The organism is Variovorax sp. P4_B10, assembly GCF_056402375.1.
In genome coordinates this window covers 1-50,008 of record NZ_JBFUHN010000053.1, presented here as the reverse complement: position 1 = coordinate 50,008, position 50,008 = coordinate 1, and the positions used below count along the sequence as shown (strand labels likewise).

Annotated in this window: 31 protein-coding genes; 13 read left to right on the top strand and 18 right to left on the bottom strand. The window is 68.7% G+C overall.

Translation table 11 applies throughout. The features are described 5' to 3' along the window. The 5 genes from AC1DXX_RS22590 to AC1DXX_RS22570 all read left to right on the top strand — a co-directional run. The coding region (locus AC1DXX_RS22590; RefSeq protein WP_478136452.1) for an amino acid adenylation domain-containing protein at positions 1 to 2,296 on the top strand (2,296 nt) is incomplete at its 5' end. Further along, the gene (locus AC1DXX_RS22585; protein WP_478136451.1) at positions 2,296 to 6,873 is read left to right on the top strand and encodes a type I polyketide synthase; all 4,578 of its coding nucleotides are present in this window, start codon (positions 2,296 to 2,298) and stop codon (positions 6,871 to 6,873) included. The genes AC1DXX_RS22590 and AC1DXX_RS22585, both read left to right, overlap by 1 nt. After that, a complete protein-coding gene (locus AC1DXX_RS22580) occupies positions 6,870 to 10,202 on the top strand; it encodes an amino acid adenylation domain-containing protein (protein ID WP_478136450.1) in 3,333 nt (1,110 codons plus the stop codon). The genes AC1DXX_RS22585 and AC1DXX_RS22580 overlap by 4 nt, the downstream gene beginning before the upstream one ends. Beyond that, positions 10,202 to 18,064, top strand: a complete 7,863-nt coding sequence (locus AC1DXX_RS22575) for an amino acid adenylation domain-containing protein (protein ID WP_478136449.1) — start codon at positions 10,202 to 10,204, stop codon at positions 18,062 to 18,064. The genes AC1DXX_RS22580 and AC1DXX_RS22575 overlap by 1 nt, the downstream gene beginning before the upstream one ends. Next, positions 18,064 to 22,149, top strand: coding sequence for an amino acid adenylation domain-containing protein (locus AC1DXX_RS22570; RefSeq protein WP_478136448.1), 4,086 nt, complete (start codon positions 18,064 to 18,066; stop codon positions 22,147 to 22,149). Before AC1DXX_RS22575 ends, AC1DXX_RS22570 begins: the two co-directional genes overlap by 1 nt. Before the next feature lie 77 nt (positions 22,150 to 22,226). On the opposite strand, the gene AC1DXX_RS22565 is transcribed toward AC1DXX_RS22570, so the two are convergent. From AC1DXX_RS22565 to fhuF, 5 genes are all read right to left on the bottom strand, one after another. Then, entirely contained in the window at positions 22,227 to 24,425 is a 2,199-nt protein-coding gene (locus AC1DXX_RS22565) for a TonB-dependent siderophore receptor (RefSeq protein WP_478136447.1), read from the bottom strand. 177 nt (positions 24,426 to 24,602) lie between these two features. Further along, positions 24,603 to 25,922: a lysine N(6)-hydroxylase/L-ornithine N(5)-oxygenase family protein gene (locus tag AC1DXX_RS22560; protein ID WP_478136446.1), complete on the bottom strand. Its 1,320-nt coding sequence runs from the start codon at positions 25,920 to 25,922 to the stop codon at positions 24,603 to 24,605. Positions 25,923 to 25,933: 11 nt separating this feature from the next. Further along, a complete protein-coding gene (locus AC1DXX_RS22555) occupies positions 25,934 to 26,977 on the bottom strand; it encodes a GNAT family N-acetyltransferase (protein WP_478136445.1) in 1,044 nt (347 codons plus the stop codon). Continuing rightward, positions 26,974 to 27,825 carry a formyltransferase family protein gene (locus AC1DXX_RS22550; protein WP_478136444.1) on the bottom strand — a complete coding sequence of 284 codons (852 nt, stop codon included), beginning with the start codon at positions 27,823 to 27,825 and terminating at the stop codon, positions 26,974 to 26,976. The genes AC1DXX_RS22555 and AC1DXX_RS22550 overlap by 4 nt, the downstream gene beginning before the upstream one ends. Positions 27,826 to 27,874: 49 nt before the next feature. Continuing rightward, positions 27,875 to 28,603, bottom strand: a complete 729-nt coding sequence (fhuF, locus tag AC1DXX_RS22545; protein WP_478136443.1) for a siderophore-iron reductase FhuF — start codon at positions 28,601 to 28,603, stop codon at positions 27,875 to 27,877. A 183-nt stretch (positions 28,604 to 28,786) separates the two neighbouring features. Here fhuF and AC1DXX_RS22540 point away from each other — a divergent pair, with 183 nt between their 5' ends. Further along, positions 28,787 to 30,478, top strand: a complete 1,692-nt coding sequence (locus AC1DXX_RS22540; protein WP_478136442.1) for a cyclic peptide export ABC transporter — start codon at positions 28,787 to 28,789, stop codon at positions 30,476 to 30,478. Positions 30,479 to 30,487: 9 nt separating this feature from the next. After that, positions 30,488 to 30,727, top strand: coding sequence for a hypothetical protein (locus AC1DXX_RS22535; RefSeq protein WP_478136441.1), 240 nt, complete (start codon positions 30,488 to 30,490; stop codon positions 30,725 to 30,727). A gap of 14 nt (positions 30,728 to 30,741) precedes the next feature. Here the strand turns inward: AC1DXX_RS22535 and AC1DXX_RS22530 are convergent, their stop codons facing one another. From AC1DXX_RS22530 to AC1DXX_RS22505, 6 genes are all read right to left on the bottom strand, one after another. Next, positions 30,742 to 30,957 (bottom strand): iron dicitrate transport regulator FecR, encoded by a 216-nt coding sequence (locus AC1DXX_RS22530; protein ID WP_478136440.1) that lies wholly within the window; start codon positions 30,955 to 30,957, stop codon positions 30,742 to 30,744. An 11-nt stretch (positions 30,958 to 30,968) separates the two neighbouring features. Beyond that, positions 30,969 to 31,583 carry an RNA polymerase sigma factor gene (locus AC1DXX_RS22525; protein WP_478136439.1) on the bottom strand — a complete coding sequence of 205 codons (615 nt, stop codon included), beginning with the start codon at positions 31,581 to 31,583 and terminating at the stop codon, positions 30,969 to 30,971. Positions 31,584 to 31,819: 236 nt separating this feature from the next. After that, a complete protein-coding gene (locus tag AC1DXX_RS22520; RefSeq protein ID WP_478136438.1) occupies positions 31,820 to 32,524 on the bottom strand; it encodes a glutathione S-transferase N-terminal domain-containing protein in 705 nt (234 codons plus the stop codon). Between the two features lie 111 nt (positions 32,525 to 32,635). Further along, on the bottom strand, positions 32,636 to 33,472 hold the full coding sequence (locus AC1DXX_RS22515) for a phosphate/phosphite/phosphonate ABC transporter substrate-binding protein (RefSeq protein WP_478136437.1): 837 nt from the start codon (positions 33,470 to 33,472) through the stop codon (positions 32,636 to 32,638). Positions 33,473 to 33,617: 145 nt separating this feature from the next. Next, positions 33,618 to 35,231: a class I adenylate-forming enzyme family protein gene (locus AC1DXX_RS22510; RefSeq protein WP_478136436.1), complete on the bottom strand. Its 1,614-nt coding sequence runs from the start codon at positions 35,229 to 35,231 to the stop codon at positions 33,618 to 33,620. 111 nt (positions 35,232 to 35,342) lie between these two features. Next, positions 35,343 to 36,182 carry a hypothetical protein gene (locus AC1DXX_RS22505; RefSeq protein WP_478136435.1) on the bottom strand — a complete coding sequence of 280 codons (840 nt, stop codon included), beginning with the start codon at positions 36,180 to 36,182 and terminating at the stop codon, positions 35,343 to 35,345. A 220-nt stretch (positions 36,183 to 36,402) separates the two neighbouring features. On the opposite strand from AC1DXX_RS22505, the gene AC1DXX_RS22500 reads away from it, so the two are divergent. Then, entirely contained in the window at positions 36,403 to 37,056 is a 654-nt protein-coding gene (locus tag AC1DXX_RS22500) for a DUF1345 domain-containing protein (protein WP_478136434.1), read from the top strand. A gap of 92 nt (positions 37,057 to 37,148) precedes the next feature. On the opposite strand, the gene AC1DXX_RS22495 is transcribed toward AC1DXX_RS22500, so the two are convergent. The 3 genes from AC1DXX_RS22495 to AC1DXX_RS22485 are packed head-to-tail and all read right to left on the bottom strand — an operon-like array spanning position 37,149 to position 40,194. Then, positions 37,149 to 38,081, bottom strand: a complete 933-nt coding sequence (locus AC1DXX_RS22495) for a DMT family transporter (protein WP_478136433.1) — start codon at positions 38,079 to 38,081, stop codon at positions 37,149 to 37,151. Between the two features lie 16 nt (positions 38,082 to 38,097). Then, positions 38,098 to 38,595: a methylated-DNA--[protein]-cysteine S-methyltransferase gene (locus AC1DXX_RS22490; protein ID WP_478136432.1), complete on the bottom strand. Its 498-nt coding sequence runs from the start codon at positions 38,593 to 38,595 to the stop codon at positions 38,098 to 38,100. Positions 38,596 to 38,601: 6 nt separating this feature from the next. Continuing rightward, complete coding sequence (locus AC1DXX_RS22485) at positions 38,602 to 40,194, bottom strand: DNA-3-methyladenine glycosylase 2 family protein (protein ID WP_478136431.1); 1,593 nt, start codon at positions 40,192 to 40,194, stop codon at positions 38,602 to 38,604. Positions 40,195 to 40,305: 111 nt separating this feature from the next. Here AC1DXX_RS22485 and AC1DXX_RS22480 point away from each other — a divergent pair, with 111 nt between their 5' ends. Together AC1DXX_RS22480 and AC1DXX_RS22475 are read left to right on the top strand one after the other, a co-directional pair. Then, complete coding sequence (locus AC1DXX_RS22480; RefSeq protein ID WP_478136430.1) at positions 40,306 to 41,688, top strand: phosphomannomutase/phosphoglucomutase; 1,383 nt, start codon at positions 40,306 to 40,308, stop codon at positions 41,686 to 41,688. A gap of 4 nt (positions 41,689 to 41,692) precedes the next feature. Continuing rightward, a complete protein-coding gene (locus AC1DXX_RS22475) occupies positions 41,693 to 43,069 on the top strand; it encodes a 3-deoxy-D-manno-octulosonic acid transferase (protein ID WP_478136429.1) in 1,377 nt (458 codons plus the stop codon). Positions 43,070 to 43,093: 24 nt separating this feature from the next. Here AC1DXX_RS22475 and AC1DXX_RS22470 read toward each other — a convergent pair whose 3' ends face one another. From AC1DXX_RS22470 to AC1DXX_RS22455, 4 genes are all read right to left on the bottom strand, one after another. After that, on the bottom strand, positions 43,094 to 44,635 hold the full coding sequence (locus AC1DXX_RS22470; protein ID WP_478136428.1) for a TolC family outer membrane protein: 1,542 nt from the start codon (positions 44,633 to 44,635) through the stop codon (positions 43,094 to 43,096). 20 nt (positions 44,636 to 44,655) lie between these two features. After that, entirely contained in the window at positions 44,656 to 45,000 is a 345-nt protein-coding gene (locus AC1DXX_RS22465) for a rhodanese-like domain-containing protein (protein WP_478136427.1), read from the bottom strand. A gap of 16 nt (positions 45,001 to 45,016) precedes the next feature. Beyond that, the gene (locus AC1DXX_RS22460; RefSeq protein ID WP_478136426.1) at positions 45,017 to 45,694 is read right to left on the bottom strand and encodes a protein-L-isoaspartate O-methyltransferase family protein; all 678 of its coding nucleotides are present in this window, start codon (positions 45,692 to 45,694) and stop codon (positions 45,017 to 45,019) included. An 89-nt stretch (positions 45,695 to 45,783) separates the two neighbouring features. Next, positions 45,784 to 46,461, bottom strand: a complete 678-nt coding sequence (locus tag AC1DXX_RS22455; protein WP_478136425.1) for a TetR/AcrR family transcriptional regulator — start codon at positions 46,459 to 46,461, stop codon at positions 45,784 to 45,786. A 103-nt stretch (positions 46,462 to 46,564) separates the two neighbouring features. Between AC1DXX_RS22455 and msrA the strand changes: the two genes are divergently transcribed. From msrA to AC1DXX_RS22440, 3 genes are all read left to right on the top strand, one after another. Next, positions 46,565 to 47,116, top strand: a complete 552-nt coding sequence (gene msrA, locus AC1DXX_RS22450; protein WP_478136424.1) for a peptide-methionine (S)-S-oxide reductase MsrA — start codon at positions 46,565 to 46,567, stop codon at positions 47,114 to 47,116. A gap of 19 nt (positions 47,117 to 47,135) precedes the next feature. After that, a complete protein-coding gene (locus AC1DXX_RS22445) occupies positions 47,136 to 47,528 on the top strand; it encodes a hypothetical protein (protein ID WP_478136423.1) in 393 nt (130 codons plus the stop codon). Between the two features lie 77 nt (positions 47,529 to 47,605). Continuing rightward, the gene (locus AC1DXX_RS22440) at positions 47,606 to 49,711 is read left to right on the top strand and encodes a TonB-dependent receptor (RefSeq protein ID WP_478136422.1); all 2,106 of its coding nucleotides are present in this window, start codon (positions 47,606 to 47,608) and stop codon (positions 49,709 to 49,711) included. The last annotated feature ends 297 nt before the right edge of the window (positions 49,712 to 50,008 follow it).

Here is a 50,008-nt window from a genome sequence, read left to right as displayed (position 1 = left end):
GGCCCGGGACGCCGTGCTGGGCGCGCAGGCGCACCAGGACCTTCCGTTCGAGCAACTGGTCGAGGCGCTGCAGCCCGCGCGCAGCCTGAGCCACACCCCGTTGTTCCAGGTGATGTTCAACCACCTGTTCGAGGACTACCGCGCATTCGCGCAGCTGCCCGGCATCGCGGCGAACGACCACGCACTGCCCGATCTCGCGGCGCAGTTCGAACTCACGCTCGAGGCCCGCGAAGGGCCCGACGGCCATCTGTCGCTGTCCGTGATCTATGCGGCCGAGCTGTTCGAGCCCGACACCATCGCGCGCATGGCCGGTCACTACGTCGCGATCCTGCAGGCGCTGGCCGATCGCCCCGAACAGCCGGTGGGCGACATCGACCTGCTCGGCGCGCCGGAGCGGGCACGGCTTGCGCAGTGGGGCGTGAACACGCACCGCGAGCCGCAGCCCGAGCCGGTGCACCGCATGATCGAGCGGCAGGCGCGCACCCAGCCCGACGCCACCGCGCTGCTCTTTGCCGACGAGGCGCTGAGCTTCTCGGAACTGAACCGCCGGGCCAACCGCCTGGCGCACCGGTTGATGGCGCTGGGCGTCAGGCCCGAGGTGCTGGTGGGCATCGCGATGGAGCGCTCCGTCGAGATGGTGGTGGCGATCCTCGGCGTGCTCAAGGCCGGCGGCGCCTATGTGCCGCTGGACCCGGAATACCCGGCCGAGCGCCTCGCCTACATGGTGCAGGACAGCGGCATCGGGCTGCTGCTCACGCAGCGCAGCCTCGTCGATTGCCTGCCCGACCGCCGTGCGCTGACCGTGCTGGAAGTCGATGCAGCGGACCTCGGCGGTGAACCCGACGGCGATCCGCAGGTCGGCCTGCACATCGAGAATCTCGCCTATGTGATCTACACCTCGGGCTCCACCGGCAAGCCCAAGGGCGCGGCGATCCGCCACAGCGCGCTGCACAGCTGCATGGTGTGGATGCAGGGCCTCTACCAGCTGACGCGCGCCGACACCGTGCTGCACAAGGCGCCGTTCGGCTTCGATGTGTCGGTGTGGGAGCTGTTCTGGCCGATGACATCGGGCGCACGGCTGGTCGTTGCCAACCCCGGCGACCACCGCGACCCGGCCCGGCTGGTCGCGCTGATCCAGCGCCACCAGGTCACCACGCTCAACTTCGTGCCCTCGATGCTGCAGGCCTTCCTTGCGCACAAGGGCATCGAGACCAGCACGCGCCTGCGCCACATCATCTGCGGCGGCGAGGCGATGCCGGCCGAAACGCAGAAGGAGACGCTCGAGCGCCTGCACGGCGCGGGCCTGCAGAACCTCTACGGCCCGACCGAAACGACCATCCACGTCACGCACTGGGCCTGCCGCAACGATGGCCAGAGCCAGGTGCCCATCGGCCAGCCGATCAGCCACACCAGCACCCACGTGCTCGATGCCGACCTGAACCTCGTGCCCCAGGGTGTCGCGGGCGAGCTGTACCTGGGCGGCATCAGCCTGGCCCGCGGCTACCTGAAGCGGGCGGGCCTGAGCGCGGAGCGCTTCGTGGCCGATCCGTTCGACAGCGAAGGCGGCGGAAGGCTCTACCGCACCGGTGACCTCGTGCGGTGGAATGGCGAGGGGCAGCTGGAGTATCTGGGCCGTATCGACCACCAGGTGAAGATCCGCGGCTTCCGCATCGAGCTCGGCGAGATCGAAGCACAACTGCTTGCGCAGCCCGCGGTGCGCGAAGCCGTCGTCGTGGCGAAGGAAGGCCCGGCCGGCGCACGCCTCGTGGCTTACCTCGCGGCGCATGCGGAGCAGGCCATCGACACTGCGGTGCTCAAGGAGCGACTTGCACAGGTGCTGCCCGACTACATGGTCCCGCGCGCCTTCGCCGTGCTCGACAGCCTGCCGCTCAATGCCAACGGCAAGGTCGACCGCAAGGCGCTGCCGGAGCCGGCCTTCGCCAGCGAGCTTGCCTACGAAGCACCGCAGGGTCATGTCGCGCAGACCGTGGCCGCCGTCTGGTCCGAGGTGCTGCAGATCGCGAAGGTCGGCTTGCACGACAACTTCTTCGACCTCGGCGGCCACTCGCTGCTGCTGATCCGCGCGCACCGCCTGCTGGAAGACCGGCTGCAGGCCACGATCCCCGTGGTCAACCTCTTCAAGTACCCCACCATCGAATCGCTGGCCCAGTGGATCGCGCAGGCGCCGGCCGGTGCCGCGTCGTCCGCCGCCGCGGCCGCGGCCAGCGACGACAGGGCGCTGCGCCAGCGCGCCGCCATGCTTCAACGCCGCAAGGCGACAGAGAGAGTCAACTGATGTCCACCCCCCACGAGCTCTCCGAACCGACGGGCATCGAGATCGCCATCGTCGGCATGGCCGGGCGCTTTCCCGGCGCGGACGATGTGGACGCCTTCTGGCGCAATGTGCAGGGCGGCGTGGAGTCGGTGTCGCGCTTCACCGATGACGAGCTGCGCGCGCGCGGCGTGCCGCAGAGCCTGCTGGACGATCCCGAGTACGTGAAGGCCGGCGTGCGCTTCGACGGCTTCGACCAGTTCGACGCGGGCTTCTTCGGCTACACGCCGCGCGAAGCCGAGACCCTCGATCCGCAGCAGCGCGTCTTCCTGGAGTGCGCCTGGGCTTCGCTCGAACACGCGGGCTGCGACGTCGCGCGCTGGCCGGGCAAGGTCGGCGTCTATGCGGGCGAGGGCACCAACCTGTACCTGATCCGCAACCTGCTGCCGTCCTTCGGCCTCGGCGCCGAGAGCGGCATTGCCGACCTGCTGGGGCTGATGAACGGCAACTCCGGCGGCTCGCTGTGCACGCGCGTCGCCTACAAGCTCGACCTGCGCGGCCCCGCGGTCACCGTGCAGACCGCCTGCTCGACATCGCTGGTGGCCGTGCACACCGCATGCCAGGCCCTGCTGGGCCACGACTGCGACATGGCCCTCGCGGGCGGCGTGTGGCTCAACCTGCTGCAGGAGGGCGGCTACCGCTACCAGGCGGGCGCCATCCTGTCGCCCGACGGCCACTGCCGCGCCTTCGACGCGAAGGCCGCAGGCACGCTGATCGGCAGCGGCGCCGGCGTGGTCGTGCTCAAGCGCCTCGACGATGCGCTGCGCGACGGCGACACCATCCACGCGGTGATCAAGGGCTCGGCCGCCAACAACGACGGCGCCGCCAAGGTCGGCTTCACCGCGCCCAGCGTGGACGGGCAAGCCGAAGTCATCCGCGCGGCGCAGCTCATCGCGGGCGTGGCGGCGGACACCATCGGCTACGTGGAAGCGCACGGCACCGGCACCACGCTCGGCGACCCGATCGAGATCGCCGCGCTCACCCAGGCCTTTCGCGCCGACACCGAGCGGCGCGGCTACTGCGCCGTGGGTTCGGTGAAGACCAACATCGGCCACCTCGATGCCGCCGCCGGCGTGGCGGGGCTCATCAAGGCGACGATGGCGCTCAAGCACCGCGTGCTGCCGCCCAGCCTGCATTTCGAGCAACCCAATCCGCAGATCGATTTCGCGGCCAGCCCGTTCTATGTGAACACCGAGGCGCGCGCGTGGGTCGAGGGCCGGGTGCCGCGCCGTGCGGGCGTGAGTTCCTTCGGCATCGGCGGCACCAATGTGCACGTCGTGCTCGAAGAAGCACCGGTCGCTGCGAATGCGGCGGCGGCGCCGGCCTGGCAGGTCTTGCCCGTGTCGGCCAAGAGCGAGACTGCCTTGGCCCAAGGCCGGACACAACTCGCGGCGCATCTGCAGGCACAGCCCGCGCAGGCGCTGCAGGACGTGGCGCACACGCTGCAAACCGGACGCCGCGCCTTTGCATGGCGCAGCGCGGTGGTGGCGAACGATCCGGAGATGGCCGCGCAGATGCTGGTTTCCCCGGCCACCGCATCCCGCCAGGTGCTGGCTTCCGCGCCCGAGGTGGTCTTTCTCTTCCCGGGCAGCGGCAGCCAGCATGCCTTCATGGGCGCGGCGCTCTATCGCGAGCGCGCCGTGTTCCGCGAGGCGCTCGATCGCTGCATGGCCTTGCTGCGTGCGCAAAGCGGCATCGACCTGCACCCGCTGCTGTTCCCCGCCGCCGGCGACGAAGCGCTGGCGAACGAGCGCCTGTTCCACATCGAGGTCGCGCAGCCGGCGCTCTTTGCCGTCGAGTACGCCATGGCGCAGTGGTGGCTGCACTGCGGCGTGAAGCCCGCGCTGATGATGGGCCACAGCCTCGGCGAATACGTCGCCGCCTGCGTGGCGGGCGTGTTCTCGCTGGAAGATGCGCTGCGCATCGTTGCGCAGCGTGCGCGCCTCGTGCAGGCGCTGTCGGCCGGCGCGATGCTCGCCGTGCCGCTGCCCGAGTCCGAACTCGCGCCTTTCCTCGCGGCAGGCTGCGACCTCGCGGCGGTGAACGGCGAACAGCTCTGCGTGCTGGCCGGAACCCCCGAAGCCATCGCGCGTGCCGAGGAAGCGCTGCGCGCGCGCCAGCATCTGCCGCGCCGCCTGCATGTCGCCGTGGCCTTCCATTCGCGCCTGGTCGATCCGGCGGTGGCCGCGTTAGAGCAACTGGTCGCCTCGGTGCCGCGCCATGCGCCGCGCATCCCTTTCATCTCCAACCTCACCGGCCGGCCGATCACCGCGCAGGAGGCGACCAGCCCCGCGTACTGGGGCCGACATTTGCGTCACACCGTGCGTTTCGCCGATGGCCTGCGTCATATCTTCGACAAGGCTGGCCGCGTGGTGCTCGAAGTCGGTCCGGGCGAGACATTGACCGGGCTCGCGCGCCAGCATCCGGGCAGCAGCTCGGCCGCTGGCCTCTGGGCCAGCCAGGCGCATGCGCAGCAGACTGCGCGCAACAGCCAGCAGCTGGCCAACGCGGTTGCAGGCCTGTGGACCGCCGGTGTCGACATCGACTGGTCCGCATGCCATGAAGGCGGCGAGCGCCGCCGCGTGCCGCTGCCGACCTATGCCTTCCAGCGCCAGCGCTTCTGGGTCGAGGCCGGGGATACCGCAAGGCCTTCATCGCCGGGTGCCGCCACCGGTCTCTTCTATGCACCGAACTGGCAGCGAAGCACACTGTTGCCGCCCACTGGGCAGCGCGCCGACCGCACAGGCTGCACGTTGATCCTGGGCGATGCCAACAGCTTCACCGACCGGCTGGCCCGCACGCTGCGAGAGCGCGGCGGGCAGGTGGTGCTGGCCTTGCGCGGCCCGCGCTTTGCACGCACCGCGCCCGGGCAGTACACGGTGCGATCGGGTGAACGCGCCGACCACGAAGCCCTGCTGCGCGCGGTGGAAGCCGAAGCGGGGCCGGTGCACAGCCTCCATCACCTGTGGAGCCTGGACGGCGACCGGCCCGCGCCGTCGCATGCGGAGGTCTTCGACGCCGGCTGCTTCAGCCTGCTCGCACTGGCCCATGCGCTGGACGCCGTGGGCGCATCGAGCCGGGCCCCCTTGGCGCTGACCATCGTCACCGACCGCCTCGAGGATGTCGCCGGCACCGAGGCGCTGGCGCCCGAGAAGGCGACGCTGCTCGGCATCGCCAAGGTGCTGGGCCAGGAATATCCGTCGGTCGCTTGCCGCGTCGTCGACGTGGTGCTGCCCGCGCCGGAAAGCGCGGCCGAAAGCGACTTGGCGCGCCGGGTCGCCGACGAGGCAGCGTCCGCACCGGACGACTTCGTGGTCGCCTACCGCGGACCGCATCGCTGGACCAAGAGCTACGAACCGCTGCCGGTGCAGCCCGCCACGCCGCGGCTTCGCGAGGGCGGCGTGTACCTCATCACCGGCGGCATGGGCGGTGTGGGCCTGGCGCTGGCGCGGCACCTGAGCCGCGCATGGAAGGCCCGCCTGGTGCTGCTCGGCCGCACACCGCTGCCCGCGCGCGGCGACTGGGAGCGCATCGTCGCGGCGGCCGACCACCCCGCGGCGTTGCGCCGCAAGCTGCGGCAGCTGATCGAACTCGAAGCGGCCGGCGCGCAAGTGCTGACGGTGACCGCGGATGTCACCGACCCCGCGCAGCTGCGCGACGCGCTGGCGGCGGCGCATGCGCGCTTCGGCGCGGTCAACGGCGTGGTCCACGCCGTCATGGACCCGGGGCTCGGCATGATCGTCCAGCGCACCCGGGCGCAGGTGGAAGCCGCCTTCGCGCCGAAGGTGGCGGGCACACGCGCCTTGCTCGATGCACTGCGCGGCGAGCCGCTGGATTTCGTGCTCTTCTGTTCCTCCATCGCCACGCTCGTCGGCGGCCTGGGCCGCAGCGACTATGCCGCTGCCAACGCCTACCTCGATGCGCTGGCGACGGCGCACCGCCGTACTTCCGCGCTGCCGGTGTTCTCGGTGAACTGGGACGCCTGGCGCGATGTCGGCGCCGCGGCCGACATGGACCTGCCCGAAGGCGTCGGCCTCGACGAGCGCACCGGCGTGCTCGCCTTCGAGCGCATCGTCAACGGCCCCGACCTGCCGCAGACGGTGGTGTCCGTTTCGCCGCTGGCGCCGCGCCTGCGTCCGCTGGCTAACCTGCTCGACGCCTTGGGCGCTGAACCGGCAACCGAAGCACGCGCCAGCCATTCACGCCCCGTGCTGCCCACACCCTATGCCGCACCCGAAGGCGAGCTGGAAGAAGGGCTGGCCGCGCTGTGGACCGAAGCACTCGGCATCGCGCCCGTGGGCGTGCACGACAACCTGTTCGAACTGGGCGGCGACTCGCTGCTGGCGATCCGCCTGCTGTCCCGCGTGCGCAAGGCCTATGGCGTGGAGCTGCAGCCGGCCGATTTCTTCAAGGCGCCGACCGTGGCCGAGCTGGCCGCGCTGGTCGAGCTGCGGCTGATCGAGGAGATCGAACGCGAGGCCCCGACCACCGACGACCTGCATCCGGCAGCGGATCGCATCACTGCAAGTTTTTCATCATGAGCGAGACACCTCTTCTTTCCGAACGGCGCGCGAGGCTGTCGCCCGCGCAGCTGAGCCTGCTGCAGCGCCGCCTGAAGCAGGGCGGCAACGCGGCACCCGCGCGCGAGGCCATCGTGCGGGGCCACATCGACGGCGCCGTGCCCGTGTCCTTCGCGCAGCAGGGCCAGTGGTTCCTGTGGCAGCTGAACCCCGCGAACACGGCTTATCACGTCGGTGGCGGGCTGGGCTTTTCGGGGGCGCTCGATGTGGCGGCGCTGCAGGATGCGATGCAGGCGATCGCCAGGCGCCACGAAGCATTGCGGACCGTGTTCGGCCCCGGCCCCGAAGGCCTGCCCGAGCAGCGTGTCATGGCGGAAGTGCGCATCGACATTCCCTTCGTCGATCTCAGCGTGCTCGATGCCGATGCGCGCGAAACCCGCTACGACGAAGCGGTGGCGCAGGTCTGCCGCACCGCCTTCGACTTGACGACCGGCCCCTTGCTGCGCTGCGCCTTGCTGAAGATGGCCGATGGCGAGCACCAGCTGCTGCTCATGATGCATCACGTCATTTCCGACGCATGGTCGGTCCAGCTCATGCTCGACGACCTCGCTGAGGCCTATGCCTTGCGGACCCAAGGCATGCCTGACACGCGGCCCGAGCCGGAGATCAGTTACGTCGACTTCAGCCAATGGCAGCGCAAGTGGCTGGGGAACGGCGAAGGCGAGCGGCAGCTGGCCTACTGGCGCGAGCGCCTCGGCGCCAGCCAGCCGGTGCTCGCGCTGACCACCGACCGGCCGCGCGCCGCCGAGGCCCACTACAGCGCGGCACAGCATTCGCTCGACCTGCCCGCCGGCCTCGCGCAGGAACTGAAGCATCTGTCGCGCGCGCAGGGCGGCACCTTGTTCATGGCGCTGCTCACGGCCTTCCATGCCTTGCTGTTCCGCTACACCGGCCAGAACGAGATTCGCGTCGGCGTGCCCGTCGCGGGCCGCAGCCGTCCGGAGACCTCGGGCGTCATCGGCATCTTCATCAACACGCTCGTGCTCGATGCGCGCCTGCATGCGCAGACCCGCCTGGCCGAACTGCTCGCGCAGGTCCGCGACACCTCGCTCGAAGCGCAGGCGCACCAGGACCTGCCGTTCGAACGCCTGGTGCAGGCGTTGCGCGCGGAGCACAGGCACACCGCCGCGCCGCTGTTCCAGGTGATGTTCAACCACCTCGGGCAGGGGGACAGGCCGTTGCGGGGCTGGCCCGCGCTGCAGGTGCGGCGCATCGATCTTGAAGAACGCGCGGCGCCCTTCGAGCTGACGCTGGAAACCATCGAGCGCGAAGACGGCGGCATCCGAGCCAACTTCCGCTATGCGGCCGAGCTGTTCGAGCCGCAGACCATCGAGCGCATGGCGGGTCACTACCAGCGCGTGCTGGAAGCGCTCGTGCGCCGGCCGGCGTCGAAGCTGGGCGAACTGGAACTGCTGGGCGACGCGGAGCGAGAGCAGCTCGCGCAGTGGGGCGTCAACACCCATCGCCGCGGTGAAGCGCAATGCGTGCACCGCCTGATCGAACAACAGGCGGCTGAGCGCCCGGATGCCGTCGCGCTGATCTTCGGCGATGAAGTCCTGAGCTACGGCGAACTCAACCGCCGCGCCAATCAACTGGCGCACCGCCTGATCGTGGAGGGCGTGCGCCCCGAGGTGAAGGTCGGCGTGGCACTGGAGCGCAGCATCGAACTCGTGGTCGGCCTGCTCGCGATCCTGAAGGCGGGCGGCGCCTATGTGCCGCTCGATCCGGAGTACCCGGTGGACCGCATCGCCTACATGGTGGAAGACAGCGGGCTTGCGCTGGTGCTGACGCAGAGCCACCTGGAAGAGCGCCTGCCGCTGCAGGCCGCCACGCCGGTGCTGGCACTCGACACGCTGGACCTCGGCGGCCACCCGCAAGACAACCCCGCCGTGTCGCTCCACAGCGAGAACCTGGCCTATGTGATCTACACCTCGGGATCGACCGGCAAGCCCAAGGGCGCGGCCAACCGCCACGGTGCGCTCTACAACCGGCTGGTCTGGATGCAGCAGGCCTACCCGCTCGGCGAAGCGGACACCGTGCTGCAGAAGACGCCGTTCAGCTTCGACGTGTCGGTATGGGAATTCTTCTGGCCGCTCATGTTCGGCGCCCGGCTGGCCGTGGCCAACCCCGGCGACCACCGCGAGCCGGCGCGTCTCGCCCAGCTGATCCGAACGCATGAAGTGAGCACGCTGCACTTCGTGCCCTCGATGCTCCAGGCCTTTCTCGCGCACCCAGGTGTCGAGGCCTGCACCAGCCTGCGGCGCATCGTCTGCAGCGGCGAGGCACTGCCCGCCGAAGCGCAGAACGAGGTGTTCCGACGGCTGCCGCAGGCTGCGCTGTACAACCTCTATGGCCCCACCGAAGCCGCCATCGACGTGACCCACTGGACCTGCCGCGACGACGGGCGCGGTCAGGTGGCGATCGGCCAGCCGATCGACGACACGCGGACCTATGTGCTCGATGCCGAGCTGAACCTGATGCCGCCGAGCGCTGCGGGCGAGCTCTACCTGGGCGGCGCGGGGCTTGCGCGCGGCTATGTGCAGCGCGCGGCGCTGACCGCCGAGCGCTTCGTGGCCGATCCGTTCGACAGCGAAGGCGGTGGCAGGCTCTACCGCACCGGCGACCTGGTGCGTTGGAACAGCGAAGGCCAGCTCGACTACCTGGGCCGCATCGACCACCAGGTGAAGATCCGCGGCTTTCGCATCGAGCTGGGCGAGATCGAGGCCCAGCTGCTCGCGCAGCCCGAAGTGCGCGAGGCCGTCGTCGTTGCCAGCGGGGGCGCGGGCGGCGCACGACTCGTGGCCTATGTCTCGGCGCAGGCCGGGCAGGCCATCGACACGGCGCGCCTGCGCGAACGGCTGGGCCGGGCGCTGCCCGACTACATGGTGCCCGGCCTTGTCATGGTGCTGGAGACCCTGCCGCTGAACCCCAATGGCAAGGTCGACCGCAAGGCACTGCCCGAAACCGAGCGCGCGAGCGCCCAGGCCTACGAGGCGCCGCAGGGCGGCACCGAAGAAGCGCTGGCGGCCGTATGGGCCGAGGTGCTCGGCGTGCCGCGCGTGGGCCGCCACGACAACTTCTTCGAACTCGGCGGGCATTCGCTCATGTCCGTGCAGGTGGTCGCCCGGGTGCAGGGCGCGATGCATGCGGACCTGACGGTCGCCGACATTTTTCGACAGCCTGTCCTGATGGACATGGCCGGACTCATTGCAGGTGCCGGCGAAAGGAAACCCGTGGCCCAGTCTCTCTCCGACATCGACGCCTTCATGGACAGCCTGGAGATCGCTTGATGGACATCGCGGCCACCCATGACCAGATCGGCAAGCGTTTCTCCAGGCTGAACCCGGCGCAGCGCCGCGCGGTGTACCAGAAGATCCGTGCCGAGGGGCTGACCATCGGGCAGTTTCCGATTCTTGCGCGCGACGAGGCGGCGCGTGTTGCCTGCGCGCCTTCGTATGCCCAGATGCGCCAGTGGTTCCTCTGGCAACTGGAGCCGGGCAGCTCGGCCTATCACATCACCGGTGCGCTCCGGCTTCAGGGCCTGTTGAACAGGGACGCGCTGCAGGCGAGTTTCGACGCATTGATCGAACGCCATGAATCGTTGCGCACGGTGTTCCGCGCGAATGCCGAAGGCCTGGTCGAGCAGGTGGTGCAGCAGCGCGCGGGGCTGGAGATTCCGCTCGTCGACCTCGGCATGCTCGCGGACGGCGAACGCGATGCACGTGCGCAGGAAGAAGCCCGGCGCATCGCCGAGACACCCTTCGACCTGACGGCCGATCCGCTGCTGCGGGTCGCGCTGATCCGCCTGGACCGACAGACACACCTGCTCGTCGTCGTGATGCATCACATCGTGTCCGACGGCTGGTCGCTGCAGATCCTCGTGGACGAATTCGTGGCGCACTACCGCGCACGGGCCAACGGACAGCCGTCGCGGGTTGCGCCCTTGCCGATCCAGTACGCCGACTACGCCGTCTGGCAGCGGCACTGGCTGGAGGCCGGCGAGAAGGAGCGCCAGCTCGACTACTGGAAAGCGCATCTGGGCACCGAGCATCCGGTGCTGCAATTGCCGACGGACCGCGCGCGGCGTGCGGACGGTAGATACCGCGCCGCCCGCCATGACATCTTGCTGCCGCAGAAGGTGGTCGATGCGCTGCATCGGCGCGCACAGGCCCAGGGCACCACGTTGTTCATGGTGCTGCTCACGGGGCTGCAGGTGCTGCTGCACCGCCACACCGCGCAACAGGACATCCGCGTCGGCGTGCCGGTGGCCAATCGCCATCGCGTGGAGGCTGAAAAGGTCATCGGCTTCTTCGTCAACACGCAGGTCCTGCGCAATGTGCTGACCAGCCGCACGAGCCTGCTGCAGGCCCTGGAAGCCACGCGGGATGCGGCGCTGGGCGCGCAGTCGCACCAGGACCTGCCGTTCGAACAGCTGGTGGAGGCCCTGCAGCCCGAGCGCAGCCTGGGAACGGCGCCGTTGTTCCAGGTGATGTTCAACCACCAGCGGCGCGACCATCGCGCGTTGGAGAACCTGCCGGGCCTGACGATGCAGGATCACGAACTGGGCGGGCAGTCCGCGCAGTTCGAACTCACGCTGAGCACCATCGAAGATGCCCAGGGCCATGTGCGGGCCAGCTTCCACTATGCGCAGGAGCTGTTCGATGCGGAGACCATCGCGCGGATGGCGGGGCACTACCTGTCGGTGCTGAGCGCGCTGGCCGACAGCCCGGCGCAGGCAGTGGGCGACATCGACATGCTCGCGGCCGGTGAGAAGGATCTGCTCGCGCAGTGGGGTGTCAACGCACCGGCCGGGCAGGGAGGCGAACCCGTGCATCGCCTGATGGAGCGGCAGGCCTGCGAGCGCCCCGAGGCCACGGCCCTGCTGTTCGGCGACGAGTCGCTGAGTTATGGCGAGCTCGACCGCCGCGCCAACCGCCTGGCCCATCGGCTGATCGCGCTCGGCGTGAAGCCGGACACGCGCGTCGGCATCGCGGTGGAGCGGTCCTTCGACGTGGTGGTCGGCCTGCTCGGCATCCTGAAGGCCGGTGGCGCCTACGTGCCGCTGGACCCGGAGTACCCCGCGGACCGGCTGGCCTACATGGTGGCGGACAGCGGCATCGACCTGCTCGTGACGCAAAGCCATGTGAAGGCACGCATTCCCTGCGGCGAGCATGTGCGTGTGCTGCAGCTCGACACGCTCGACCTGGCCGCCGAGCCAGACCACTCGCCCGGCATCGCGGTGCATGCCGGCAACCTGGCCTACATCATCTATACCTCGGGCTCGACCGGCATGCCCAAGGGCGTGATGGTGTCGCACGGGCCTTTTGCCGCGCATTGCGTGGAAACGGCCGTGCTGTACGAGATGGGGCCGCAGTCCTGCGAGCTGCACTTCCTCTCTTTCTCTTTCGACGGCGCGCACGAGCGCCTCTTCACGGCCCTGTGCTGCGGCGCTTCGCTGCTGCTGCGCGATGCGTCGCTGTGGACGGCCGAACAGACCCTGGACGCGATGCAGCGCCATGGCGTGACCAATGCCGGCTTTCCGCCGGCCTACCTGCGCCAGCTGGCCGACTGGGCGCGCGACACCGGCCGCTGCCCGCCGGTGCAGCTGTATTCCTTCGGCGGCGAGGCGATGTCGCGCGAAGGCTTCGACGCGGTGCGCCGGCACCTGAAGCCCGAACTGCTGATCAACGGCTACGGACCCACCGAAGCGGTGGTGACGCCGATGCTGTGGAAGGTCGATGGCGCGGCGAGCTTCGAAGAGGGCTACGCGCCCATCGGCCGGCCTGTGGGCGACCGCAGCGCGCGCGTGCTCGATGCCGACCTCAACCTGGTGCCGCGCAACGTCGCGGGCGAGCTGTACCTCGGTGGTGCGGGGCTGGCGCGTGGCTACCTGCATCGCGCCGCGCTCACGGCTGAACGCTTCGTGGCCGATCCCTTCGATGCGGACGGCGGGCGGCTTTACCGCACGGGCGACTGGGTGCGCTGGCGCGACGACGGCCAGCTCGAATACCTGGGCCGCATCGACCACCAGGTGAAGGTCCGCGGCTTCCGCATCGAGCTCGGCGAGGTCGAAGCGCAACTGCTGGCCCAGCCCGAACTGCGCGAAGCCGTGGTGATCGCGCGCCACGGGCCGGCCGGCGCGCGGCTCGCGGCCTATGTGTCGCTGAAGGCGGCGCGGTCCGTCGACGTGGCGGTGTTGAAGGAGCGGCTCGCGCGCGCGCTGCCCGACTACATGGTGCCTTCGGCCATCGTGGTGGTCGACGCGTTGCCGCTGAGCCCCAGCGGCAAGGTCGACCGCCAGGCCCTGCCGGAGCCCGGACTCCTGCAGGACGAAAAGGCGTACGAAGCGCCGCAGGGCGAGGCCGAACAGGCCATCGCGAAAGTCTGGACCGGCGTGCTCGGCCTGGAGCGCGTGGGACGGAACGACAACTTCTTCGAGCTGGGCGGCGATTCGATCCTGAGCCTGCAGATCGTGGCGCGGCTGCGCCTCGCGGGCTGGAAGGTGAGCCCCAAGCAGATCTTCGAGCGCCAGACCGTGGCGCAGCTTGCGGGCGCGGCCGAACCGGTGGGCGATGCGAAGCGCCCGGCCGCTGGCGATGTGCAGGGTGAAGCGCCGTTGCTGCCGTTCCAGCATGCGTTCTTCGAGATGCAGATGCCGGTGCGCAACCACTGGAACCAGGCGGTGCTGCTGAAGTGCCGCGAGCCGCTGCAGCTGCCGGGCTTCCGGCAGGCATTGCGGGCGGTGGTGCAGCACCACGACAGCCTGCGCCTGCGCTACAGCCAGGATGCCGAAGGCGCATGGCACCAGCGCTACGCGGCGATGCCGCAGAGCGAACTCGACGAACTGCTGTGGGTGCGCAAGGCCCGCGACGCGGCGCAGCTCGAAGCGCTCTGCGACGAAGCGCAGCGCAGCCTGGACCTCGCGCGCGGACCGCTGCTGCGCGCGCTCGCGGTCGAGCTGCCGGGCGGCGAATCGCGGCTGCTGGTGGCCATTCACCACATGGTGGTCGATGGCGTGTCGTGGCGCATCCTGCTGGAAGACCTGCAGGACGCCTACCGCCAGAGCCTCGCGGGGCAGGCCATCGTGCTGCCCGCCAAGAGCAGTAGCTACAAGGACTGGACCACCGCACTGCAGGGCTACGCCCAAGACCATGCCGAAGGGATCGGCCATTGGCAGGCCTTGGCGGACGTTCCCGCGAGCCTGCCGTGCGCCCGCCCCGAGGGATCGAACACCGTCGCCGACCAGCAGACCGTCGAGCTCCGGCTGGACAAGGCGACGACGCAGGCGCTGCTGAAGGACGCGCCCGCGGCCTACCGCACGCAGGCCAACGACCTGCTGCTGACCGCGCTCGGCCGCGCGCTGTGCGCATGGGCCGGCCACGCCAAGGTGCTGGTCGACCTCGAGGGCCATGGCCGCGAAGACCTGTTCGACCACATCGACCTGTCGCGCACCGTCGGCTGGTTCACGACGCTGTCCCCGGTCGCGCTCGATCCGCTGGGCGAACCGGGCGAAGCGATCAAGCGCGTGAAGGAAAGCCTGCGCCGCATCCCCGACAAGGGGCTGGGGCACGGTGTGCTCAAGCACCTCGGCAACGCCGCGCAACAACAGGCGCTGCGCGCGCTGCCGCAGGCGCAGGTCGTCTTCAATTACCTCGGCCAGTTCGACGCGGGCTTCGACGAGCGCGCGCAATGGGTGCTGGCGCAGGAACCGAGCGGTGCGCCGGTGGACCCGGGCGCACCGCTGACGCACGAGTTCGCGGTCAACGGCCAGGTCTACGAAGGCGTACTGACGCTGCGTGTGAGCTACAGCCAGGCGCGCCACGACCGCGGCGCCGTGGCGGGCTGGGTGCAGCGCTTCCAGCAGGAGCTCGAAGCGCTGGTGGGGCATTGCACCAGCGGTGCGCAGGGCGTGACGCCATCGGACTTTCCGCTGGCCCGCATCGGCCCGCAGCAGCTCGATGCCCTGCCGGTTCCGGTGGCGAACCTGGTGGACCTGTACCCGCTCTCGCCGATGCAGGCGGGCATGCTGTTCCACAGCCTTTATGCGCCTGGCGGCAGTGCCTATCTGAACCAGTTGCGTGTCGACATCGACGGACTTGACGTCGCGCGCTTCAAGGCCGCATGGCGCGCGCTTCTGGAGCGGCACGAGGTGCTGCGCACCGGCTTCCTCGTGGGCGAGCCCGCCTTGCAATGGGTGGCCCGGCAGATCGAGTTGCCGATGGCCGAGCACGACTGGCGCGGCAACAGTGACATCGCCCGCGCGCTCGACGACCTGGCACAGGCGCAGCTCGCACAGGGCTTCGATCTGGCCCAGCCCCCGCTGATGCGGCTGGTGCTGGTGCACACGCACGACGGCAAGCACCACTTCGTCTGGACCATGCACCACCTGCTGCTGGACGGCTGGAGCACCTCGCAGCTGATGGGCGAGATGCTGCGGCACTACGCCGGCGAAGCCCTCGCATCCCAGGGCGGGCGCTACGCGGACTACATCGCGTGGCTGCAGCAGCGCGACGGTGCGGCCGACGAGCGCTACTGGCGCGAGCAGCTGGGCCGCACCGAAGGCCCCACATGGCTGGCCAACACGCTGCCCAAGCCGCGCGATGCGCAGGCCGGCTACGGCATGCACCGCTGCGAGATTGGAGCGCCGCGCACGCGCGCGCTGATGGAAGCGGCGAAGCGCGAACGCGTGACACTCAACACGCTGGTGCAGGCCGCCTGGGCCCTGCTGCTGGCCCGTCATACGGGGCAGCGCACGGTGAGCTTCGGTGCCACAGTGGCGGGCAGGCCGGTGGAGCTGCCGGGTGCGCAGCAGATGCTGGGCCTGTTCATCAACACGCTGCCGGTRATCGCCACGCTGCAGCCGGCACAGCGCGTGGGCGACTGGCTGCGCGCGCTGCAGGCGCAGAACCTCGGCGCGCAGGCGCACGAGCACACGCCCCTCTACGAGATCCAGCGCTGGGCGGGCCAGGGCGGGCAGGACCTGTTCGACAGCATCGTGGTGTTCGAGAACTATCCGCTGGACCAGGCGCTGAAGCAGGGTGCACCCGACAGGCTGCGCTTCGGCGAGGTCTGGAACCGCGAGGAGACGAACTACCCGATGACCGTCTCGGTGAACCAGGGCGAGACGCTGGTGCTGAGCTACAGCCATGCGCGCAGCCAGTTCGGCGAGGCGCTCGTGCAGACGCTGGCGCGCCGCATGGAGACGCTGCTCGAAGCGCTCGCGCAGTCACCGGGCGCGCGGGTGGGCGACATCGGGCTGCAGGACGAGGGCGATTCGTCGCCACCCGAACCTGCGAAGAACATGCACGCCAGCGACACCGGGCAGCCCGTGCATCGCTGGTTCGAACGGCAGGCCGCATTGCATGCGGATGCGACGGCAGTGGTCTTCGGCGATGAAAGCTTGAGCTACGCCGAACTCGAACTGCGCGCCAACCGGCTCGCGCACCGGCTCATCGGCCTCGGCGTGGCGCCGGAGGTGAAGGTGGGCATTGCGGTGGAACGCTCCATCGAGATGGTGGTGGGCCTGCTCGCCATCCTGAAGGCCGGCGGTGCCTACGTGCCGCTCGACCCCGAGTACCCCGCCGATCGCCTGGCCTACATGATCGCGGACAGCGGCATCCGCCTGCTGCTCACGCAAAGCCATGTGGCGCCGAAGCTCCCGCTGCAGGACGACGTGCACGTGCTGGCGCTCGATGCGGTCGACCTGGCCGCGGAGCCGTCGCATGCGCCCGAGGTGGCGGTGCATGCCGATCAGCTGGTCTACGTCATCTACACCTCGGGTTCCACGGGCCGTCCCAAGGGAACGCAGCTGACCCACCGCAACGTGACGCGGCTGCTGGATTCGACGCAGCCCTGGTTCGGCTTCGGTCCGCAGGACGTGTGGACGAACTTCCACTCCTACGCCTTCGACTTCTCGGTGTGGGAAATCTTCGGCGCGCTGTGCACCGGCGGCAGGCTGGTGGTCGTGCCGTTCTGGGTCAGCCGTTCGCCCGACGATTTCGTGGCGCTGCTGCGCGCGCAGCAGGTCACCGTGCTGAACCAGACGCCGTCGGCCTTCCGGCAGCTGATCCACAGCGCGGCGCTGGCCGCGGGCGATCGCCCGCCGCTGCGCTGCGTGATCTTCGGCGGCGAAGCCCTCGAGCCCGAGAGCCTGCGCCCGTGGATCGAACGCTTCGGTGACCGGCAACCGCAGCTGGTCAACATGTACGGCATCACCGAGACTACCGTGCACGTGACCTACCGGCCGATCGTGCGCGCCGATCTCGGCGAACAGAGCAGCCCGGTGGGCGCGTGCATTCCGGACCTCGGCATGTGGGTGCTGGACGGCGACCTGAACCCGCTGCCGGTCGGCGTGGCGGGCGAGCTGCATGTCTCGGGCGCGGGCCTGGCGCGCGGCTACCTGAACCGGGTCGGCCTGAGCGCGGAGCGTTTCGTGGCCGCGCCCTTCGGCCCTGCGGGCGGGCGGCTGTACCGCACCGGCGACCTGGTGCGCTGGCGCGGCGACGGCCAGCTCGATTACCTCGGGCGCATCGACCACCAGGTGAAGATCCGCGGCTTCCGCATCGAGCTCGGCGAGATCGAGGCGCAGCTGCTGGCGCAGCCTGAAGTGCGCGAAGCGGTCGTGCTGGCGAAGGAGGGTGCGGGTGGCACGCGGCTCGTGGCCTACGTGTCCGCGCGCGCGGGGCAGACGGCGGACGCCGTGGTGCTGCGCGAGCGGCTGCTGCAGAAGCTGCCGGACTACATGGTGCCGGCGGCCCTCATGGTGCTCGATGCCGTGCCGCTGAATTCGAACGGCAAGGTCGACCGCAAGGCGCTGCCCGATCCGGAGCTGGCGAGCGGCAGTGCGTATGCGCCGCCCGTGGGCGAGGTGGAGAGCGCGCTCGCCGCCATCTGGGCCGAGGTGCTCGAGATGGAGCGTGTCGGACGCAACGACAACTTCTTCGAGCTGGGCGGCCACTCGCTGAGCCTGCTGGCCGTGCAGACCAAGGTGCAGAAGCAGCTCGCAGTCCAGTTGCCGCTCAAGCGCTATTTCGAAAACCCCACGCTGGCTGCGATGGCCGGCGTCGTGCAGGAAGAGGTCGGTGCCGCGGCGGCGGGAGGGGCCGAGGACCTGGCCCGGATGGCCGCGCTGCTCGACCTTCTGGAGGATTGATGGAGATCGACAAGCACAGCATCGCGGACCGTTTCGCGCGTCTGCCCCGGGAAAAGCAGAAAGCCTTTCTGGCCATCCTGCAGAAGCAGGGCGTGGATTTCGCCAAACTCCCCATCGTGGCCGTGCCGGCCGGGAGCCGGGCCGAACTGTCCTACGCGCAGTTGCGCCAGTGGTTCCTGTGGCAGCTCGACCCGAAGAGCACGGCGTACCACATCTCCGGCGCGCTGAAGCTGCACGGGGCGCTGGACATCGACGCGTTGAAGGCCAGCTTTGCGGCACTGGTCGAACGCCACGCATCGCTGCGCACGGTGTTCCAGCCGGACGCGCAAGGGCTGTGCGAACAGATCGTGCAGGACCGCGTCGATCTCGACATCCCGGTGATCGACCTGGCCGGTGCGCAGGGCGACGTGGAAGCGCGTGCGCACGAAGAAGCCCGCCGCCTGAGCGCAACCCCTTTCGATCTCACGGCGGGCCCGCTGATGCGGGTGGGCGTCATCCGGCTCGCGCCGCAGACGCATGTGCTGGTGCTGGTGATGCACCACATCGTGTCCGACGGCGGCTCCCTGCATCTGCTGGTGGGCGAGTTCGTTGCGCAGTACCGCGCGCGGGTGCGCGGCGAAGGAGTCAACCAGCCGCCGCTGCCGATCCGCTATGCGGACTACGCGGCATGGCAGCGCAACTGGCTGGAAGCGGGCGAGAAAGACAGGCAGCTCGCCTACTGGACCGAACGCCTGGGCACCGCCAACCCGGCGCTGCAGCTCGCCACGGACCACAGCCGGCGGCCGAGCGGGCACTACACCGCGGCCCGGCACGGCGTCGACCTTGCGCCCGAGCTGGTGCAGGGCCTCCACCAGCGCGCACGCGCGCAGGGCGCAACGCTCTTCGCGGTGCTGCTGGCCGCATTCCAGGCCCTGCTGCACCGCTACACCGGGCAGCAGGACATCCGCGTCGGCGTGTCGGTGGCGAACCGCCATCGGGCGGAGACGGAAGGCGTGATCGGGCTCTTCGTCAACACGCAGGTCATGCGCAGCGCGGTCGAAAGCCGCATGAGCCTCGCGAAGGTGCTGGCGCAGGCGAAGGCGGCTGCGATGGGCGCGCAGGCGCACCAGGACCTTCCGTTCGAACAACTGGTGGAAGCGCTGCAGCCCGAGCGCAGCCTGAGCGTGAGCCCGCTGTTTCAGGTGATGTTCAGCCACGACCGGACCGACTCCCGCACGCTGAAGCGGCTGCCCGACCTTGAACTGGAAGACTATGCGCTCGCGGCACCGGTGGCGCAGTTCGAACTGGTGCTGAGCACCAGCGAGGACGCGGACGGGCGGCTGCATGCGAGCTTCATCTATGCCTCGGAGCTCTTTGAGCCCGCCACCATCGAACGCATGACCGCGCACTACGTCGCGATGCTCGGTGCGCTGGCCGGCGACGATGGGCACGCGGTGGGCGACGTCGACCTGATAGACGCGCCCGAGAAGGCGCAGCTCGCGGCATGGAGCGTGAACGCGCAGCGCGAGCCGCAGCACGAGCCCGTGCACCGGACGATCGAGAAACAGGCTCGGCTGCAGCCGCAGGCCACGGCACTGCTTTTCGGCGACGAGGAACTGAGCTTCGACGAACTCAACCGGCGCGCCAACCGCCTGGCACACCGCCTGATCGCGCTCGGCGTCAAGCCCGACATGCGCGTGGGCATCGCCATGCAGCGCTCGGTCGAACTCGTGGTGGGCCTGCTCGGCATCCTGAAAGCCGGCGGCGCCTACCTGCCGCTGGACCCCGAATACCCGGCCGAACGCCTTGCCTACATGGTGCAGGACAGCGGCATCGAATTGCTGCTGGCGCACCGCGCCACGCGCGACTGTCTCGACGACCGCAGCAGCCTCACCACGCTGGAGATCGACGGCATCGACTTCAGCGGCGAGTCCGAAGCCGATCCGCAAATTGCATTGCACGGTGAAAACCTCGCCTACGTGATCTACACCTCGGGCTCCACCGGCAAGCCCAAGGGCGCGGCCATCCGGCACGATGCACTGCACAGCTGCATGGCCTGGATGCAGCGGACCTACGGACTCACCCGCGACGACACCGTGCTGCACAAGGCGCCGTTCGGCTTCGACGTCTCGGTGTGGGAGTTGTTCTGGCCGATGACCGCGGGCGCGCGGTTGGTGGTGGCCAACCCCGGCGATCACCGCGACCCGGCGCGGCTGGTCGAACTGATCCAGCGCCACCAGGTCACCACGCTCAACTTCGTGCCTTCGATGCTGCAGGCCTTCCTCGCGCACGAAGGCATCGAGGCCAGCACGCGCCTGCGCCACATCATCTGCGGCGGCGAGGCGATGCCGGCCGAGACGCAGAAGGAGACGCTGCAGCGGTTGAGCGGCGCCACGCTGCAGAACCTCTACGGCCCAACCGAAACCACCATCCACGTCACGCGCTGGACCTGTCGCGACGACGGCCAGAGTCTCGTGCCCATCGGCCAGCCGATCACCGACACGCAGGCGTATGTGCTCGATGCCGAGCTCAACCTCGTGCCGCGCGGTGTGGCGGGCGAGCTGTACCTTGGGGGCGTGAGCCTCGCGCGAGGCTACCTGAACCGGCCGGGCCTGAGCGCCGAGCGCTTCGTGGCCGATCCGTTCGGCGGCAAAGGCGGCAGGCTGTACCGCACCGGCGATCTGGTGCGCTGGAATGCCGAGGGGCAGATCGAGTACCTGGGCCGCATCGACCACCAGGTGAAGATCCGCGGCCTGCGCATCGAGCTCGGCGAGATCGAGGCGCAGCTGCTCGCGCAGCCCGAAGTGCGCGAGGCGGTGGTGGTGGCGCGCGAAGGCCCCGGCAGCACGTCGCTCGTGGCCTATATCGCGGTGCATGCGGGCCAAACCATCGACAGCGCGGTGCTGCGCGAACGCCTCGGCCAGGTGCTGCCCGACTACATGGTGCCGCGCCTGATCGTCACGCTCGCGGCATTGCCGCTGAACGCCAATGGGAAGGTGGACCGCAAGGCGCTGCCGGAACCCGAGGGGCTGGGCAGCGAGCGCACGCATGAGGCGCCACAAGGCGATGTCGAAGAGGCATTGGCCGGGATCTGGCGCGAGGTGCTGGGCGTGGCGCGCGTGGGGCGCGGCGACAACTTCTTCGAGCTCGGTGGCGATTCCCTCCTGAGCCTCAAGCTGATCGCGCGCGTGCGCAAGCAGCTGCCCGGCGGCAGCCACCTGAGCCTGGCCGATGTGATGCAGGCCGGCAGCCTCCGGGAACTGGCCGCGCGCGTGCACCAGAGAGCCGAGAGCGCGAACGACGCGGTGTGCCTGCATGCAGGCGGCGCGGGCGTGCCGCTGTTCTGCCTGCCCGGTTTGATCGTCAACACGCGCGAGTTCCAGCCGCTGGCGCGCGCGGTGCAGGGCGACCGGCCGGTGTATGCCTTCGTGAGCCATGTCTACACGCGCAAGCGCTGGCGCGGCTTTGCCATCCGCGAGCTCGCGGCCGAGTATGCGGACTTCATCGTCCAGGCGGCCACCGGGGGGCGCTGCGCACTGCTGGGCTGGTCGTTGGGCGGCGACCTGGCTTTCGAGGTGGCGCGGCAGCTGCAGGGGCGCATCGAGATCGTGTTCTTCGGTGCGGTCGATGTGTTCGAGGCGGAGCCGATGGTTCCCTCGGGCATGTTGACGCCGGCGCAGCGCACGCAGTCCGACGAGGTGCTGGCCGCCTGGCTCGCGAAGTCGGGCATGGCGGCGCAATGGAAAGCGCTGTTCGCCCGCATGAGCGATGCCGAGCGGACCTGGGTGGCCGAGCAGTTGCTGACGCCGGCCTGGGTATCGCCGCTCGACGGCACTGGCGACGAGGCCTACGAGTATTTGCTGTGGGCCACGCTCGACAGCCGCGTGCAGTCCGCGCGCTACGCTGAGGCGAAGACGGATCTCTCGGTGCAGGTGTTCCACGCGGAGGGCTCGCTGCGCGCACCAGGCGTGTTGCGCCATTGGCCGGAGCGCGCGCGCGTGCTCTCGAGCGAGGTCGTGGCGCGCACCGCTCACCTGGACATCATCCGCGACGCGCAGTTCGGCGCGACGGTGAAGAACCGCCTGCTGGCGCTCGATCCCGCCTAGCCGTTTCGCGGCGGTCTGCGCAAAAAAAGGCCGGATGCCCGCGAGGGCATCCGGCCTTTGCCTTGGCGCGCCGGGGCTTACCAGCGATAGGTGGCCGTCGCCACCGCCGTGCGCTGCGTGCCCAGGTAGCAATAGGCGTAGGCGCAATTCGCGACGTAGGTCTTGTTGGTCAGGTTGCGCAGGTTCAGCGCCAGCGTCCAGCGGTCGATGTCGTAGCCGATCATGGCGTCGAGCAGCGTGTATGACGGCACCTTGGCCGGCGCGACCACTTCCCCGTCGCCGTGGGTCGAGCCGTTGAAGCGCGCGCCCACGCCCACCTTCAGGCCGTTGCTGAAGCGGTAGTCCGCCCACACCGACAGACGGTTGCGCGGAACCGACATCGACTGCTTGCCGATCTCCTCGACCCTGCTGCTGGCCGTGACAATGGCGCGCGGCGTGTAGGCGTACGAGGCCGTGAGGTTCAGGCGCGGCATGAGCTCGGTGGTCGCCTCGAGTTCGAGCCCGCGCACCGAGATCTCGCCGGTCTGCTTGGGCATGAAGCTCGCGTCGTAGGTGATGTAGTTCTTGCGGCGCAGGTCGAAGATGGCCGCGCTGTAGAGCGACTTTCCGCCCGGCGGCTGGTAGCGGATGCCCGCCTCGTATTGCCGGCCGCTTTCCGGCTTGAAGGGCGTCTTGGTGGCCGGATCGAGCGCGCCGATCGGCGCGAACGACTCCGAGTAGCTCAGGTACGGCGCGAGCCCGTTCGGTGCCAGGTAGACCAGGCCCGCGCGCTTGGTGAATTTGTGCTCCGAGATGCGCTGCGTGGTGCCATCGAGCCGGCTGTAGTTGCTGCTCTGCGCCGTGTCGTAGCGGCCGCCCAGCGTGAGCGACCAGCGGTCGCCCCACTTGATCTGGTCCTGCACGTAGATGCCGGTCTGCGCCAGCCGGTTCACGCCATTGACATAGGGAGCGGGAAGGTCGATGGCGCCGCCGTAGACGGGGGCGTAGATGTCGAGCAGCGGCGCGCCGACGACGCTGCTGTAGGTGTACTGGTCGATGCGGGTGCGCTGGTAGTCCAGCCCCACCAGCACCTTGTGCTGCCAGTCGCCGGATCGCAGGTCGGCCTGCAGCTGGTTGTCCATGGTGAGCGAGGTCGTGCTTTCCTGGCTGCCGAACACGCCGCGGTTCAGGTACCGGTAGTTGGCGGGGCTCAGCGCGTTGGCCGGGTCCATGGCAGCGAAGCTCGGCGACTGCAGGGTCCGGTAATCGACCTCGAGCTTGCCGTAGCGCAGCTTCTGGCGCGCGGTGAAGGTGTCGTTGAAGCGATGCTCGAGCTGGTAGCCGATCATCTTCTGGTCGTGGTTGAAGTGATCGAAGCTCGGGTCGGCGACGTTCAGGTCGCTGGGAATGAAGGTGCCGATGCGCGTCGGCTTCAGCGAGCCCTCAACGGGGCGAATGCGGCTGTAGGCGCCTGCGCGGTTCTTCTGGTACTGGGCCAGCAGCGTGAAGGTGGTGTCGCTCGAGGGCTTCCAGGTGATCGAGGGCGCGATGTAGGTGCGGTCGTCGCGCGAACTGCCGCCGGGCAGCTGGGCGTCGCGCAGCACGCCGGTGATGCGGTAGAGCACCTTGCCTTCGGCATCGAGCGCGCCCGAGAAATCGCCGGCCACCTGGCGGCGGGCATCGTTGCCGTACTGCAGCTGGATCTCGCGCAACGGCTCCGCCGTCGGCAGCTTGCTCGCGATGTTGACCACGCCGCCCGGGCTCGCCATGCCGTAGAGCACCGAGGTCGGGCCGCGCAGCACTTCGATGCGCTCGCTGCCGTAGTTCTCGGTCTTCCATACGCCCCAGGTGCCGTTGTTGCGCAGCGGCAGGCCGTCCAGGTAGAAGCCGGGCGCATAGCCGTCGAAGCCGCGGATCGCAATCCAGTCGTAGCGCGAATCGGCGCCGAACGGGGCGATGTTGACGCCCGGCGTGTAGCCGAGCGCATCCTTGACCGTGGTGGCGCCGATGGCGTCCATGCGGTCGGCGGTGACGACCGAGATCGACTGCGGCGTCTCGACGACCGGCGTGTCGGTCTTGCTGCCGGCCATGCTGCGCTTGGCGAGGTAGCCGTTGACATGGCCGGTGGCGGATTCTTGCGACTCGGCGTTCACGGTGATCGCGGGCAGGGCCGCGCCGGAGGCCTGCGGCTGTTCCGTGGCCTGCGCCGAGGCGCTCACGCTGCAGAGGGAGAAGGCCGTGCCGAAGGCCGCGGCGAGTGCGGCATTCAAGAGGCGTTGACGGGGCAGGGGACGCATAAGGTTGATACTCCAGGTGCTTGAATACGACGTGTTCACGTTGCGACGCCCAAGGCCGGCCGGTTCCGGCGCCTTGGCGCTTCCATACATGAGACGTTTGACTTAAAAAAAAGGAGACAGCGACCTGTCTCCTTTTCTTTTTGGCCTGCCCGACCCCGGCCCCGGGAAAGGCTCCGCCTAGGCCTGGACCGGCTGGCGCTCGTGGCGGGCGCTGTTCGCGGCTGTCGTGGGCGGGCCTGCCGGAATCGCCCTGAGCAGCGCATTGCCGATTTCTCCCGTGCGCACCGAGGTGACCGACAGCAGCGTGTCGCTCAGGCCGTGCGAGGACTCGCAGGCGCCCTGCAGGAAGATGGCGGGGTGGAAGTCCGGCGTGCTGCCGAGGCGGTAATGGCGGTCCACCGAGAAGTCCCCGAGGTACGGGGCGAGCGGCGTCAGGAGGGCCTTGTGCTGCTCGCGGGCGTAGCCGGTGGCCAGCACCACGGCGTCGTAGCGCGAGGTGCTGTCGCGGCCGGTGTTCTGGTCCGACAGGCTGAGGTGGATGCCGTCGGCCGTGGCATGCGCGCCCCGGATGTCGTGCCGGGGCAGGAAGCGCATGCGGCTCTCGCCGCGGACCTTCTGCTCGTAGAACATCTTGAAGATCTGCTGGATCAGGTCGAGGTCGGCCACCGCGTAGTTGGTGTGGCCGAACTCGTCGATCAGCGCGGCGCGCTCGTCGTCGGACCGGCTGTAGATGTAGTCGGTGAACTCGACGTTGAACACCTCGTTCACGAAGGGGCTGTCGTCCGAGGGGCGGATCGAGCGGGCCCGCATGATCAGGTCGACCTGCGGCGCGTGCGGCCGGCCCTGCAGGTCCATGAAGATCTCGGCCGCGCTCTGGCCGGCGCCGACGATGGCGATCCTTGCGGCCTCGGGCAGGCAGGCCATGTCCCGCAGGTAACTGCTCGAATGGAAGACGCGCGGGTCGTCCCGCAGCGGCCGGAAGCCGTCCGGAATGTTGGGCATGCCGCCGATGCTGACCACGAGGTTGCGCGCGAGCCGCTCGGTCACGTGGCCGGCGCGGTCGCGCGAGCGCACGCGCAGCAGCGAAATCTCGCCGCCGTGCGCTTCGCTCTCGGGCAGCACCTCGAAGACTTCCTCGCCGTAGACGCAGGCATCCTCGAACTGTGCCGCGGCCCAGCCCAGGTAGTCGTTGAACTCGTGGCGGCTGGGAAAGAAGGTCTTCAGGTTGATGAAGTCCTGCAGGCGCTTTTTTTCATGCAGGTAGTTGATGAAGGTGAAGCGGCTGGTCGGGTTGCGCAGCGTCGCCAGGTCCTTCATGAAGGAGATCTGCATGTGCGCCTGGTCCAGCATCATGTCCCTGTGCCAGGCGAAGCCGGCCTGCTTCTCGATGAACATCGCGTCGACGCGCCGGCCATCGCGGCGTTTCTCGTCCAGCGCAATGGCCAGCGCGATGTTCGAAGGGCCGAAGCCGATGCCGATGAGGTCGTGAATCACCATGACGGTTTCCTTTACGCAGAGTGTTGGGCGGGCGTGGCGGCGCCGTCGCTGCGGGGCAGCCAGAGGGCGTCGGTGAAATAGCGTTCGCGCAGCATCACGACGAGCAGCGCGCGCTTGTGCGGCAGGTCGAATTCCTTCACCTTGGCGTAGCCGGACTTGTCGAGGTTGCGGATCTGCTGCACGTGGTCGATGCGCGGCTCGCCCACGGCGTGCCGGGTGCGCGGGTCGCACAGGAAGATGTAGTGCGAGATCGAGGTGAGCCACGCGGTGGCGAAGGCCTTGCCGCGGAACGCGGGCTCGCCGATCAGCACGTGCCAGCCGCGGTCGTGGTCGTCCACGTCGTAGAACGGCGCAATGCGGCTCTCCTTGGCCCAGTACATCTCGAAGTAGCCGAAGGGCTCATCGTCGAGGCAGGCGACCATCGAATACATGTGCGGGTCGCGGTCGATGGCCGAGAGGTACCGGCGGTGCTTGTCGAGGTCGCCTTCTTCCTCCCAGATCACGGCCACGTCGGGGTCGTTCATCCAGCGGTTGAACCTTGGCAGGTCGGCCTCGAAGTCGAAGCTGCGGAACGAGAAGGTCTTGCCAAGCCAGGGAATGAAGCGCTGGTAGAGCACGCCGCGCGGCTTGGGCGGGCGCACGGGGTGGCGCTTGCCGTTGGTCAGCGCGTACTGCAGCGCCATGGGCGGGTGCACGGTGGGCAGCCAGAGCGCAGGCTGTTGCCACAGCATGTCGCGGCAGGCGAGGGCCTGGCCGCCGTCGGCCGGCAGCAGCACGCCGGCGCGCACGAGCGCCGCGGCCGGGTGGCTCGGGGCAACGGTGAGGGCCTTGCAGGATGGGTGATGCTCGAATGCGCCTTCGAGCGCCGCCAGCAGATGGGCGGTGGAGGCATCGCTGCCATCGATCCAATCGAGCGTGGCACCCGATGCGCCCTGGCCGATCTTCCAGAGCGAACGCGTGCCGTCCTGCGTGTTGCGCACGCCGAGCGTGTCGCCTTCGCGCGTGATCGCGTGCGGCATGCCGTCCGCATAGGAAACATGGGGGGTGGACGTCATGCGGTTCTTTCGGTGAGCGGTTGCCGTTGCGCTGCAAGCAGGGCCAGGCCCTCGTGGAGGGCGGGGAAGAGGCTGTGGTTGAAGTTGTTCCAGCGCAGCTCGAGGATGGTGTCCCCGGGGTCGATGGTGGTGCGCAGCGCGTCGTGGATCACTTCGCCGGAATCGATGCCGTTGTCGACGTAGTGCAGCGAGGCGCCGGTCTTGAACAGCGGCGTGACCGCCACGCTTTCCATCGTTTCCCAGTTCACGACCTTGCGGCCCTGCGCGCCGTGCAGCGCATCGAGCGTGGCGTAGGCGCCGCGGCGTTCGTAGGGGGACTCGATGCGGGTGAGGCCCGGATGGATGTTGACGATCCTGCGGTGGAACAGCGCACCGGGCCGCACCAGCTCGTCGAGGATCACGAGCAGCCCGTCGAGCACGACGATGTCGGCCTGCAGCGTCAGCAGCTTGTCGAGCAGCGTGCGTTCGAAGCGGCTCTTGCCGGCCACGCGGTCGGACGAGTCCAGCGGCAGCCGCCGGTATTCGGAGGGCACCGAATGGAAGATGTCCGTGAGCGTCTTGCCCTGCGCCTTCAGGCCGGCCGGGAAGATCCATTTCCTGCCGGGCTGGCACGAGAAGCCGTAGTCCTGCAGCGCGGCCTGGTCCCGCGGCGAGCGCGGATCGTCGTCGATCACGATGCCTTCGAGCGAATAGGCATCGCCCAGCGGGGTGTCGTCGAGCGCCCTGGCCAGGTACTCGAGCGGAGAGGTCATGTAGCGCTGCTCTCCCTTGTAGGCGACGTGCTGGCCGGCCTTGTCGGCGGCGGCGTTTCTCAAAGACAGGATGTAGACGAGCTTGGCCTTGGACATATGTGTGGGATGGATGGATAGGAAGAAGACGCAATGGCCTGCGATCTGTTCACGCGAGGCCGCGGTGTTCCGGCGCCAGCGGGCAGGCGTTGCAGTGGTGTTCGTGCGGGAGCAGGTAGTTCAGGCAGCACTCCCGGTGCAGCTTCACGGCATGGTTGCGCTGGCGGCCGTGCAGCGGGTTGGCGCGCAGATCGCTCGGCCACGTCGCGCTGTGCAGGAGCAACTGCCGGTCCTGCGAGATCGACGGTGCTCCGCCGGTCGCTGCCAGCGCCACGTCGAACACCGGCTCCATGAGCCGCACGGTGTTGCTCCAGAGGATCTTGGGCGCGAGCCGCGTGAGGCCGCTCAAGGCCTCGAAGAGCGGCGCGAGGTGCTGCCAGAGCAGCGGTGCATAGCGCTCGGCGGCATCGGCTCCGTGCCGCGGCCGGCCCAGGTGCCGGATGTGAAAGCCCACGGGGCCGCCGTGCGCGTCCAGCCGCACCCAGGTGTGTTCCGCTGCGATGGGGAACACATGCTGCAGCATGCTGGCCGCGGCCATCACGGGCGGGAGCAGCATCGCGATGTATTCGAGGCTCCACGCGGATGCGACGGGGCGCCAGTCCGCGCCGGTGACGCCTCTGAACCGGGCATTGCGTTGCAGCGTGTCGGCGAGCAGCGCCGGGGATTGCGCAWGGTCCGCCACGCGCACCGCACCGGCCGGCACCGTGTCCGCGCATTGCAGCTTCTCGCCGTGCACGGCCAGTTCGCCCTGGAACAGGGGCTCCAGCAGCGGGATCATGCGTCGGCCTTCGGCGGGGTCATCCCTTCAAGACGGATTCGCGCGGCGGCTGTTCATCCGGGCCGCGCTGAACATTGCCGCGGCTCAGCCGTCTAGGCAGTAGGTGGCACGAAGCCACCGGGGCCATGCCGAACGGGCATGGTCGTTCCCAAGCTGTCGCCCCCGGGCGGAAAGAGCCTTTGCATGACAACTACCACCACAGGCAACGGCGCCGAGATCGGGCGCCTGCTGAAACCCTTTCTTCCGTGGATATTGCTGTCCGCGGTCACGGGCATCAGCGCCGGTGCCGCCACGGTCGCGCTGCTCGGCACCATCAACCGGGTGCTGAACCAGCCGGGCGGGCTGGCGGGTGGCCTGCTGCTGACCTTCATCGGCCTGTGCGGCGTGGCGCTGTTCGGGCGCATGGCGTCGGACGTGTCGACCAACTTCGTCGGCCAGCGCCTGGTGGCCCAGGTGCGAAAGAGCCTGGCGCAGAAGATTCTCGCGGCGCCCATCGATGCGCTGGAGCGCTACCGCACGCACCGCCTGATGCCGGTGCTGTCGCAAGACGTGGACATGATCAGCGACGTGGCCTTCGCGCTGTCGGGAATGCTGATCTCGCTCGCCGTGGCGCTGGGCTGCCTGAGCTACCTCGCGTATCTTTCGCCGCCGCTGTTCGGCCTGATGCTGGTGGCGCTGGTGATCGGCATCACGGTGCAGCTGATGGCGCAGATCCGCGGCGAGGCCGGCTTCTGGAAGGCGCGCGAGCAGGAAGACCAGCTGCACAAGGCCTACCGTGCGATCAGCGAAGGCGCGAAGGAACTGCGCATGCACCGCACGCGCCGCACGCGCATGTTCTCGGGGCAGATCGAGCGCATCGTCGACACCATCCGCGTCGTCAACGGGCGCGCGATCAACACCTATGTGATCGCAACGGCCTTCGGCTCGGCACTGTTCTTCCTGCTGATCGCGCTGATCCTGGGCTGGGCGGCGTTCCAGCCGACCGAGCCTGCGGTGCTCAGCGGCTTCGTGCTGGTGCTGCTGTTCCTGAAGGGGCCGCTGGACCAGATCGCGCTCCTCTTGCCCGGCGTGGGCCGCGCCAAGGTCGCCTTCCAGCGCATCGGCGACCTGTCGGCGCGCTTCGCGACGCCGGAGCCGCACCTGCACCTGGAGCGCGCCTCCAACGGCGTGATCCTGAAGAACGAGATCGGCATGCGCGGTGTGCGCTATGCCTTCGATGCGCCCGAAGGCGGCGAGGCCTTCACGCTCGGGCCGATCGACCTGAAGCTGCGCCGCGGCGAGATGGTGTTCGTCGTGGGCGACAACGGCTCGGGCAAGACCACGCTGATCAAGCTGCTGCTGGGCCTCTATGCGCCGCAGTCGGGCGATGTGCTGATCGACGGCTCGGTCGTGAGGCCCGAGGGCCGCGACGACTACCGCCAGCTCTTCACCACGGTGTTCTCCGACTTCTACCTGTTCGAGGACCTCGTGGCCGGCGAAGAGAGCGAGGGCGGCGCGGGCATGGAGGTGCTGCCCGAGACGGCCCTGCCTTACCTGGAGCGTCTGGAGATCGCCCACAAGGTGAGCCTGAAGAACGGCGCGTTCAGCACGACCGACCTCTCGACCGGCCAGCGCAAGCGGCTGGCGCTGGTGCATGCCTACCTCGAAGGCCGTCCGGTGCTGGTGTTCGACGAATGGGCCGCCGACCAGGACCCGACCTTCCGCCATCTCTTCTACACGGAGCTGTTGCCCGAGCTGCGGGCCAAGGGGCACCTGCTGGTCGTGATCTCGCACGACGACCGCTACTTCCACCTGGCCGACCGGGTGATCACTATGCATGCCGGAAAGATCGCGGAAGACAAGGTGCGCGAATCGCGGGAAAGCCTCGCTGCGTGAAGGAGGGGAATGAAAAACAAGACCCGGGTGCCCGACGACCCCGCCTTCAATGTCGCCTGGACGCTCTTCTGCACGCTGCATGACGAGCCTTCGCCGGAACGCGCGGAGAAGCTCATCCGCTGGCTCGGCGTCGACCCCGGGAACATCTGCGCGCTGAACGACGTGCTGACCCTGTGGGCGCTGACCGGCGCTGCGCTGATCAAGCCGGCGCTGGAGGGGGCGCGGCACGAAGGGGGGCGCCTGCAGTGAAAGGCGCTGTTGCGCTACTTTCGCAGGTCGCGCAACTCTGCCGCGATGCCGCCGAGGGCATCCCAGCGTCGCCGTGCTTCCTGGACGGCGGCGGCATGTTCCGCCGATCTGCTGCGCCACCGGGCCAAGGCCAGGCGTGCGGCCACCGCGGCGTCCTGCGGCGCGCTTTCGCTCTCGATGATCAGAGCGAGCGCGCGTTCGATGAGCTTTTCTTCTGGGGCGCTTGCCACGTTGCGGCCGCTCAGGCGAAGTCTTCGGCCAGCTTCGCGTCGAAGCCCGTGCGGTTCGAGACGGTCGTCTGTTCGATCAGTTCCGAACGGAGCCGGGCAAACGCGCGCGAGCAGTCGATGGCCGCGCGCAGCAGGTGCTTGGCCACCGCCATCTCGGTGATGTTCAACTGCCTGGCGATCTCGGCGCGCGTATGTCCGTAGGCGCGAAACAGCAGGAACACTTCGCGCCGGCGTGGCGGCAGCGTCTCCAGCGTTTCGACCACCCGCGCCAGCACCTGCTGCTGCGATGCGATGAATTCGCAGGACGGCACCGTCTGGCRCGAGCCGGCGCTGAAATGCGTGCTGACCCAGTCCTGTGCCACCTTGCGCCGGCGGGCATCGTCCACGCACAGGTTGCGTGCCACGCGGAACAGCAGGGCCCGCGGCGACTCGATGCCGGCACCTTGCGCGCTGCCCGATGCCGCGTCGGTGCGGATGCCGTCGTTCATCTTGAGCGCGTGCGCATACACCCGCTCGAAGCTGGACTGCGCGATGTCCGCCGCGTAGTGGGGGTCCCTCAGGTCGCGCGTCAGCTGCCGGCGCAGGTCCGCATAGTGAGCTACCAGTTCCTGGACGAGGTCGCGCATCCGATCGCCTTCTCGCAAGCATCAACAGTGTTGGTTCCCTGGGCCGGTCACCGGCGCCTGGCGGCGGTGGACTCGGATGATTGAATAAGAATTATTCTTATTGAAGTGTAACCTTAACGGCTTCTGAACAAAGCGGAAAAGGCTCGGGGAACCGCCAACGCGTGCCTGAAAAAGACACTCGACCGGAAAGTGAATATTTCTGTTTGCGTTTTAGGGCGGCAACCGCCCGATGGCGCTCAGCCCCGCTTGGGAATGCCCAGCCCGGTCGCGACGGCCGGTCGCGCCACGAAGGCTTCGAGCGCGCGCGCCACGTTCGGGAAGTCCTGGAAGCCCACCAGGTCGGCTGCTTCATAGAAGCCGATCAGGTTGCGGATCCAGGGGAACGAGGCGATGTCGGCGATGGTGTAGCTGTCGCCCATGATCCAGGCGCGGTCGGCGAGGCGCCTGTCGAGCACGCCGAGCAGGCGCTTCGATTCGGCCACGTAGCGGTCGCGCGGGCGCTTGTCTTCATAGGCCTTGCCGGCGAACTTGTTGAAGAAGCCGAGCTGGCCGAACATCGGCCCGATGCCGCCCATCTGGAACATCACCCACTGGATGGTTTCGTAGCGGCCGGCGGCATCCTGCGGAATGAACTTGCCGGTCTTCTCGGCGAGGTAGAGCAGGATCGCGCCGGACTCGAACAGTGCCAGCGGCTTGCCGCCCGGCCCGTTGGGGTCGAGGATGGCCGGGATCTTGTTGTTCGGGTTGAGCGACATGAACTCCGGCGACATCTGGTCGCCGGTCTCGAAGCTCACGAGGTGCGGCTCGTAGGGCAGGCCGGTTTCCTCCAGCATGATCGACACCTTCACGCCATTGGGCGTCGGCAGCGAATAGAGCTGCACCCGGTCGGGGTGCTGCGCGGGCCACTTCTTCGTGATGGGGAAGGTCGAGAGATTGGTCATGCGGGGGCCTTGGGTGCCGGCATCGGGCGGCGAGAGTTGTAGCTCGCCGGATTCTGCCTTCAACCCTCGACCTGCCGCCGCCGCGGGCCATCAAGCCCGCGCCGCACCGGTTCAGATCCCCAGCCAGCTCATCAGGGACGCCTCGACGTCGGTCGACGGCGCCACGAAGCCGGTGTAGCTCGACGTCGAGAGCGCGCGCTTGCCGGCGTCGGATTGCGCGAGGCCCAGCAGGGCTTCGCGCGCGGCGCTGACGGTGGCCGCCTCGAGCTTGCGCGACGCGAGCCATTGCTTGATCGGAACCGCGCGCGATTCAGCGCAGACCTTGCCGCCGCCCTCCGTCCAGGTCTTGATCACGCCCGCCGCTGCCGTGGCGCCGTAGGCGGCGAATCCGTTCTGCACGTAGAAGGGCACGGCGTCCTGGAAGCGCGTGTTGGTGACCTTGACCGCGGAGCCCTGGAGCCCCTGTTCGCGCAGCATCGCGCGCGTGATCACCGCGGTGATCGAATCGGCGTCGGGCATGACCAGCTGCTTGCCCGCGACGGTCTTCCAGTTGGAGATCGGCTGGGATTCCTTGCACAGGAACGACACCTTGTAGTCGGTGAAGCCCGCCGTCCACGCGAAGGTCTGGTACTGGCCGCCCTTGATGGCTTCGAGGGCTACATGCGAGGGGTGCACGAAGGCCAGGTCGACCTGCTGTTGCCGAAGCGCCTCGCGCGCGCCGTTGTAGGAGTTCAGGACCTTGATGGTCACGGGCTGCTTGAGCGCCTTGCTCAGGACTTCGGCGATCGGTTCGAAGCGGGCCGTGATCTGGCTGTCGGAGACCTGGTAGCTCACGCCTTCGCTCACGCCGATCACGAGCGCATGCGCCGAGGTGCCGGCCGTGAGCAACAGCGCCGCCAGCCCATGGGCAGCCGTGCGAAGCGACAGGGGGAGGGTGCGGGATTCCATCGGGAGCCTTCTTTCGGATTGCCAGTCGAAATTGTTACAACATGTTCGATGACGATCATACAGCGGGCAGACGCTTAGATGCAGGGGAAAGTACTAACAAAACAACACTCGGCGACGGCAACGCGGAGGCCCGGCCGAGGCCGCATCAGCCTTGCCGATAGTGGTTCTGGTGCGCCTGGCGCAGCTCGAACTTCTGGATCTTTCCGGTCGACGTCATCGGCAGCGCCGGCAGAAAGACGATTTCCTTCGGCACCTCGAAGCCGCCCAGATGCGCCTTGCAATGTGCCGTCAGGTCGGCTGCGGACAGTTCTGCCGGTGCGTCGGGCCGGCGCGTGACGAAGGCCGTGATCGCTTCGCCCCAATGCGCGTGCGGGAGGCCGACCACCGCCGCATTGAGCACGGCGGGATGGCGCAGCAGCACCTCTTCGACCTTGAGCGACGGCACGTTCTCGCCGCCCGACTTCACCATGTCCTTCAGCCGGTCGAGAAAGATCAGCTGCCCGTCGTCGTCGAGCTTGCCGAGGTCGCCCGAGTGGTGCCAGCCGAAGCGCTGCACGTTCGCCGTCGCCGCCGGGTCCTTGTAGTAGCCGAGCATCACGTTCGGTCCGCGGAAGACGATCTCGCCGACCTGGTGGGGCCCGAGCAGCTCGCCCTCGTCGCCCATCACGGCGACCTCGTTGACCAGCGTGCCCACGCCCCAGTACGCGCCGAAGCGGCGGCGCTGTTCCTGCACCTCGAAGATGGTGGCGCCGGGGTACATCTCGGTCTGGCCGGAAACCAGCGCGAAGCTGGGGCAGAACTCGTCGAGCAGGCGCAGCAGCAGCGTGCGCGACATCGGCGCCATCGCATACACGCACAGCCGCAGGCTCGACAAGTCGCGCGCGGTGCGCTGCGGGTGGGCCAGCAGCGCGCCGTACATCATCGGCAGGCCGACCATCACGGTGATCCTGTGGCGTTCGATGGCGGCGAGCACCGTGCCAGGCTCGAAACCGCGCAGGATGACGAGCGCGCCGCCCACCGTCAACGCCGACATCAGCACCGTGTGCTGGCCGCAATGGAAGAGCGGCAGCACGCTGCTCCACACGTCGCAGCGCTCGGGGCTGCTGCCCCACTCGACCATGTTGCTCATCAGCACCGAGTGCACCGAGGCGTGCGAATGCATCACGCCTTTCTGCCGGCCCGTGGTGCCGCTGGTGTACATGATGAGCGCGAGCTGTGCGCTGTCGATGTTCACCTCCGGCAGTGTTGCCGGGCCTCGAGAGATCGCCTGCGCAACGGTGGGCAGGCCGTCGGGCGACGTGTCGCCATCGAGCACGCAGAGCAGCGGCGCGATGCCGGCGCCTTGCAGCAGGTCGCGCAGCGCGGGCCTTGCGTGCAGGGCGGTGTCGATCACGATGTGCCGCACCTCGGCGTGCGCAAGGATGTAGCCGATCGCATCGACCGCGAGCGCCGTGTTGATCGGCACCCACACGAGCCCGGCCTTCTGGATGCCCAGCAGCGCGACCACCATCTGGATCGAGTTGTTGCACAGCATGCCGACGCGCTCGCCGCTCGCGAGGCCGAGGCCCAGCAGATGGTGTGCGAAGCGGTTCGACGCGGCATCGAGTTCGCTGAAGGACATGCGGTGCTCGCCCTCGATCAGCGCGGTGCGCGCGCCGAAGCGCCGCGCCGAACGGTGGATCACGTCGCCCAGCGCGATGCGTGCGATGCGCTGGGGCGACAGGTGAGAGGGCGATGTCTCGGGGCGGACTGCGGGCATGGCGGGGTGTCTCCGGTCTTCGTTCGATGTCGTGGCGCAGCCTAAGGCCGGCCGCAACACCGCGTCTTGCGAAGAGTGGCTACACGCGGCGCCCGCCGGTTCAGCGCCGCGTCAGAAGCGCGCCTTGACGAAGGCCGAGGGGCCTTGCAGCCGGACCTTGAGCCGCGAGTCGGCGGAGCCGCTCTCGCGCGTCAGGTCGATGTTGGTCACACCGTAAGCGAGCACCACGCCCAGGTTCTTCACCGGGAACCACTCCACGCCGGCGGAGGCGTTGTAGATGTTGCCGTGGACGCGGCCGCTGCTCTTCCACACGCCCGAAGCGTCGGCAAACAACCGCAGGTCGGGCGTGATGGCATGGCGCACGCCGATCTCGAGCAGCGGCGCGACGGCGTTGTCGCTCGAGCTTTCGCTGAGCGTGCGGACCTGCCCGTTCACTGCGACGAGGGCGTTGGTCCCCAACGTCGCGCGGTAGTAGGCCGCACCGGCGCCCAGGCCGAAAACGGTGGTGCCGGAGCCGATCCACCACTTGTACGAGAGCTTGGCGAAGTCGAGCTTGGTGCTGAGGTTCGCGTTGCCGATCGCGCTCAGGGAGCCGAAACTGCCGAGCGAGGTGCTGCCCGCCACTTGGCTGTCGTAGTCGCGCTTGTAGCGGTAGTAGTCGAACGAAAAGCCCTGGCTGTCGCCGAGCAGCACGTCGGCCGTGATGCGCGGCATCGTCACGCGGCCCGGCTTGATGTCGCGCGACTGCAGCGCGCCGTAGGACGTGCCCACCGACGCGTTGAATTTCGGATCGGCGTTGAAGGCCCCCACCGAGAAACTGAACCGGTCCAGCGCCGGCGAGGGGTCGGCCTGGGCCGGTGCGGTGGCGAAGAGAAAGCCGGTACCGACGAGTGCGCCGAGGGCGCCGAACCTTGCAGTCCAGTCGAACGGGCGGGAGCGGAGCAACAGCATGAAAGAAATCCTTCAGAACGAAAGATGCCTCGGGCACGTGCATGGGCGCAGGATGGCCATGCAACTGCGCGCGATGCCTCCGGGGCCGGAACTCCCTTGGACCCGACCCACCTTAGTGACGCGGTGCCGTGCCTCAATGCGTCGAATGCCGTTGTGCGTGTAGGAATTCTTCGAATGCCGCTCAGGCCCGGGTCGCGCGAAGGCCGCGCTACAGTGCCGCATGCGCAAACACCTCTCCACCACCACGGGTCCGCAGCGTCTTCTCTATGGTGCGGTGGTCGGTGCAGTCGCTGCGCTGCTTCCCTGGTCCGCAGGCGCCATGGTGCGCGGGCTGGCCGGCTGGTGCGCGGGGGTGCTGGTCTACCAGGCGCTTACCTGGTGGCTGGTCGAAACCTTCGATGCGCGCCGCACGCGCGAACGGGCCCAGTTGCTGGACCAGCCCAACGTGGTGATCCTGGTGTCGATGCTGGTGCTGGTCTGCGTGAGCGTGATCGCCATCGCGATGCTGTTGCAACAGGTGAGGCAACTGAGCGGCTGGGAGCGCGCCGGCCACGTCGCGCTCGGCGTGGTGGCGCTGGCGGGCTCGTGGCTGATGATGCACACGATCTACGCATTTCACTATGCACACCGCTACTACATCGACCAGAAGGGAGGCTCGCCCGATGGCGGGCTCGCCTTTCCGGGCAGCGAAGATCCGGACTACTTCGACTTTCTCTACTACTCGTACGTGATCGGCATGACCTCGCAGGTGTCCGATGTGCAGGCGACTTCGCGCGACATGCGGCGCATCACGCTGATCCACAGCGTGCTGGCCTTTGCATTCAACATGCTGATCCTCGCGCTCTCCATCAATGTGGTGGCCGGAGCGATATAGGGCTCGCCCCCAGGCTGCGTGCACTTCGTGTCGCYTCGCCTTCTCCCTGCGGGGGGCGGCAGTGCGCGGCAGCCCCCACGAAAAGAAAAAGGTCAGGCGGTCTTTGGTTTGGGGCCCAGCCTGACGATGCCTGTGGAGAGGGCCACGCCGCAGACGATCACGGCGGCGGACATCAGCATCCACTGCGTGATGTTCTCGCCGAGGAACACCGCGCCGTAGAAGAGGGCGAACACCGGCACCAGGAAGGTCACGGTCAGCGCACGCGCGGGGCCGGCGCGTTCGATCAGCCGGAAGAACAGGATGTACGCCACGCCGGTGCAGGCGATGCCGAGCGCCAGCAGTGCGAGCCAGGCGCGCAGGCTCGGCATCTGTGCGGGCCAGAGCCAGATGGCCGGCAGCGCGAGGAAGAGCGTGGCGCCGATCTGGCTGCCCGTGGCGGTGGCGAGGGGCGGCACGCCGCCCAGGTAGCGGCGCGTGGCGCTGGCCGAGATGCCGTAGCAGAGGCAGGCCGCGAGGCAGGCGATCACCGCCCACAGCGCGGCATGGCTGCTGGCGCCCGAGTGCAGGCCGGCGCTGCGGCTCGCGAGCATCGCCACGCCGGCGAAGCCGATGACCAAGCCGACGATGCGCGAGCCGTTCGGCCGTTCGCGGAACCRGGCCCAGGCCACCAGCGCGCCGAACATCGGTACGGTGGCGTTGATCACGGCGGCGAGGCCGGAGTTGATGGTCAGCAGCGCGAAGCAGAAGAGCGCGAACGGCATACCCGAATTGAAGACGCCGACCCCGAAGGTTGTCTTCCAGTGCTTCGCAATGGCCGGTCCCTGTCCCCGCAGCAGCGCAATCGGCAGCAGGAACAGCGCGGCAATGGCCACCCGCACCGCGGCCGTCGGCAGCGCGCCGAATTCGGCCGCGCCGATGCGCATGAAAAGAAAGGATGCGCCCCAGAGCGCGCCCAGCAACACGAGGTCGATGAGCCAGGGCTTGGCGGTGCTGGTCGCGATGTTGTTCTGCGTTGTCGTGGTCATGCGTCTCTCGGTTTATTTATCTTGCGCCCTCTAGCTCCAGGAGCGCTGTCTTGCGATGAAGCCCGCCAGCGTAACCGGTCAGCGAACCGTCCGCGCCGAGCACGYGGTGGCAGGGCACGATCACGCTGATCGGATTGCGCCCGACCGCCGCGCCCACCGCGCGCACCGCGGCTGGGTTGCCCACGTTCACGCTCAGCGCGCCGTAGGTCAGGGTCTTGCCCGCCGGAATGGCGAGCAGCGCCTGCCACACGCTCTGCTGGAAGGCGGTGCCGTGCGACAGGTCGAGCGGCACGTCGAAGTCGTTGCGCTTGCCCGCGAAGTAGTCGCGCAGTTGCGTGCCGGCTTCGACCAGCGCAGGGTGGTCGTCCCTGGCGATCCAGCCCGTGGTGTCGGGCCAGTGGCGCTGCTGGTCGAACCAGACGCCGGCCAGGCCCTGGTCGGTGGCCGCCATCGTGAGGCCGCCGAGCGGCGTGTCGATGTGCGAGGTGTAGATGACTTTGCTCTTGAACTTCATGACATTTCAGGCTGCGACGCCTGCCGTTGTGATGTTGGAGGGTTCCGTCGCCGCTTCCGCCGCTGCGGCCGCCGCGGGAGAAGAAGGGGCGTGCCATGCGCGCAGCACCGCATAGCTGCGCCACGGGCGCCATGCCTGCGACGCCTCGCTGGCCGCGCGCGCGGTGGTCACGCCCAGTGCCTTCTGCAGCGCGACGTCGCCGGCCGGGAAGGCGTCGGGCCATCGCAATGCGCGCATCGCGATGTACTGCGCGGTCCAGGCGCCGATGCCGGGGAGTTCCTGCAGCGCGGCAATGGTCGAGGGCACGTCGGCGCCCGCATGCAGCGCCAGCTTGCCGGACGCGACCTCTCGGGCGATGGCCTGCAGCGCGGCCTGCCGCTGCCGCACGATGCCGAGCTGCCCGAGGGCATCGCCGCTCGCCGCCGCCAGCGCCGCGGGCGTGGGAAACAGCCGGCCCAGGCCTTCGATCGGGGTGGCGAGGTCTTCGCCGAAAGCCTCGACCAGCCGCGAGCCCAGCGTGCGTGCCGCGGCCACCGTGATCTGCTGGCCCAGCACCGCGCGCACCGCGAGTTCGAAGCCGTCGACCGTGCCGGGCACGCGCAGGCCGTCGCCGTGCGGAAAGGCCGCATGCAGCGCCGCGTTGATGGCCATCGGCTCGGCGTCGAGGTCGAGCATGGCACGTGCGCGGCTGATCACGATCGGCAGCACGGCCGCCAGCGAGTCGCTGACCGACAGCAGCATCTGTTCGCGCTCGATGTCGAAGCGCAGTTGCAGCCAGCCGGCATGTGTGCGTCCGCCCTGGTGCACGCGCAGCGTTCGGGCCAGGCGCACGAAGGTCGGCGTGCTGCCCTTGGCAGGCTCCTTGCCGTCGGCCGTCGAGACGGTCTCGATGCCGCGCAGGGCGCGCCGGGCAAAGAAGCCGAGCATCGCGTTCACGTCATAGGGCGGGCGGAAGCCCAATCGCACCTCGATCGCCTTTCCTGCGCCACCCTCGGTGCCGCCCGCGCGCCGCAGTGCGCTCGGGTTGAGGCCGTAGTGCTCGACGAAGGCGGCATTGAAGCGGCGCACGCTCGCGAAGCCGCTGGCCAGCGCCACCTGCGTCATCGGCAGCCGCGTGTCGGCGATCAGCTGCTTGGCGGCCAGCAGCCGGCGCGTCTGCAGGTACTGAAGCGGGGAGACGCCGAACTGCGCCTCGAAGATGCGCCGCAGGTGGCGGTCGCTCACGCCGAGGCGTGCCGCGATCTGTGCCGCGCCCGGACCGTCTTCGGACCACGCATCGGGCTCGTCGATCAACCGTGCGGCCTGCAGCGCGAGGATGCGCGAGGCGTCTTCGGTCGACCAGCTGGCCGCGCGCGGCGCCAGCTCGGGCCGGCAGCGCAGGCAGGGACGGAAACCTTCGGCCTCGGCCTGTGCCGCGTGGCGGAAGAACCGGCAGTTCTCGCGCCGCGGCAGCTTGACGCGGCACACCGGCCGGCAATAGATGCCGGTGGAGGTCACGGCGGTGAAGAACGACCCGTCGAAGCGCGCATCGTGCGTCTTCATCGCCAGGTAGCAGGCGTCGCTCTCGAGCGCTTCGGTGGGGACGTGTGGGGTAGGCATGGACAAATGATACGGTTTCGACTCGTTTCAACTGGCCGTTTTCGGACATGTGGGCACATGGAGCGTTGCCTACAATGCCCCGTTCCAAAAACCAACAGGGAAACGCCTCTCATGCAGCTCAGCGCGTCGATCTTCAAGGCCTATGACATCCGGGGCGTCGTGCCCGTCACCCTCGACGCCGAGGTGGCGGAAGCGCTCGGCCGGGCATTCGGCAGCGCCGCACGCGCCGCCGGCGAAAAGACCGTGGCCGTGGGCCGCGACGGCCGGCTGTCGGGCCCCGCACTGGTCGAGGCGCTGATCGCGGGCCTGGTGGCCACCGGCGTCGAGGTGATCGACGTAGGGGCCGTGACCACCCCGATGCTCTATTTCGCAGCCCACACGCTGTGTGCGAGCGGCATCCAGGTCACGGGCAGCCACAACCCCAAGGACTACAACGGCTTCAAGATGGTGCTGGCCGGCCGCGCGATCTACGGCGACGAGATCCAGGGCCTGCGCAAGACCATGGAAGCGGGTACCGCCCAGCTCGCCCCGGGCGGCAGCGTGCGCAAGGTCGACGTGACCGATGCCTACGTGAAGCGCATCGCCGGCGACATCAAGCTGGCACGCCCGATGAAGATCGTGGTCGATTCCGGCAACGGCATCGCGGGCGCCACCGCGCCGGCCATCTTCCGCGCCATCGGCTGCGAGGTGACGGAGCTGTTCAGCGAGGTCGACGGCGACTTCCCCAACCACCACCCCGATCCGAGCAAGCCCGAGAACCTCAAGGACCTGATGGCCGCGCTGGCCCAGGGCGATGCCGAACTGGGCCTGGCCTTCGACGGCGACGGCGACCGCCTGGGCATCGTCACCAAGGACGGCCAGAACATCTTCCCCGACCGCCAGATGCAGCTCTTCGCGCAGGACGTGCTGTCGCGCGTACCGGGCGGCACCATCGTCTACGACGTGAAGTGCTCGCAGCGCCTGGCCCCGGCCATCGAGGCCGCGGGCGGCAAGCCGATGATCTACAAGACCGGCCATTCGCTGATCAAGGCGAAGATGAAGGAGATCGACTCCCCGCTCGGCGGCGAGATGAGCGGCCACATCTTCTTCAAGGAGCGCTGGTTCGGCTTCGACGACGGCACCTACGCGGGCTGCCGCCTGCTCGAGATCCTGAGCAAGAGCCCGAACGCGAGCGACGTGCTCAATGCGCTGCCCACCAGCTTCTCGACACCCGAACTCAACGTCGCCTGTGCCGAGGGCGAGCCGCATGCGGTGGTCGACAAGCTCGTCGAGAGTGCGCGCTTCGCGGCGCCCGCCAAGGTCTCGACCATCGACGGCCTGCGCGTGGACTGGCCCGATGGCTTCGGCCTGATCCGCGCCTCCAACACCACGCCTGTGCTGGTGCTGCGCTTCGAAGGCCAGACCGATGCGGCGCTCCAGCGCATCGAGACCGAAATGCTCGCGCTGCTGAGGACGGTGAAGCCCGACGCAAAACTGGCCGAAGCCGCCCACTGAGCCTGTGCGTTCTCTCCTGCTGCGCCTCTATGGCGTCTTCACCACTGCTGTGCAACCGCTGGTCCGCCGCAAGCTGCGGCGCCGCGCGGAGGCCGAGCCGGGCTATGGCGTGGCCGTCGAGGAGCGCTTCGGCCACTACGACGAAGCCACCACCGGCCAGGCCCAGTGCTGGGTGCACGCCGTGTCGCTCGGCGAGACGCGTGCGGCCGCGATCCTGATCGCCGAGCTGCGGCGGCAGTACCCGGGCATCCCGATCCTGCTGAYGCACGGCACCGCCACCGGCCGCGAGGAGGGCGCCAAGCTGCTCGAGCCCGGCGACACGCAGGTCTGGCAGCCCTGGGACACGCCGGGTGCCGTGGCGCGCTTTCTGGACAAGTTCGAGCCGCGCATCGGTGTCCTGATGGAAACCGAGGTCTGGCCCGAAATGGCCGCGGCCTGCGCCGAGCGCCGCATCCCGCTGGTGCTGGCCAACGCACGGCTCAACGAGAAATCGCTCGCGTCGGCGGAACGGCTGGCATGGCTCGCACGGCCCGCATACTCGGCCCTCACGGCCGTGTGGGCGCAGACCGAGGCCGACGCGCACCGGCTGGTGTCGCTCGGCGCCAAGGTGGCCGGGATCTACGGCAACCTCAAGTTCGACGCGACGCCCGACGCGCGGCAGCTGACCGCGGCGGCGTCGCTGCGCGAGCGCCTGCCGCGGCCCATGGTCGTGCTCGCGAGCTCGCGCGATGGCGAAGAGCGGATGCTGCTCGACGTGCTCAAGCGCTTCGGCGCGACCTCGCCGGTGCCGCCCGAGCAGGGCGCGATCCGGTCGATCGCCAAGCGTGTGCACGACGTGCAGTGGATGATCGTGCCGCGCCATCCGCAACGCTTCGACGAAGTGGCGGCGCTGATCGAATCGCAAGGCTTCGCGGTGGCGCGCCGCAGCGCCGCGGGCCAGCCGTCCGACGCCGAGATCTGGCTCGGCGATTCGCTCGGGGAAATGGCGCTGTACTACGGCCTGGCCGACGTCGCGCTGCTGGGCGGCAGCTTCGAGCCGCTGGGCGGACAGAACCTCATCGAGCCGGCTGCGTGCGGGTGCCCGGTGGTCATGGGGCCGTCGACCTTCAACTTCGCCGAGGCGGCGCAGTTGTCGCTGGCAGCCGGAGCCTCGCTGCGCGTCGAGGGCATGGAGCAGGCGGTGACGGCGGCRCTCAGGCTGGTCGAGAACGCAGAGCGGCGTGCGGCGATGGCGCAGGCGGCGCTGGCGTTCTCGTCGTCGAACCGCGGCGCGGCCGAACGCACGGCAGCCGCGGTGCTGGCCATTGCGCAGGCCGCCGAGCCCGTGACGACGGATGGCGTGCCCCTGGACGAACCCAGGGCGGAACCCACGCTCGATTGAGCCGCGGGCTCAGCGCGCGCGGATTCAGCGGACCGGCGGATTCAGGATCACCGGCGGCGGCGGTGCCGAAGGCATCGTGGGCGGCGTCGGATTGAAGGGCTGCACCGGCACCGGCGGCACCACCGGAATGCTGGGCGGCGTCACCGTCGAGGAAGAAGGGCGGTCCCGGTCTGCCGGCGAGGCCGCAGGCACGGCCGGCGTGCTGCCGCTGCTCGCCAGCGTGGCATTGATCGCGTTCATGTCCGCGGTCGTCAGCGTGCCGTTGGCCTGGCGCAGCTTCAGATTGCCCAGCAGCACGTTGTAGCGTGCCTGCGCGAGGTCGCGCTTGGTCTGGAACAGCTGGCTCTGCGAGTTGAGCACGTCGATGTTGATGCGCACACCCACCTGGTAGCCGAGCTTGTTGGCATCGAGCGCGCTCTGGCTCGAGGCTTCGGCCGCTTCCAGCGCCTTGACCTGGCCTGCGCCCGACACCAGCCCGAGGTAGGCCGCGCGCGTGGCCTGGGCCACGCTGCGCCGGGTGCCGTCGAGCACGCTGCGCGACTGTTCTTCGAGCGCCAGCGTTTCCTTGATGCGGTTCTCGGTGGCGAAGCCGGCGAAGAGCGGCAGGTTGAAGGTCACGCCGATCGTGGTGGCGTTGACGCGCGTGCCCACGGTGCTGGTGCTGGTGCCCGTCGGATTGCGCGTGACGTTGTAGCCGAGGTTGGCATCGAGCGTGGGCTTGTGGCCGGCCTGCGCCTTCTTGACTTCGAGCCCCGCCACGTCGAGGCCGAGCCGGGCCTGCTGGATCGCGGGATGCACGTCATCGGCCTGCGAGACCCAGGCATTGATGTCCGCTGGCATGGCCGCGGGCAGCACCACGGGCACGGCCAGCGGCACCGGCACGCTGCCGGGGCGGCCGACGAGCTGGTCGAGCACGATCTTCTTCACCTGCAGGTCGTTCTCGGCCGCGATCTCCTGCGCGATCACCAGGTCGTAGCGGGCCTGGGCTTCGCGCGAGTCGGTGATGGTGGAGGTGCCGACCTCGAAGTTGCGCTTGGCCGATGCCAGCTGTTCGGCCACGGCGACCTTCTGCGCGCGCACCAGCGCCAGGCTGTCCTGGCTGGCGAGCACGTCGAAATACGCCTGGCTGACACGCACGATCAGGTCCTGCTCGGCGATGGTGAGCACCGCCTGCGCAATGTCCGCCTGGCGCTTGCCCTGCTCGTAGGTGGCCCAGTTGGCGGGCCGGTAGAGCGGCTGCGTGGCGTTGATGCCGACGTTCTGCGTGTTGAAGTCGCGCGAGGCGCTCGTGCCCCGGCCGGAGCCGGTGAGGGTGTCGATGTCGAGGTCGCTGCGCGACACGCCGGCTGTGAGTCCCACGGCAGGCAGGATGCCGGCCTTGGCCTGCGCGGCGCGCGCGACGTTCGCGTCGTACTGGGCCCGCGCGCCCTGGTAGGTGGCGTCGTAGCCGCGGGCGGAGTCGTAGAGTTCGTTCAGTGTCTGGCCCTGGGCCGGCAGTGCGAGCATGGTCGCAATAACGCTTGCGAGTGCTGCGGAAAGTGGCAGAAGCCGGGGCCGTGGAGGCATTGAACGTCCTTGAAGAAAAATCAGTAGCGCGGGACCGAAGGGTCGTGCTGTGACCAGGCGTCGATGCCGCCCGCCACATTGGCGAGCTGGTCAAAGCCGTTCTGGCTCAGGAAGGCGGCCACGCGCTGGCTGCGCGCGCCGTGGTGGCAGAGGCAGGCAATGCGCTGGACCTCACCCAATTTCGCGAGTTCGGCGACGCGCGCCGGGATCTCGTTCATCGGGATCGCGACCAGCGTGAAGCCTGCGGGCGCGACGCTCGCCGTCTGCAGCTCCCAGGGCTCGCGCACGTCGAGCAGCACGGGGGCCGCGTCGGCGTCCTGCGCAAACCAGGCGGCGAGGTCGGCGGGGCGGACTTGGTCGATCATTCGGTGGACCGTCCGCTCAGAACGAGAAGCGCGAAGGCTCGGGGAAGTTCAGCAGGCGCGGTGCCACCGTGTCCCAGGGCTGGATGGTTTCCCACTTGCTTTCGCTCAAGCGGGTGACGAAATGGGCGCGCATCATCGGCTCCTCGCCCACGATCGCCGAGAGGCGGCCGCCGACCTTGAGCGAACCCAGCAGGTTCTGCGGAATGCGGGCGACCGAGCCGCTGAGCACGATCACGTCGAAGCTCGGGCCGCTGGCGAGCGGCACGGCGCCGTCGGCGTGGCGCACTTCGACATTGCCCACGCCGTTCTGGCGCAGCGTCTCGGCGGCGCGGGCGGCCAGCACGGGGTTGATTTCGAGCGACAGCACCTGGGCGGCGCGGGCGCCGAGCAGGGCGGCCATGAAGCCCGAACCGGTGCCGATCTCGAGCACGGATTCGTGCTTCTGGATGTGCAGGTCCTGCAGCGTGCGGGCCTCGACCTTGGGCGAGAGCATGAACTCGCCGGGCACGGCGCCGTCGAGCAGCGGCAGTTCCATGTCGAAAAACGAGAGCGTGCGGTGCGCTTCCGGCACGTAGTCTTCGCGGTGGATGGTGGCCAGCAGGTCGAGGATGTCCAGGTCCAGCACATCCCAGGGGCGGATCTGCTGTTCGATCATGTTGAAGCGCAAGCGCTCGAGGGTGGGGGTGGGGTTCATGGCGTGGCTTTCCTTGTGGGCTCAGGACAAACCTTCAATTTTAGGTGGCCCGGATGACGCCAGCGGCCCGGTCGGCCCTGTAAAAGACTTCATGCCTTGTCTCCGGGGCGCACGCTGAGCCCGTAGAGCACCGTTTCGGCCTGGGTCGCGAGGAATTTCTCGGGGTCGAGGGAGCCCACACCGTCGACGCAGACCATGGCCGAGTGCTTCCAGAGCATCAGGAAGATCATGGGCGCGACCACCGAATAGATGGCGTGGTCGATGTCGACCGGCGCGAACTCGCCGCGGTCGATGCCGCGCTGCAGGATGCGCCGCAGCAGCTCGTGGCCGGGGCGCACCACCTCGCTGCGGTAGAACTCCGCCAACTCGGGAAAGTTGGCGCCCTCGCTCATCATGAGCTTGGTCAGGCCCGAGGCCTTGGTCATGCCGACGCGCTCCCACCAGACGTTCATGCAGTAGCGCAGCATCTCGGCGGTGGTGCCCTCGAAGGCCTCGAACTCGGCGTTCCACTCGGTGAAACGGCCGCCGAGGTTCTCGACCACCACGGCCTTGAACAGCTCTTCCTTGCTCGGAAAGTAGAGAAAGAGGGTGCCCTTGGAGACGCCGGCGCGCGCCGCCACTTCCTCGGAACGGGTGGCGGCAAAGCCTTTTTCCACGAACAGGTCGAGCGCGGCCGCCAGCAGCTCGCCGGGACGCGCCTCTTTCCGGCGTTCGCGCTTGGAGCGCACCGGGCAGATCTTGTCGACAAAGGAACGGGGCGTGGGCATGAGGTTAATGACTCGCGGGTTAGTAATGTAGTGAGCGGCATCCGTCACGTCAAGCCGCGACAATATCGGGTTCGCCTTTTTCCAACCCGCCGGAGCAGCGCCCATGTCTTCTTCACCGTCGCCCACCGAAACCATCGTGCTTGGCGGGGGCTGCTTCTGGTGCACCGAAGCGGTTTTCGACCGCGTGCAGGGTGTGCTGGACGTGGAGTCGGGTTATTGCAACGGCCAGGTGGTCAACCCGACCTATGAGCAGGTCTGCACCGGCCGCACCGGCCACGCCGAGGTCGTCAAGCTGGAATTCGACCCCGCACAGATCAGCCTGCGCGAGATCCTCGAAATTTTCTTCGTCGTGCACGACCCCACGACGCTCAACCGCCAGGGCAACGACGCCGGCACCCAGTACCGCAGCGGCATCTACTGGACGAACGACGCCCAGAAGCAGGTGGCCGAGGCGGTCATCCGCGAGATCGAGGCCAGCAAGACCTACAGTTCGCCCGTCGTGACCGAAGTGGCGCAGCTCGCCAATTACTCGACGGCCGAGGCCTACCACCAGGACTATTTCCTGAACAACCCGAACCAGGGCTACTGCGCGTTCGTCGTCGGCCCCAAGGTCGAGAAGTTCCAGAAGACCTTCGCCTCCCGCCTCAAGGCCTGACCGGCCGGCCCTCCGCTCCGTGCACCTCGCCCTTCGCCAAGCCCCGATCCGTTCGACCCGCGCGCTCGTCTTCGCGCTGGTGGTCGCGCTGTGGCTCGCGGGAACGCTGGGCCTGATGCACCGCTCGCTGCACGTTCCCGGGCTCCCGGCCGCGGCGGCAACCGCTGTCCAGGCGGACCACGGCGTCCGCGCGCATGCGGGCCATCACGGCCTGGTCAGCCTGTTCGGCGACCACACCAATGCCGAGTGCCGGCTGTACGACCAGCTCTCGCACGGTTCGAGCGCACCCGGCGTGCCGCTGGTGGTGCTGCCGATGCTGCTGCCGTCGGCCACCTTCGCCTATCTGCAGGGCGAAGTCGTCGCCCGCTGGGTTGCGCTGTTCGACGCGCGCGGCCCGCCTTCCACTCGCTGAATCCCCCGTGTTCCGGTTGCTGCACCTGCCTTGCGCGGGTGACGGCTTGCCGTCCATTGATTCAACGAGTGTTCAACATGATTCCCAATTTCCGTCGCAACGCCATCGGCGTTGCCGTTCTTCTTTCGCTCGCCGCCTTCGCGAGCACGTCACAGGCGCAGACCCCGGATGCGGCCCAGACCCCAGCTGCCGATACCGGCAGCCTGCCCGCCATCACCGTCACCGGCAATCCGCTCGGCACCAACGACCTGATCGCGCCGACCACCACGCTGTCGGGCGACAAGCTCCTGATGCGCTCCGAATCGACGCTCGGCGAAACGCTCAACAACATGCCCGGCGTGAGCAGCAGCTACTTCGGCCCCAACGCAAGCCGGCCGATCATCCGCGGGCAGGACGGCGACCGCATCCGCATCCTGCAGAACGGCGGCGGCGCGCCCGACGCCTCGGCGCTGAGCTACGACCATGCGGTGCCGGTCGACGCGCTGGTCACCGATCGCATCGAGGTGCTGCGCGGCCCCTCGGCGCTGCAGTACGGCGGCAGCGCCGTGGGCGGCGTGGTCAACGTGATCGACAACCGCATCCCGACCGAGCCGATCAACGGCTTCGGCGGCCGCGCCGACCTGGGCTTTTCCTCCGGCAGCAAGGAGAAGAGCGGCGGCGTGGTGCTCGAAGGCGGCAACGACCGCTTCGCGCTGCATGTCGACGCCTTCAACCGCGACTCGAAGGATGTCTCGGTGCCGATCGACCTCGATTGCAGCAAGCCCGGCTCGCCGTGGCGCGCGCGCAAGATCTGCAATTCGGCCAACGAGGCCAACGGCGGCGCGGTCGGCGGCACGCTGTTCTTCGACCAGGGCTGGATCGGCGCCTCGGCCAGCACCTACCGCAGCAACTACGGCACCGTGGCCGAAGACGACGTGACCATCCGCATGAAGTCCGACCGCTATGCGCTCGAAGGCGAGTGGCGTCCGGGCGGCATTGTCAGCAGCGTCCACGCCAAGCTCAGCCACACCAACTACCGCCACACCGAGTTCGAAGGCGGGGAGGCCGGCACCACCTTCTCGAACATGAGCAACGACCTGCGCATCGAGGCCCGTCACCAGAAGATCGGCAACTTCGAAGGCCTGGTCGGCTTCAGCAGCGAGAGCAACCGCTTCGCCGCCGATGGCGAGGAGGCCTTTGCGCCGCACAGCCGCACGCGCTCCAACGCGCTCTTCCTGTACGAAGAGTACGGCACCTCCTGGGGCAAGCTGAGCTTCGGCGCGCGCACCGAGAAGGTCCGGATCCGTTCGCTGGGCTATCCCGACGATCCGACCGTCACGCGCTTTGCCATCGGCGAGCGCACGTTCAACCCGCACAGCGCGGCGCTGGGTGCGCTGGTCAACCTGACGCCGCAATGGCAACTGACCTCGAACCTCGCCTACACCGAGCGCGCGCCGAAGGACTACGAGCTGCTCGCCAACGGCCCGCACGTGGCGACGGCCGCCTGGGAAGTGGGCGACCCCAACCTGAAGAAGGAGAAGTCGACCGGCCTCGACCTCGGCGCGCAATGGAAGTCGGGCGCCAACACGGCCCGCGTGAACGCCTATGTCACGCGCTTCAGCAACTACATCGGCCTGACGGCCTCGGGCCGCACGCTCGACGAGGAAGGCCAGGTGGTGACCGACCCCGCGGCGACCGACACGCTGGCCGAATACCTCTACAGCGGCGTGCGTGCGCGCTTCACGGGCATCGAGGCCAGCGGCAACCTGCGCCTGCTGGGCACCGACGGCTTCGCGCGGATGACCGATGCCTCGACGCTCGACCTCGAATGGCGTGGCGACGTCGTGCGCGCGAAGAACCTCGACACCGGCGAGCCGCTGCCGCGCATCGCGCCGTTCCGCACGGGCGCGACGCTGGTCTACGGCAACGGCCCGTGGAGTGCGCGTTTCGGCTTCGACTACAACGCGGCACAGCGCCATGTGCCGAGCGTGGGGGCCCGCGAGACCGACGCCTACACGCTGTGGAACGCAGCGATTTCCTACCGCATGAAGGTGCAGCAGGCCAACCTCACCTGGTATGCGCGCATCGACAACATCACGAACAAGCTGGCCTACAGCCCGACGTCGATCCTGACGACGACGGTGTACCCGAACGCGCCGTTGCCGGGGCGTTCGCTGAAGGTCGGGTTGCGTGTGACGTTCTGATCCTGCGTTTTTCCTTGCCGGGGGCAGGTGGTTGGAGTTGGGGCGCGATCCCGCCGACGGTGTGCTCTGCTCCGCGAATGTCCCCCGGCGCGGCCTAGGGCCGCAGGCCTCCTCCTTTATTTCGCTGCGCAGAGCACACCATCGGCGTGATCGCTCAGAGCACTGGTTGATCGGCCGCAAACCAGCAGCGTGCCCTCGTGCACAGGGCACCGGGTGCTCCCCGCAGCGAAACAAAGGAGGTGGGGCGGAAGCCGAAGCGGGGGACATTCGCGGAGGGGAGTACCCGGTGTCCTGTGC

Excerpts from the sequence above, each read along its gene's own strand:
- AC1DXX_RS22550 (WP_478136444.1), bottom strand. The coding sequence starts at position 27,825 with ATGTCCAAGGCCAAGCTCGTCTACATCCTGTCTTTGAGAAACGCCGCC.
- AC1DXX_RS22500 (WP_478136434.1), top strand. The coding sequence starts at position 36,403 with ATGCGCAAACACCTCTCCACCACCACGGGTCCGCAGCGTCTTCTCTAT.
- AC1DXX_RS22565 (WP_478136447.1), bottom strand. The coding sequence starts at position 24,425 with ATGCGTCCCCTGCCCCGTCAACGCCTCTTGAATGCCGCACTCGCCGCG.
- msrA (WP_478136424.1), top strand. The coding sequence starts at position 46,565 with ATGTCTTCTTCACCGTCGCCCACCGAAACCATCGTGCTTGGCGGGGGC.
- AC1DXX_RS22455 (WP_478136425.1), bottom strand. The coding sequence starts at position 46,461 with ATGCCCACGCCCCGTTCCTTTGTCGACAAGATCTGCCCGGTGCGCTCC.
- AC1DXX_RS22560 (WP_478136446.1), bottom strand. The coding sequence starts at position 25,922 with ATGGTGATTCACGACCTCATCGGCATCGGCTTCGGCCCTTCGAACATC.
- AC1DXX_RS22510 (WP_478136436.1), bottom strand. The coding sequence starts at position 35,231 with ATGCCCGCAGTCCGCCCCGAGACATCGCCCTCTCACCTGTCGCCCCAG.
- AC1DXX_RS22505 (WP_478136435.1), bottom strand. The coding sequence starts at position 36,182 with ATGCTGTTGCTCCGCTCCCGCCCGTTCGACTGGACTGCAAGGTTCGGC.
- AC1DXX_RS22520 (WP_478136438.1), bottom strand. The coding sequence starts at position 32,524 with ATGACCAATCTCTCGACCTTCCCCATCACGAAGAAGTGGCCCGCGCAG.
- AC1DXX_RS22580 (WP_478136450.1), top strand. The coding sequence starts at position 6,870 with ATGAGCGAGACACCTCTTCTTTCCGAACGGCGCGCGAGGCTGTCGCCC.
- AC1DXX_RS22440 (WP_478136422.1), top strand. The coding sequence starts at position 47,606 with ATGATTCCCAATTTCCGTCGCAACGCCATCGGCGTTGCCGTTCTTCTT.
- AC1DXX_RS22535 (WP_478136441.1), top strand. The coding sequence starts at position 30,488 with ATGAAAAACAAGACCCGGGTGCCCGACGACCCCGCCTTCAATGTCGCC.
- AC1DXX_RS22465 (WP_478136427.1), bottom strand. The coding sequence starts at position 45,000 with ATGATCGACCAAGTCCGCCCCGCCGACCTCGCCGCCTGGTTTGCGCAG.
- AC1DXX_RS22515 (WP_478136437.1), bottom strand. The coding sequence starts at position 33,472 with ATGGAATCCCGCACCCTCCCCCTGTCGCTTCGCACGGCTGCCCATGGG.
- AC1DXX_RS22460 (WP_478136426.1), bottom strand. The coding sequence starts at position 45,694 with ATGAACCCCACCCCCACCCTCGAGCGCTTGCGCTTCAACATGATCGAA.
- AC1DXX_RS22470 (WP_478136428.1), bottom strand. The coding sequence starts at position 44,635 with ATGCCTCCACGGCCCCGGCTTCTGCCACTTTCCGCAGCACTCGCAAGC.
- AC1DXX_RS22480 (WP_478136430.1), top strand. The coding sequence starts at position 40,306 with ATGCAGCTCAGCGCGTCGATCTTCAAGGCCTATGACATCCGGGGCGTC.
- AC1DXX_RS22485 (WP_478136431.1), bottom strand. The coding sequence starts at position 40,194 with ATGCCTACCCCACACGTCCCCACCGAAGCGCTCGAGAGCGACGCCTGC.
- AC1DXX_RS22540 (WP_478136442.1), top strand. The coding sequence starts at position 28,787 with ATGACAACTACCACCACAGGCAACGGCGCCGAGATCGGGCGCCTGCTG.
- AC1DXX_RS22555 (WP_478136445.1), bottom strand. The coding sequence starts at position 26,977 with ATGACGTCCACCCCCCATGTTTCCTATGCGGACGGCATGCCGCACGCG.
- AC1DXX_RS22585 (WP_478136451.1), top strand. The coding sequence starts at position 2,296 with ATGTCCACCCCCCACGAGCTCTCCGAACCGACGGGCATCGAGATCGCC.
- AC1DXX_RS22570 (WP_478136448.1), top strand. The coding sequence starts at position 18,064 with ATGGAGATCGACAAGCACAGCATCGCGGACCGTTTCGCGCGTCTGCCC.